Source organism: Pseudomonas sp. PA-6-3C, from assembly GCF_021605825.1.
GTDB lineage: Bacteria > Pseudomonadota > Gammaproteobacteria > Pseudomonadales > Pseudomonadaceae > Aquipseudomonas > Aquipseudomonas edaphica.
Genome location: NZ_WKDV01000007.1, coordinates 111,513 through 168,671 on the forward strand (window position 1 = coordinate 111,513; position 57,159 = coordinate 168,671).

A 57,159-nucleotide genomic window follows, 5' to 3' on the forward strand; every position below is an offset into this window, starting at 1 on the left:
GCCCCACTTGATGATCAGCGTGCCCTGATCCTGCTCCACCAGCGCCAGCGCATTCCCGTTCGGATCTGCAATCGCCAGTTGCTTACCTGCCGAGTCTTCCAGCGAAGCCCCGAACGACAATGGCTTGTGCTGCGCATCAAACAGCTCGAACAACACCCGTCGCCCGGTGGTGCCGCTGTAACGCGCAACTACAATAGCGCCACGGCGCGGCACCAGTTGCTGGGTGGCGTTGGTGATTTCCACATCGCCGCCCAGGTCGCGGGTGTCCAGGCTGATCCAGTTCACCCGGTAAGGTTGCGCCGTGGGGATCACCGCATAGCCGTTGTAGCCGGTCTCGACGCCGCTGTAGCTGCCGATTTTAGCCCCCGAGATACCCGGCACTTCAGCCAGGGCGAAGGTTTCGCTGACGGTCTGCCCCAGGTTGACGCCACCTGCGTGCGCCACCACGGAGCCGGCGAGGTTGAGGTTCTGCGAGTTGTAGCCCTGACCCTGGCTGTAACCCAGGCTCACATCCGCCATAGAGGTGCGGCTGTTGATATTCACCGAGCCGGAGTCGCCGCTGGTATCGCTATGGCCCGCCTGCACCGAATAGAAGGTGTCACTGGTATCGGCGACGTAACCGTTGATACCCGCTTGCGTGGTGGTGTCGCCGCGCTGATGGCTGGTAGTGACAAAGGCTCGCGGCGCACGGGCCTGGCTGCCCAGTGGGAATGAGACGGACAGGTTCACTTGGGTGTCGCTGCTGGGCTCGCCATAGGTGACGATTTGCTGGGTGCGCGTCACGCCAAGGTTGTAGCTCAGGTCGCCCCAATTGCCGGTGTAGCCGGCGGACAAACTGCGCGAGCCGCCACGGTTCCAATAGCGCTGGTCACTGGCGTTGACGTACAGGCTGCCAAACTCGCTGTTACGTCCCAGGCTCTGGTTGATGGTCAGGTCGGTACGGGTTTTTGAATGGCCGGTGCGCACGCGCACGTCTTCGCTGTTGTCTTCCACGTGGTCGGTGAGGGTGCGGTAGCCCTCGGTGGAGTAACGGTAGGCGGCCAGGGTGAAGTTGGTGTCGGTGCCGGCAAAGGTCTTCGCGTACAACGCCCGCACGCTGCTGCCCTGGTGGGTTTGCCCGCGCGCTTTGCTGGACGAGTGCGTGGTATCCAGGGAGAAGGCGCCGAACGCAGTGTTCCTGCCAGCGCCGATCGACAGCGCGCTGTAGTCCTCGCTGGCTTGCAGGCCGACGATGCCGCTGAGGTTGCTGGTCAAGCCATATGCCAGCGTGCCGCTGAGAAAGCGTGGGCTCCCCAGGCCGTCGGCATTGCTCTTGAACGTGCCCGCCGAGAGGCTGTACTTGACCTGACCTTCACGCACCATGATCGGCAAACTGGAAAACGCCTGCATCGTCACCCGCCGGCTGCCGTCGGCTTCGATCACGGTGATTTGCAAGTCGCCGTTGGAGCCGCTGGGGTAGATGTCGTTGATCTCGAACGGGCCGGGCGCAACGTTGGCGGTGTAGAGGATGTAGTCGTTCTGGCGGATCTCTACGGTCGCGTTGGTCTGCGCCACGCCACGAATCACCGGCGCGTAGCCGCGCTCGCTGTCGGCACGCATGCCGTCGTCGGAGGCCAGTTTGAGGCCGCGATAGCGCACACTGTCGAACAGGTCGGTGTCGGAGAAAATCTCACCGGCGCTGAACTGGCCCTTGATCGCGGTCACGTCGTGCTGCACGTAGGTGCGGTTGCTGGTGAAGGTGTTCGAGCGGTCGGTGCCGCTGCTCATGTTCGATTCGTTGCGCAGGCGCCAGGCGCCCAGGTTGATGCCGTTGCGCAGCCCGAGGTTATTGGCGATGCGGGTTTTATAGTCGCCGGCGGTGCGGCTGCTGTTGAGCTGGTAGTTGATGAACGCGGCCGGCACGCCGTCGTCCCACAACTCTGGGTCGACATACCCGCGCAAGCCGCGCTGCATGGCCACTTGCGGAATACTTGCCAACAGGCGCAGGCGGCTGCTGTCGTAACGCACGCTGGCGTCTTCGATCATGTCCGCGAGGGCATAACACTCTTGCGGTTGTTGCGGGTCGAGTTTGCCTTCGGCCTGCAATCGGCCCATGTCGACGCCCAATTGCTTGAGCAGGTCGAGGGTCAGGCAGGCTTCGACCCGGCCGTTTTTCGGGTTGCGCTTGAAGTCGATATCACGCCGGCCCACCAGCACTTCGTTGCTGTACAGGTCGACCCGGTAATTGCCCGGCAGCACGCTGTTGGCTGAGAGTAGTTGCTGCAAATCGACTGGCGACTGCGAGCCCTGCAGGAACGTGGTGTTGAAGCTTTGCGCTGCGTCATCGGCCACCGCCCAGGTCGGCAGGCTGGCAGCCATCGCGAGCGACAGCGTCTTCAACTTCAGTACGCCACGTGCGGGCCTGTTGCTGGAAAGAAAAGACATGCGAAGACCTATGACATCCCTGATTGACGGACAGCCGGGCACGCAAACACGCACGCGAAGTGAGCCTGTGGGTTAGAGAAGCTACTTAGGGTTTGAGGCGCGATTCAGTCGCGTGCGCAGGTAGCGCAGCGCCGCTCGACAGGGGCGCGCTGTAGTGGTTCTGCGCGCCATAGTCATTGATGCTGGAAAACGACAGTTGCACCGGGCCGTTGGCGATGGCTGCTGCGATCGGGAACTGTTTTTGCTCGCCAGGCGCAATCATGGTGGAGTCGCTGGCCAGCACCGACTGTACTTTGATGTCGGCCATGGACACGTGATACAGCGTCGGGTTTTTCACCTGCAGCAGGGTCTGGCCGGCGTGTTTGGCCAGTGTCCATTCAAGTTGCGCAGGCGCTTGCAGCGCGCTGCCGGTAAGGCCGGCAGGGCGGTAGAAAATCTTGATGCGCTGGCGGATGGCCAACTGCAAGGTGTTCTCGGCGGCGCTGGCCTTGGGGATTTCCTGCACGTTGAGCCACACCACCGACTCGCGGTCCGTGGGCATGCCTTTGCCTTCGTACAGAATGCGCAGCAATTGTTGTTCCTTGGCGAACACCCGCGCCAATGGCGGGGTGACGGCAAACGGCGCGCGGCTGGCGCTGGCGTCGTTCATGTCGACCCAGGATTGAATCAACACATCCTGGTTGCCGTTGCGCACGGTGATATTGGCTTCCTTGTGGTCGCCATCAAACACGATGCGGGTGGCATTCAACGAAATGCTGGCGGCGGCCTGGGCAGCCATAAGCAAGCCCAGTAGCCCCAAGCATGCGGCGATAGAACGAGGCGGCATGAGGGTTATCCGGTGTAATCAAAAGACAATGGCGAGGCCGCAGGGCCTCGCGCGTTCGGTGCCTGGGGCGCCGAGTTATTCGTATTGCAGGATGAACGGCAGGGTGGCATCACCGCGACCGGCGGTGGACGAACCGGCGGCTGCGGTGGTGACGTAGGCGGCCGCGAAGCTCAGGGTGGCGTCGCCGCCAGTAGTGCCGGCGCCGTGCATGGTGCTTTCGATGCGCGCGGTGCTGGAAGAGCTGAGGTCGATCAGGCTGCCTTTGCTGTCGAGCAGGGCGATACCGACGTTTTGTGCAGTGGCCGAACCCGGGTTCAGGGCCAGGACTTTTTTGCCGGTGACCAGGCCCGAACCGCCGTTGTTGGCGTCAAAGATCATCGCGACTTTGGTGCCCTGGTTGCAGTTGACGTTCAGGTTGAAGTCTTTGGCGGTGACACGGCCTGCGGTTGGGTTTTCGGCGGTGCCCATGTCCTTGATCGACACGTTGCCCATGTCCACCGAAATGGTGCGGTCGGAGTTGGCGCCGTCGACCGAGCAGGCATCGTTGTTGATCACGCCGGTGAAGGTGATTTTACCGCTGCCGCCCAGGGTCGGCGTCGGTGCCGGGTCGACGGCAAATGCGCTGCCGGAAGCGGCGATAATGGCCGAGGCGATAACAGCCAGGGAAAACTTCTTCATGATGATGTCCGTTAGTGTTAGTTGGAAAATGCTGTTGTTGAACTGCGAGAGGAGAATAAGCGGCGAGGGCAAGCGAGCGAATAAGACGATTCTTATAAGTCAGGGAACGGACGGTTTAGAGCGGTGCAAGGGCGTGTGAATACTCAGTAAATAAAGGGCGAAGCCATTGTTTTAAATGGCTTGCTAGTTGTCGGTTAGTTGAAAATGTTACGTGCCAGGCAATAAGCGAGCAGGTCCTGGTCACTGCTCACTTCAAGTTTGCGCATGGCCGAGATCTTTTGCGCGCTGATGGTCTTTGAACTGCGATTCTGGCTGCGCGCAATATCACTGACGCTCATGCCGGAAATAAATAAGCGCAAGATCTCGAACTCTTTGGGCGACAAACTGGTAAAGCGCTCGTCAATAGCCGTAAGGGTCTCGATCACCGAGGTTTTTGGCGGTTCCAGGCTGCGATAGGCGCTCTGCTGGGCGATCGCCTTGAGCGCCAATTGAATCTCGGTGTGCAACTGGCTTTTCTGGATGATGCCGACCACACCCAGCTCTTGCAGGCGGGTGAGGATCAAGTGATTGGAAATCATCGTCAGGATCAGGATCTGCACCTGCGGAAAATGCCGCTTGAGGTACTCCACCAATTTGAGGCCGTCGCCGTAGGGCGAGTCGCCCGGCATGTTGTAGTCGGTGATCACAATGTCGGCGCCCTGGTGCTGCAACAGCGCGATCAGGCCGGCCGAGCACACGGCCTCGCCGACCACCTGGAAGCGTGTGTCGCGCTCTACCAACTCGCGAACACCCAGCAATACGATCGGGTGATCGTCCGCGATTACCACGTTGAATTTTTTCATAAAGGGCCGTCCGTAGTGCCAGTTCAAGTGAGTGAAGAGTGCCCGGGCTGGAGAGTTTCCAGAACGGCCGACAGACGCTGCATCACCGCCTTCACCTTGAGTTCAAGTGCCGTGTCGAGGCTGCCGCGGTTAAGTGCGCTTTCCAGTTCGATGCACGCTTGGGCCAGGTTCAGCGCCTGGACTGCGCCCAGGGCGCCGGCGACCGAATGCAGCAATTGGCCCAGGCCGTGGGCATCACGTTGCGTCAGGGCGGTATCGATACGCTGCAAGTCCTGCTGCACGCTGCTGATGAACAGCGGGCGCATCTTGTCCGACAGCTGCACGCTGTCGTCGCAGGACGCAGTGGCAGGCTCCGGCGCCGGCTTGACCTTGCACAGCTTGATCAACTGCCCGCGCAGGGTTTGCAGGCTTAACGGCTTGACGATCCAGGCGTTCATGCCCACCGCCAGGCAGCGCACGCCTTCCTCGCGCATGGCGTTGGCGGTCACGCCGATAATCGGCAGGTGCGGGTCATGCTCACGCAAGGTCCTGGCCAGTTCATAGCCATTCATCAACGGCATATTCACGTCGGTCAGCACCAGGTCAAATGCCTGGGGTTGCCACTGTTGCAGCGCCTGCTCGCCATTGGCGGCCAGGCTCACCGAACAGCCGAGCGCTTCGAGCTGTTCCTTGATGATCGCCTGGTTGACCGGGTTGTCCTCGGCCACCAGGATGCGCAAGCCCAACTGCCCGATGCTTTGTGGCCGGGCCGCTGCGGGTTGCTCATGCTTGCCGTGCTGCGCCAGGGACACGGTGCTGGCGATGCTGCGCACATCGTGCAGGTCGACCACCCAACCTTGCGCCGTGTGCAGCGGCGGGCTGTGTGCGCCCGGCAGGCACAGCACGCGTTGGCCGCCCCATGGCTTGGCGGGCTCGCTGGGCAGCAGGTCCACCAGCACCGCGTGGCGGCTGTCTTTTTCCTGGGTGGTCGCCGCCAAGGCCGCTGCGATGCCTAGCCGATTGAGCCAGTCACTCATCGACTGCGCCAGTTCGCGCACCGGCGCCTGCACGTACACCGGCGTCGGGCTGGGTTCGATCGGCGGCAGGTTGGTCAGCGTGCCGCAGCACAGCGGCAGGCGCATTTTCAGGGTAAAGCTGCTGCCCAGCCCCGGCTCGCTGACCACCCGTATCTCACCGTCCATCATCTGCGCCAGCCAGCGGCAAATGGGCAGTCCCAGCCCGGCGCCGCCTTCGCTGGCGGTGTCCGGCGCCTGGTAAAACAGGTCGAACAGCTTGGCCTGCTGCGCTTCGGGAATGCCGACGCCGGAGTCGGTGACTTGCCATTCCAGGTCGACATGCTCGGCGTCCAGCGCCATCACCCGGGCACGAATCACCACGCGCCCGATGTCGGTGAACTTGATCGCGTTGCTCACCAGGTTATTGAGGATCTGGCGAATGCGCATCGGGTCGCCCATCAGGCAGTCCGGTAACTGCGGGTCGATGCAACTGTAAAGTTGCAGACCCTTGCGCTGGGCGAAAGCGGCGTAGGTATGCAAGGTGTCTTCGAGCATGTCCAGCGGGCAGAAGTCCACGGCTTCTATTGCCATTTGCCCGGACTCGATCTTCGACACATCCAGCACATCGCTGATCAGCTGGAACAGCGTGGCGGACGAACGTTGAATGGTGTGCAGGTAAGTCTTCTGATGCGGATCCAGATCGGTCAGGCCGAGCAATTCCAGGGTGCCGAGCACGCCATACAACGGGGTGCGGATCTCATGGCTCATGGTCGCCAGGAACAACGTCTTGGCCTCGTTGGCGGTATCGGCGGCGTGACGTGCCTCTTCCAGCGCCTGGGCGTCTTCGATGTGCCGGGTGATGTCGTTGAAGGCATACAGGCGCACGTCCTCGGCCTGATAACGGGTCGACACGAAGCCGATTTGCAGGTGCCGGCCTTCGATCTCCAAGTGGCTTTCGCCGTTCTCGACGCCGTCGTGTTGACCGGCCATGGCCGCCACCAGACGTGCGGTGCCCGGCCACTGCTGGGCGCGCTGGTTTTCGATCAGCACCTTGCCGTCGCTGCGCCGCACCACGCACAAGCCGGTGGGCGCGGTGTCGATGATCACGCGGCTGAACGCCACGCTTTCGGCGATGCGTTCGTGGGCCAGGCGCGCCGGACTGATCACCTGGCGCCGGTACCAGCGGCTGCCGGCCCAGCCCAGGGTTATCAGGCTGACCAGCAGCAGCGCCAGGGTGCTCAATGGCCATAAGGCCGAGTGGAAGAAGTGCGAGTAGTTCAGGCCATAGACTGCGCTCCAGGGCCGGTCGCCAGCCTGGGTAATCTTGAATTCAAAGCCATGGACCGTGAAGTGCACGCCATTGCTGAGCGACGGCTCGGTGGCTGGCCCTACCAAACGGGTGCCGTCGGGCGCAAACAAGGTGAAGCGATCAAACGCGGAGTGATCCAGCGCGCGCTGCACATCGTCGACCTGCGACAGGTCGAGCAGGGTGCCGATCACCGTCTGGCCCTGGCCGTCGAGTGACAGGCCAATGTAGGCCAGCAAGTGCTCGGGCTCCGGCCCTGCTTTCCAGTACACCCAATCCTGCTCCAGTACCTGTGGCGTCTGCGCAAGGCTTTGCTGCACAGCATTGACCAGCGCCACCTGGTTGCCGGTCTCTTCAGTGCTTTCGCGACGCTGATAGCCCACGGAGGGAATGGTGATGGTGTAGTGGGTCTGGCGATTGAACAGAAAAGTTTGCGGTGCCTCGTACGGTGACGAAGACCAGAAGGCGCTGTAGTAGCTGGTCAGGTGCGCGCCCAGGGCAAAAATCGGTGGCCGGGCAGCTACGCCGACCTGCTGCTCATCGAACTTGACGTCGAACGGTACCGAAAACGAGTACTTCTGGCCTTCATATAACGTGCGGCGGTTCTCGACCATTCGGCTCTTGAGGCTGACCTGCACGCTGGTCGCCCGCAGCAATTCGGCCTGGATGCCTGGGTGCGTCAAGCTCTTGAGATAGGTTTGCTGCTCGCTGAGGTTTTCCATTAGCCGCGCAAAATGAAAGCGTGTTGCGCCATAACGGGTTTCGATCCCGCGTTGCAATGACCAGTAGTTGGTGAGGAGCAGCAGCAACGCGATTCCAATCAGCACCATCAGGCCTTTGTTCAAGCGTACGGAGCTGCGGGTAAAGGCTTCGAGTATCGCGTTGTTGTGCTTCATCAGGGGTTTCCGCAGGCGCAGGACAAATCGGCACTGGATGGAGCTTGCGCTTTATAAAGGGCAAATAATCCGGGGCCTCCAGCTAGTGAGATGTCGCGGGGCCATCATTGTTCAGTAGTTGCTGAAATTGGTCCGAAGACACCGCGTGGGAGATCAGGAAACCCTGCACCTGATTGCAGTCGATTTTGCGCAGCAGCGCCAATTGCGCTGGCGTTTCCACACCTTCGGCGACCACTGTCAGGCCGAGCTTGCGGCCCAGCGCGATGATGCTCGCCAGCGCCTGGGCGATGCCTTCGTTGTCATGGCTGCCCTGCACCAATGCCTGGTCGATCTTCAGTTCGGTAAACGGTGTTGAGACGAGGTTGAGGTATGAGCTGTAGCCCTTGCCAAAATCATCCTGGGACAAGCCGAAGCCTTTGATGCGCAAGCGGCAGGCTCCGGCGTAGAAGTTGCTGATGTCCTGTGGCACCGAGCATTCCATCAACTCGAAGCAGATCATTCCGGGAATGCCGTCGTGGTGCAGCACAAACTCCAGCAGGCGGTCCGCCAGGTCATGGCTATTGAGCAGGTGGGTGGGCAGGTTGATCGCCACCGGGATTTCATAGCCGCGTTGGCGCCACTGCTCCTGGGCGTGAATCGCCTGTTTGAGTACCAGCCACAACAGCCGTTCTTCCAGCTCGAAGGCCTTGATCGCCGGCAGGAACGCGGCCGGCAGCATCACGCCTTGCTCGGGGTGCATCCAGCGCACCAGGGCTTCGGCGGCGACGATACGCCCGTTGGCGAGGGACTTTTTCGGTTGGAACCAGGCCTGCAACTGGCCGCTGCTCATGGCCTGCACCAGCGTATGGCGGTCGATGTCCATGTGCTCGGGCAGTTCGGGGGAGGGCTTGCGCACCGTGTTCCTGAGCTGATCGACCAGATTGCGTAAGGCCTCGGCGTTAACGGGCTTGGAGATCAGCCCGATCACTTCCACATCGAGGTTTTTCGCCACCAGGCTGGCTGCCATCAGCATGCGCCGCGAGGCGGCGCTCATGATCGCCAGGGCCGGCTTGCTGCGCAAGTTGGCCAGGCACTGGATAAATTGCACGCCGTCCATGCCGGGCATCAGCAGGTCGGTCAGTACCAGGTCGAAATCGCGCTGGCGTAAACGCTCCAGCGCTTCTTTGCCGTCCTCGGCGGTTTCCAGCCTGAAATCCCCCAACTCACTGAGCAAGTGCTGCAGGTAGATGTGCTGCAGGGGATGGTCCTCAACAATCAAAATACTAAGGGGCTTCATGGGTGATCCGTGCATAAGGCGCCAGGGAGTTGAATAGAGCCCGCAACGCAAAGGGTTTGACCAGGCAATGGTTCATGCCGGCGGCCAGGCACAGGTCGGCCTCGCCGCGCATGGCGTTGGCGGTGGCCCCGATAATCGGCAACGGGCAGCCTTGGCGGCGCAGTTCGCGTGCCAGTTCATAGCCGTTGATGTGGGGCATGTTCACGTCCGTCAACACCACGTCGAAGCTACCGGCGGTGTACAGCTGCAACGCTTCCTGACCATCGGCCGCGAGCTCCACGGTGCAGCCGAGTTCTTCGAGTTGGTCACGCAAAATCAGCTGGTTGATGATGTTGTCCTCGGCTACCAGCAAGTGCAGGTTGAGTTTGTTCAGGTCGCGCTGGCGTGTTTGCTCATCGGCACGGGCCACCCACAGCCCTTGCGCCTGGCTCACGGCCTGATGAATCGCACCCAGGTGGTTGAGGTTGACGTGCCAGGCGCCGGCCTCGGCTTCCACGGCGGTGCAGGCATTACTGCTCACGTGAATCACCGGCCCCGGCCATTCGGGCGCCAGCAATGGGTCGACGCTGCCGGGGTGCACTTGCAGCAGCAGATGCGTGTCCGGCAACGTCGGCAGGCCGGCCTGGGCCCTGGCACCCCAGCGGCGCAGCCAGCCGCTGACGGAGTTGGCCAGTTCCGGGATCGGCGACGCTACATAGATGGTCTCGGCCAACAGCGCGGTCATCGGCGTGGTCGGCGCTTCTTCCAGCGGCAGGATCAGGCTGAAACTGCTGCCCAGGCCCAACTCGCTGACCATGCGGATGTTGCCGTTCATCAATTCGGTCAGGCGCTGACAGATCGGCAGGCCCAGGCCGGTGCCGGCGACCACATTGGTGTTGCCTTCACTCTGGTAAAACGGTTCGAAAATCATCGCCTGGTCTTCCTGGGCGATGCCTTTGCCGGTGTCCGAGACCTGCCACAACAGGCTGGAGCGTTCACCGTCACGGCCCAGTACCTTTACCCGCAATACCACGCGGCCGTAGTCGGTGAACTTCACCGCATTATTGAGCAGGTTATTCAGAATCTGGCGAATGCGCGTCACGTCGCCGATCAACCTTTCGGGCAGCTTCGGGTCGAAGCAGGCATACAACTGCAAGCCCTTACCTTGGGCGGCTGCGGCATAGCCCTGAATGATTTCGTGGACCAGATCCAGCGGTGAAAACTCGCTCATTTCCAGCGCCAGCTGCCCGGCTTCGATCTTCGACACATCGAGCACATCGCAGATCAACTGCAACAAGGTCGACGACGAGCCTTCGATGGCGTGCAGGTAGTCCCTTTGCTGGGCATCCAGTTGCGTGCGCGCCAGCAATTCGAGGGTGCCGAGCACGCCATACAGCGGCGTGCGGATTTCATGGCTCATGGTTGCCAGGAACAGGGTCTTGGCGGCGTTGGCAGCGTCCGCCGAGTGGCGTGCTTCTTCCAGCGCTGCTTCGACTTGCTTGCGCGCACTGATATCGCTGAACGCGCAAAACAGCACGTCCTCGCCTTTATAGCGGGTGGGGGCACTGCTCAGGTACAGGTGGCGGCCGTCGATGGTTTCAAAGTAATCACTGCGTTCGCATGGGCCTTGGGCGAAGGCTTGCTCGATCCAGCCGGCCCGCAGTGCCTCGCGCTCCGGGCCGTTGCCCAACCATTGCTGGGCCAGGGTGTTTTCCAGCACCACCTGGCCGTCGGTGCGGCGCAGCACGCAAAGGGCCACGGGCGCGATCTGAATCACATCGCGGCCAAAGGCTTCGCTTTCGATCAACGCCTGGATGCGATGGATCGACGGAATAATGAAACGCTGGTCGACGCGGCGCATCACCAGCCAGATCAGCGTGAGGCTCATCAGGCAGAACAGCAGCGAGCCGAGCAGCTGTTTCCACAGGCCGGTGACCACCGCGCGCAGGTCGATGGAATACATCAGTTGCCATTCCGAAGACTTCAAGTGCTTGCGAATCACCAGGTGGTCGGGCAGCAAACCGTTGCCGACAAAGCCGAAAAAGCTTTCTTCGCCGGGCCGCAAATGTTGTTGCTTGAGCTGGGTGTCGGTGCTGTTGGTAAACACCAACATGCCCTGGGAGTTGAGCATCATGAACTCACCGGCACTTTGGTCGCTGAGGGTTGAAGACACTTCACGACTTTCCATCTCAAGGCCCAGCCAGCCGGACTCAGGGTCGCGCTCGTCGAGGCGGATGAAAATGTAGAGGTGCGAATGGCCTTCGGTGTTGTCGCTCAGCCACAACTCGTTAAGTGTGGCCGGGTCGCTGTGCTGCAGGGCCTTGAGGCGGTTGAGCATGCACTTGGAAATCGGCAGTACCTGCGCGGTGGCGTCGTACAGCCGCGTCACCTGTGGGCTGGGGCCGGCGTTCACATACAGCAGGTTGAGCTGCTTGGCCTTGAGGTAGTCGCGCATGCGTGCGGTCAGCCAGATGCTCCACTGGTTGCCGGGTGTGTTGCCCAGTTCCAGGTGTTGTTCTTCCTCGGAGGAGGGGTAGAGCCTGGACTGTTTGCGCACCGCCGACAGGCTCAGGCTTTGCAGCAGCGCCTCGCGGTTGGTGAAAAAAGTATGGGCTTCGGCGATGGCGCTGCTCATGTAGCCGCGGCGCTGGGAGATGTCGTTGTTGAAGGTCGACAGCAGAAAGGTATAGACCCCGCTCAGGATGCCCACGAGCAGCACGCTCGCAAAAATACGAAGCAGCCTTCTGGCTGCTTCGGGTCGGGAGAGGACGGGGTTGATCTGGAGCAGGTAACTTTTCAATCGCATCGGCAGACTTTAAGCGTGCGCCTTCGTGCCTGGCATAAGACGATCCTTAAAAATGGCCTGCTTGATCAAGTGCTTACTTGTAATACATATCCACCACCACGGCGGCGTCGAACGCGCCAGGGATCGGCAAGGTGCGCCACTTGAGGTCGGCGCGAAACTCATCGTGGCTCTGGCCCATCCCCATCAGCTCTTGCAGGGTGAACCAGTTGTTGAAGGGCAACTGCTGCTGGCTTTCGGCGCGTGACAAAGCGATGCCCACCGAGCTGTTGTTGTCCGGCACCAGCAAGCCATTGATCACGCTGCCACCACCCGGCGTGGTGGCGAAACTGGCGCTGACGGTATACGGCGTATCGCAGCCCTTGCGCAGGTTCAAGCTGAAATTCGCGCTGCTGGCGACTTCACCGATTGACGCCTTGCGCGACGGCGTGGGGAAGTTGATCACGCTGGGGCTGATGGTCAGTTCGGGGCTGCAGGGCACGAAACGGATGTTGTTCATGCCCGTGACCACATAGTTGAAGTTACTGTTGGGCCGCGAGTTGAGCCCGCGCACGCCGTCCAGCTGGAACACGCGGTAGGAGGTCAGGGTGCTGGCCTGGCCGCTGGGAGGTGTGGGGTCGAACTTCTCGATGAACACGCTGAAGTTGAGGGTAAAGCGTGCCTTGTCCCAGCCGATGCAGTTGGAGGTGCAGCCTCGGTCGGAGAAAAATCCGGTGCCGACCTTGCCGGTGCTTTGCGTAATCGGCTGGTTGTTATAACGAATGCCCACGCGGATCCCGGTGCCGATACTCACGCTGGCCGGGTTGACGTAGAAGTACACTTCCTCGCGGCCAACTTTGTAGTCGTCCGCGCAGATCACATTGGTAGAGCGCGGCCCGGACTCCCAGATAATCGTGCCGTTGGGCGCATCGGCGGCAACCGCCAGCGCGGTGCCCAGCGCCTCCTGGGTGATAATCGAGCCGGTGCCGTCTTCACGGCAGGCCAGCGCATAGCTGGTGGCGGGCAGCACCGCGCAGGCCCATACCAGCATCGGCAATAAACGTTTGATCAGTGACATTGGTGCAAGTACCCCGCGATCTATCAGTTGAGCGCCGTGCTATGACGGGCTTGCAAACCGATATCGGTGATTTCGGTGAAATGGAGGGTGGTGCCTTTGGGCACAGGGCTGGACGCACTGAGGGTTTTGCGCGCGTGGGGCTTGAGCAACAGATAATCACTGAGTGCCAGGCTGTCGGTTTGCAGGTTCACCAGTGACAGGTGAAACGCACTGGGGTTGTAAACGCTGACACTGTGCCCATCGCTGCTCCACACCAGCTGCTGCAGCGCCTCGGCCGAGCCACCCTTGAGCGCCGGTGGCCGATAGAACAGCTTGAGCCGTTGGCGTATCGCAAACTGCACGCTGTTGGGGTCGGCGGATTTGAGCGGAATCTCCATGATATTGAGCCAGAACAGCGATTCGCGATCGGCGGGCAGGCCTTCACCGGCATACAAGATGCGCAGCATGTGATGCTCGCCGGCGCCCAACTGCACCAACGGCTCGGTGGCAGCAAACGGCACGGGGCTGTCGGCTGATTCGTCCTCGCTGGTGATCCAGGTTTGCACCACCACTTGCTGTGAGGCCGGGTTGACCACGCTGATGCCGGCGGCCTTGTCCTGGCCGTAATAAATCAGGCGTGTGCCTTCGATCTTCAGCGCCGCGCTGGCTGGCGGTGGCGCGAGCACCAGCAGCCCGCCGGCCAGCAGCATCATTCTGAGTAAAAACATGAACACAAAAATTCCATGGCAACGTGTGGGAACGCAGCCATGGTAGGGGCGGGTGAGTGCGAGGGCTTTGAGGCGATTCTTAAAAGCGTGCAGTGCCCGTTTCAGAATCGCCTTAAAGGCATGTTCGAGCCCCGACAGTTACCGTGTTCGACGTTGAATGATCGACGCTGATGCCCAACTGTCAGGTTTACCCTATGTCCAATAAAGCCTTACGCCTTCTGATTGCCGATGCAGACCTGCTGCAGCGGATCAAGCTGGAGAAAATGCTCAACCAGCTGGGCTACCACCGCATCGCCCCCTTGAGTTCGTTCGACGAATTGCAGGCGTTGACGCGCTCCGGTTGCGTGGCATTCGACCTGTTGATCATCAATACGGCGCTGGTGCGTTCGCGGCAGGTCAACCTGTTGAAGTACTGCCATGACAACCCATTGATTCGCCATACGCTGATCTACGACGGGCAATGCGCACAGAGCTCGGTGGTGTCGGTGTCGGTGAGCCAGACCTTGCACCTGTCGCTGTCGCAGTCGCCGGATTTCAACTCCCTGCGCCGCTGCATGGAGATTGTCGACCCCCTGCATAGTCTGCCGACGGTTGAGCGACCGATGTTGCGCGCTGTCGACAGCCGGGTCGCTGCACCCTCGACGGCTGCGCGTAGCGTTTACCTGGGCGACCCGGCAGTGATGGCGTGCGCCGTCGGTTTATCGCCCAAGCGCTGAGCCGGCCTCAGGTGCGCCACACCGGCAGGCTGTCGTGGGCCAGTGCCCAATGCGGTTGGCCAGGCTTGAGGCACACGCCGCCGACCCAGCGCTCATGCCCGGCGTGGTCCAACCAATAAGCCTCGCCGCCCAGCACTTGGTGCGCCAGTGGCGTCAATGCCAGTTCGCGGCGCGGCCAGTCGCGCTCGGTTGCGGTTTCTATCAGCAAGGGGGTCGGGCCGTCGATCAATGGCCGCAACAGCGCGTGGAACATCATGTCGCCCAGGAACGGCAGCGGCTCACGCTTGGCCATCAGTTCGGCGAACACCCGGCCGAACGGCACCGGCCCGGCCTCGGCGATGTAGCGCAGCGACAAGCGTTCAGTCAGTGACAGGCCATCCTCAATGCCCGGCAATTCCTGTAGCTGACGCAGTAACGCCGGGGCGAGAAAGGGCAGGGCCGGGTGGTTGCCGTGAGCCAGTTGCGCAAGCTTGACCGGCGAGCTGTCGCAGTAAGCCGCCCAGGCCTGTCGGGCCAGTTGCACCGCTGCGTCATCGATCAAGCGTCGTTGGGGCCACAACCACGCCAATACATCGGGCGCCAGCTGGCCGATGCCGATAAAGCGTTCGACACCCGGAATACGGTCAACCTCGATCAGCTCGAGCTTTTTCGGCGCACGCTCAAGACCGGCCAGCGCGCGGACCAGAAACAGCTGATCATAGGCGTCCGCTTCGCACCACAGCACGCTGTGAGCGGCGCTGGCCAGGGCTTGCAGGTGGTCGTATTCATCATTGACGCGGTGGGTTACTTCAGCAGCGTCCAGGGCAAAGGCCTGGCTGATAAAGGCACTGCGCATCGCGCGGAAATCTTCACTGGGCAGGTCGCGCACCGGCCCCATGCATAACGGATCGGTGAGCATGCGGAACTGCCCCTTGAACCCGGCCAGTTGCAGGCTGTGGGCAATGTCACTGCCACAGCGCCAGTGGGTGGTGCGGGCTTCATCACTGGCAGCAAAGTCCGGGTGGCGGGCGGCGAAGTCGATGGCGTCGACATGCGCCTTGAGCTTGGGCCAACTGCTGAAACCCAGCTGCCTGGCGACCTGCCATTGGGCCTGGGACAAGGTGGCGTGCGGGTCGAGGGTTTTCAGACGTGGCAACAGTTCCTTGGCGCGCTTGCGCTGCTGCTCAAGGTTGAGGCGGCCGTCGGTAGTCGAGGATAAGAGGCGTTGCGACATACGATCTCCTTGCACAAACCTTTTCCGCTTTCAGGTTGGGAGTCGTAGAAATGTGATATTCAGTCAGGATCCTGGGCGCAGCCCTTTCCGCGGAAGGTGGCGTGGAGTGCGCCAGGCACGAAATATAGGCAGTGGAGTAGTCGATTGCAAGCCGTTAAGCCGAGTACGAGTTGATGACCGACACCGTATTGATCGAAACCCGCGCCCTCACGCGCAGGGACGAGCGGCGCCAAGTGGCGTTGCTGCAACCCACGGATTTCAGCCTGAAACGCGCCGACCGTGTGTCCATCACCGGCTCCTCCGGCTCCGGTAAAAGCGTGTTCCTGCGCGCGCTGGCGTTGCTGGATGCGCCCACGTCGGGGCAGATCCTGTGGAACAACCAGCCGATCGCAAATGCGCAGATTCCCCACTGTCGCAGCCACATCAGCTACCTGTCGCAACGCCCGGCGCTGCTGGAGGGCACGGTGGAGGACAACCTGCGTTTCCCGTTCAGCCTCAAGACACTGCGCACGCGCAGCTTCGACCTGCAAGCGGTGACCAAACTGCTGGAACATGCCGGTAAAAGCCCGGACTTCCTGGGCAAAAACGCCGGCGACCTGTCCGGTGGTGAATCCCAGGTGGTGTCACTGATCCGCACCTTGCAACTGAACCCCGAAGTGCTGTTGCTGGATGAACCGACGGCCGCCCTCGACCCCACGTCCTCGCGCGATGTCGAGGCACTGATCAGCGCCTGGTATGCCGCCGACAATGCCCGCGCCTATATCTGGGTATCCCACGACCTCGACCAGGCCCGGCGCATGAGCGCCATTCACCTGCACATGAGTGCCGGTGTCCTGAGCGGAGCCGCCCAGCCATGAACTATCAAAACCTCACGGCATTGGACATGGGCATCGCCGCCTCGCTGATCCTCATTAACGGCGCGCTGTCGCTGTTGCTGCGTCTGGGCCTGGGCCGCCAATTGCTGTGGGCGGCCGTGCGTACCGTGGTGCAATTGCTGGCCATCGGTTACCTGCTGGGTTGGGTGTTCGAGTTTGCCTACTGGTATGTGGTGCTGCCGCTGATGTGTGCGATGACTTTGATCGCCGGGTTATCCGCAGCGGGGCGTGGGCGCCGCACTTACCGTGGGCAACGGGTCGACAGCATTCTGTCGGTGTGGGGCAGTTCGTGGCTGGTCACGGCGGTGGGGTTGTTTGCGGTGATCCGTATCCATCCGTGGTACGAGCCGCAGTATGCGATTCCGATCCTCGGCATGATCCTCGGTAATACCCTCACCGGCGTGTCCTTGGGCATTGAGCGTATGACCCAGGAACTGACCTCGGGGCGCAACACCATCGAGATGATCCTGGCACTGGGCGGTTCACGCTGGGAAGCCGCCCAGGAGGCGATCCGCCAGGCCGTGCGCGCCGGGATGATCCCGACGCTGAACCAGATGACCGTGGTCGGCATCGTCAGCCTGCCCGGCATGATGACCGGCCAGGTACTGGCCGGCGAAAGCCCGGTGGACGCGGTGCGTTACCAGATCGTGATCATGTTTCTGATCGCCGCGTCCTCGGCCTTGGGCACGGTAGGTGCGGTGCTGCTCACCTACCGTCGGTTGTTTTCCAACAGCCATCGGTTTTTGCGCGATCGGCTTGAAGAGCGCGCTTGAACCTCAGGTGCTGGTCTGGCCGTTCCGTCACCTGATGCCCGCTGCTCAACCCACATGGCGCTTTTCTGTGGGAGCTGGCTTGCCTGCGATACGGGCACCTCGGTACATCAGGTACACGGAGGTGATGCAATCGCTGCCCAGCCAGCTCCCACATTTGACCGGGCCCCGCCCTGCCAGAAGGCCGTCACAACGGTGAATCAAGCTCAGTCAGTCACACCAAAATCCAGCACCACTTTCATCGACTGGGTCTTGTCCGCCGCCAACTCAAACGCCTGCACCGCCTGTTCAAACGGCGCCGTGTGGGAGATCACCGGCTTCACATCGATGATCCCGCGATTGAGCAAATCCACCGCCTGGGCAAACTCGCTGTGAAAACGGAAGGTACCGCGTAAATCAATCTCGCGACTGACCAGCAGGTTCAACGGCAGCGACACGTCGCCACCCAGCCCGACGGTGACCAGCACACCCCGTGGCGCGATGCATTCCAGGCCGTTGCGTAAAGCCTGGGCGCTTCCGGAGACTTCGAACATTACCTCGAAATAGCCCTTTTCGGCGGTGTAGCGCTTGAGTGCCTCCGCGCCGTCGGCAATGTTGTGGGTGCGCGTGGCGCCCATTTTTTCGGCGCAGGCGAGGGCGCTGGCAGACAGGTCCACGGCGACGATTTCACCCGCCCCGGCAGCCCGCAAACTGCCAATCAGCAGGTTGCCGATGGGGCCGCAACCGGTCACCAACACGCGTTTGCCGAACACCGCGCCGGCGCGTTGAATCGCGTGCAGGCCCACCGACAGCGGCTCGGCCAGCGCACCTTCGGCCAGGCTCACGTGGTCGGCCAGCCGATGTGCCTGATGCGTCTCGATCACCAGGCTCTGGCGAAACGCGCCCTGAATATGCGGAAACGGCATCGCACTGCCGTAGAAACGCATATTCAGGCAATGATTCGGCAGCCCTTGATGGCAGTAGCGGCAACCGCCGCACGGGCGCGACGGCGATACGCTGATGCGCTGGCCGACCTTGAACAACCCGGCATCCGCACCCACGGCGTCGATCACCGCCGACACTTCATGGCCCAGCACCATCGGCTCGCGCAGGCGCACGGTGCCGAAGCCGCCGTGCTGGTAGTAATGCAGGTCCGAACCGCAGATGCCGCCACGGGCGATGCGCACGCGCAGTTGATCGGGGGCGAGGGATTGCGGTTCGTCCTGGGGGTCGACCCGCAGGTCTTTGGAGGCGTGACAGACGATAGCGTGCATACAATTCTCCGGATTACAGCGAAGCGGTGATACCACCGTCGACGTACAGAATATGGCCGTTGACGAAGCTGGCAGCATCGCTGGCAAGGAACACGGCGGCACCGGCCAGTTCGGCCACGTCGCCCCAGCGGCGACTCGGTGTGCGTTGCACCAGCCAGTCGCTGAACTCGGGGTTGGCCACCAGGTTGGCGTTCAACTCCGTCTTGAAATAACCGGGGCCGATGCCATTGACCGTCAACCCATGCGGGCCCCAATCGATGGCCATGCCCTTGGTGAGCATTTTCAGCGCGCCTTTGCTGGCCGCATACGGCGCGATGCCGGGGCGGCCCAGCTCACTTTGCACCGAGCAGATATTGATGATGCGCCCACGCTTGCGCGGGATCATCGCCCGCGCCACGGCCTGCCCAACCAGAAAGGCACTGTCCAGGTTCGTGCTGATCAACTCGCGCCAGTGTTGTTCGCTGTAGTCCTCCAGCGGCCCACGCCGTTGCATGCCGGCGTTGTTCACCAGGATCTCCAGCGGGCCGAGGCGCGCTTCGATATCCGCCACGGCGGCCTGGATCGCCGTGCTGTCGGTCACGTCAAACGCCTGGGTGTGCACCGTCAACCCTTCGGCCGCCAGCAGCGCCGCCGCATCGCGCAAGGTGCTGCGGTTGCGCCCGTTGAGCACCACCTGCGCCCCGGCCTGGGCCAGGCCGCGGGCAATCGCCAGGCCGATACCGGCACTGGAGCCGGTGACCAGCGCCAGCCGGCCATCAAGGCGGAAGTTGTCTAGAACGCTTTGCATGGCTACCTCTCCTAACGCTTCACACTACCAACGACAGCAGCATGATGAACTCCAGGGCGACAAAGGGATGGACCTTGAGGTGGGTGATCAACAATATCTATCCGATAATCGTGATCAGCGCGACCCGCAGCAGATACGTGGGGTCCGTGTTCGGATTGTTATAGGCCACGCCCCGTCATATCGTGTATGAATTGGGCTTACTTCACCCCAGGCGCTGGGCAGCGTCCAATTTTCATTTGTGATCGGGTGATCACCGTTTGTGATAACCGTTTCTAATGGCTGAGAGAATTTAATGGAGTTGAAGCACTTGCGCGCCTTCGTGGTGCTCGCCCAGGAGCTGCATTTCGGTCGGGCAGCGGCGCAGCTGTCGATCGTGCAACCGGCGCTGAGCATGCAGATCAAGCTGCTGGAAAGCGGCTTGGGCGTGCGCCTGCTGGATCGTAACCGCCACTCGGTCACACTCACCGAAGCGGGGCGGGCGTTCTTGCCTGAGGCCCAGGCCACCTTGCACCAGGCCGCTCGGGCGGCAGAGGCGGCGCGGGCATCCCACCGCGGTGAAATCGGCCGGGTGCGCCTGGGGTTTGTGTCCTCGGTATTGCCGCAATTGCTGCCGCAACTGATACGCGCGGTGCATCAGCGTTACCCGCGTATCGAACTGGAACTCAAGGACATGCCCGGCCCCGACCAAGCCGCCGCGTTAAAGAATGGCCAGCTGGATTTCGGCCTGATGCGCCTGCCGGCCGCCCACCCCGGCGTGCAGACCCGTGCGGTCTTGCGTGAGAGTTTCTGCGTGGCGCTGCCGATGGACCACCCTTTGGCCGCCCTGGAGTCCATCCAGCCTGCCGACCTGCTCACGTGGCCGGTGTATATCCTCGCCAGGCGTTACGCGCCGGGGTTCTACGATGAGTTTATCCAGGCCGTCGGCATGCCCTTGGACATCGCCAGCGAACTGGGTGAGTTCACCACCATGCTCGCGCTGGTCTCCGCCGGGTTGGGCATCGGCGTGTTGCCGCAGCAGGCGGCGCGGGCGTTGCCAGTCAATTGCGTGTCGCGGCCTTTGCAACTGGGTGGGTTTCAGGCCACCACGGGGTTGGCCTGGACCGAGTTGGACAATGCGGTGAAGACCACCTTGTTCAACCTGATCGTGGAATTGTTTGGCGAGTGATTGTTTCATCGAGTGAAATGCTCGATTGTAAAGTCTGGTGATTCCATCGATCAGGGCAGCGGTGGAGTATGTGTGGCGTCAACACCCCCACTTTTGGAGCCTCTCATGTCCCAGCCTGCGATCAAGCTTTATGGTTTCCCCTTGTCCGGCCACTCACACCGGGTCGAGCTGATGTTGTCGTTGCTGGGCTTGCCCAGTGAATTTATCCTGGTCGACCTCAAGCAAGGCGCGCAAAAAGCGCCGGACTTTATCGCCCACCTCAACCGCTTTGGCCAGGTGCCGGTGATTGACGATAACGGCACGGTGTTGGCCGACTCCAACGCGATTCTGGTGTACCTCGCCAACCAATATGGCAACGGCCAGTGGCTGCCGAGCGACCCTGTCGGCCAGGCTCGCGTGCAGCGCTGGTTGTCGGCGGCTGCCGGCCAACTGCACGCCGGGCCCGCTGCTGCGCGGTTGGCGGTGGTGTTTGGTGCCGAAGTCGATACAGTCGCGGCCATCAGCCGTTCCCATGCGCTGCTCAAGCTGGTGGACGAACAACTGAGCCAAAGCCGCTTTTTGGTTGGTGAGCAGCCGAGCATCGCCGATGTGGCGTTCTACACCTACGTGGCCCACGCGCCGGAAGGCAATGTGTCGTTGGCCGACTACCCTCAAGTGCGTGCCTGGCTTGCTCGCATCGAGGCGTTGCCGGGGTTTGTCGGCATGCCGCGTAGCGCCGTGGGTCTGCAAGCAAAGTAACGTAAACCCCCTGTGGCGAGGGAGCTTGCTCCCGCTGGGCTGCGCAGCAGCCCCAATAAGGGCAGCGCATTGATTCAGGCAATACGCGGTCATTTTTTTGGGGGCCGCTGCGCGCCCCAGCGGGAGCAAGCTCCCTCGCCACGGGTGAGTAGTTTTCAGCTAATGAGAAGGCGTGCCGATGGATCGATTTCATGAGATGCAGGTATTCCTGGCGGTGGCCGAGGAGGAGGGCTTCGCTGCCGCTGCGCGGCGCCTGAAAACCTCGCCGCCCAGCGTGACCCGAGCGATTGCCGCCATGGAACAGCGTATCGGCACGCAGTTGCTGGCACGCACCACCCGCAGCCTGCACCTGACCGAAGCCGGCCAACGTTACCTGGAAGATTGCCGACGCATCCTGGCCGAGCTCGATGAAGCCGAGGAAGCGGCGGCGGGCAGCTACTCCATCCCCGGCGGCCACCTGACGGTGACCGCGCCGGTGCTGTTCGGCGAGCTGTATGTGGCGCCGGTGCTGGGGGATTACCTGGACCGCTTTCCCTTGGTAAATATCACCGCCTTACTGGTCGACCGTGTGGTTAACATGACCGACGAAGGCGTCGATGTGGCCGTGCGTATCGGTCATCTGCAAGAACTTGGACAGCAGGCCATAAAGGTCGGGGAAGTGCGCCGGGTGGTGTGTGCATCGCCCGGTTACCTCGACCAGCACGGTCGGCCGCAACGGCCTGAGCAGTTGCGTGAAGCCAAGATCGTCACGTCATCCTCCAGCCAGCTGGTAAGTGAATGGGCGTTCGTCGACGCCGGGCAGCCGTTGACGGTACCCATCGAGCCGCGTCTGGTGGTCACGGCAAATAATGCGGCGATCAACCTGGCGCGCCTGGGTTGGGGCATGACGCGGGTGCTGTCTTATCAGGTCGCGGCAGCGGTGGCGGCGGGGGAGTTGGAGGTTGTGCTGGAGGCTTTTGAACCGCCACCGCTGCCGATCCAGGTGGTGTTCCAGAAAAGCGGCCGCGTACCGGCCAAGGTCCACACCTTTGTGGACTTCCTCACCCATCGCCTCGGGCAGGACGCTGCCCTGAACCCGGCGATGAAGCGCCGCGGCTGATGGAACGCTATCGCGACATGCAGCTGTTTGCAGCGCTGGCTGATCAGCCCAGCCTGGCTTCGGCGGCGCGCCAGGCCCAGGTTTCCGGCCCGACCCTGATCCGTGCGGTTGCTCGCCTGGAAGCCCGCCTGCGGGTGCCGTTGTTGCAACGCAGCACACGCGGCGTGAGCCTGACCGAAGCGGGCAGCGCCTATCTGGCCGATTGCGTGCGGTTGCTGGCAGCCGTCGATACCGCCGAGGCTTCGGCCAAGGGGCTGCACGTGCAGGCCCAGGGCAATTTGCAGGTGTTCTTGCCGTTTCTGTTCAGCCGTTATGTGATGGCGCCGGTATTGGCCAGCTATATGGACAACTACCCCGACGTCCGCCTGGTGGCGCGCTACCACGACTACTACCCGAACCTGCACGAAGAGGGGCTGGATGTGGCGATCCTGGTCGGCGAATTGCCCAATTCATCGCTCATCGCTCGGTCGGTGGGGCAGGTGCGGCATATCCTCTGCGCCAGCCCCGATTACCTCGCCGCCCATGGCGAACCCCGACATCCGAGCGAGCTTAAAAAGCATCGGCTGATTGCCAGTGCCGACCCGGTGGCCTGGGATTTCCAAGGCTTGCAGCTCAAGGCCCGCGCGCGCTTGAGCTGTGCCAGCGTGCAAGGTGCAATCAATGCGGCGGTGCAGGGTGCGGGGGTGATTCGTTGCGTGAGTTACCCGCTGCACCAGCACCTGCAGAGCGGCCAGTTGCGCCGTGTGTTGCCTGACTTTGAACAGCCGCCGTTGCCGGTGCATGTGGTGTACCGCGAGGGCCGCAACGCACCGATGCGCGTACGCAGTTTTGTCGACCACTGTGTGGCGGCGCTGCGTGAGCATCCGGCATTTCAGTCGGTGAAATAGTGGATTGCCAAGTGTGGGCATTCTCACGTTGGCAGGTGGGGCGCAGCATGGGCGCATCCAACCTGAGGTGCTCAACATGAACCCAGTCGAACAATCTCCCTGGCATGCCGGCGAACGGCACCTGCAAGCAAGCGCTGGCGCGGCTGAGCGCATGGCCGTGGTCGGGCTCAAGGTGATTCGCGATCACTTGCCGGAGCAGCATCGCGACTTCTACCCGCTGTTGCCCTACCTGATGCTCGGCGTAGTGGATCCCCAGGGCATTCCCTGGGCGACCATGCTTGAAGGCGCGCCGGGCTTTGCGCATTCACCCGACCCACACACCTTGCAGATCGACAGTTTGCCGTCCAAAAGCGACCCGGCGCTTGGCGCCTTGCACTTAGGTGCCAGCGTGGGTTTGCTCGGCATTGACCTAAACACCCGGCGCCGCAACCGCATGAACGGCCGCATCGGTGGTTTGGACCACGAAGGTTTTTCGGTCGATGTGGTGCACACCTATGGCAACTGCCCCAAATACATCCAGTTGCGGCCCGTCGACGGCATCGCCCGCAAGCCCGGCACCACGGTCGAGCGCCTCAACGGCCTGGACGCTGCGGCACAAATGTTGATCCGCAGCGCCGACACTTTCTTCGTCGCCAGCTACGCCGACGTGGATGGCGCACGCTCGGTGGACGTTTCACACAGAGGCGGTAATACGGGGTTTGTGCGGGTTGAGGGTGACGTGCTGACCATCCCGGATTTTGCCGGCAACCTGTTCTTCAATACCCTGGGCAATTTGCAGCTCAACCCGGTGGCGGGGTTGCTGTTTATTGATTTTGAGTCGGGCGATATGTTGCAGGTTGCCGGGCGCACTTCGCTGATCCTCGACGGGCCTGAGGTGGCCAGGTTCGAGGGCGCCCAACGGCTGTGGACAGTGACCGTGGAGCAGGTAGTACGCCGCCCGGCGGCATTGGCGCTGCGCTGGCATTTTGCGGAGTTTTCGCCGCATAGCCTGGCGATGGGCGGTTGGTAACTTCTGTGGGAGGTAGTGTTTACAGCATGTGTAATCAGTACCGAATCATCACCGACTTAAGCTCGGTGTAATCCTCGATAAACGCACTGCCAAACTCGCGCCCAACCCCCGAAGACCGATTGCCTCCAAACGGCACCGCCGGGTCGAGCAGGGTGTGCATGTTCACCCACACAGTGCCGGCATTGACGGCCGGGATCATGCGCAGCGCCTTGCCGAGGTCGTTGGTCCACAGGCTGGCGCTCAACCCATAAGGGCCGTTGTTCATCAGTGCCAGCAGTTCGTCTTCGCTGTCGTAGGGCAGGAAGGTGGCGATGGGGCCGAAGGTTTCTTCGTTGAGCAGAGTGTCGTTGATGCTATTGGCCAGGATCACGGTGGGTTCGAAGTAGGAGCCGGGGCGCTCGATCAGGTTGCCACCGTGAATGATTGTGTTTTTTTCGGCGCGGGCCTGATTGATGTAGCCGAGCAGTTTTTGCTGGTGCTGCCGGTGAGTCACCGGGCCGAATTCGGTGCGTTCGTCCAGGGGCGAGCCGATGTTAAGGGCGCTGAGGCGCTGGCTGAGCGTGTCGAGCACGGCGTCGATCTGCGAGCGATGCACGAAAAAGCGTTCGGCCGCCGCGCAGATTTGCCCGGAGTGTAAAAAACCGGCTTCGATGATGCCGCCCACGGCTTTGTCCACGTCCATATCGCGCAGGAATCCGGCGGCATTTTTGCCGCCCAGCTCCAGGGTTGCGCGGGTCAGGCCTGCGCCCATGGCGCTGCGGCCGACGGCGATGCCAGTGGGCACGGAGCCGGTGAACGATACCTTGTGGGTGCCCGGATGCTCCACCAGGCCTTTGCCGACATGGCCGCCGCCCGTCAGCACGTTGAGCACACCGGCAGGCAACCCGGCGTCGATCGCCAGTTCAGCGATGCGCAGGATCGTCAGCGGCGTGAATTCGCTGGGCTTGATGATGATGCTGCAACCGGTGACCAGCGCCGAGGCGAGTTTCCAGATGGCGATCATGGTCGAGAAATTCCACGGCACGATGCCCACCACCACGCCCACCGGTTCACGCAGGGTAAAGGCGGTGTAGCGCTCGCCATTGAAGGAGGGCAGCGATGGCGTGAGCGTCTGGCCGCTGATCTTGGTGGCCCAACCGGCGTAGTAGCGCAAAAAGTGCGTCGCCTGGTCGACCTCGAATGCTCGGGAAATCTGGATGATCTTGCCCGACTGGCAGGTTTCGATCTGCGCCAGTTCTTCGCGGTTTTGCTCCAACAGATCGGCCAGTTTGAGCAGCACATTCCCGCGAGTGGCGGGTGCGGCCTGGGACCACTGCTTAAAACCCCGATTGGCAGAAGCCACCGCCGCGTCGATATCCGCCACGTCCGCATCGGCAACCTCTGCGATCACCTGGCCGGTTGCCGGGTTGGTCACTGTCAGCGTCTGGCTGGCGTGGCTGCGCACGCTGACGCCGTCGATAAACAGCCCATGTTGGCGACGTAAAAAAGTTTCGACGTGGGGCAGCAGCGCAATATCACTCATGGCAGGTTCCTGGCAGTTCACAAAGGAAAACTCGAGGGTAACCAACCCTCCTGGAGGCGGCTTGACTGTGCCTGCCAGGTTTTATGCCTGTGCCTGCCGTGCTTGTGAAAAGTACAACCTTGCCTGCCGAATGTGCATGTTGCGCCGCTGCCCCGCGGCCGATACTGGGCCTGCATCCAGCGCCGCTCTTGACCTCGGAGCGCCTGCCGGACTTCCAATAATAAGCAGGGCTATCCATGAAAAAGCCAAACCCGCTGCTCGAAGACCTCAAACCTCTCTTGCCTGCCATTGCCGCGAATACCGCACGTGCCGAACAACTGCGCCAAGTGCCGGATGAAAATATCGCCTGGCTCAAAAGTATCGGCCTGCACCGTGCCTTTCAGCCCAAAGCCTTTGGCGGCCTGGAACTCTCGCTGCCCGAGTTCGCCGACTGCATCGCCTTGCTCGCCGGCAGCTGCGCCAGCACTGCCTGGGCCATGAGTTTGCTGTGTACTCACAGCCATCAGTTAGCGTTGTTCAGCGTACAGTTGCAGCAAGAAATCTGGGGTGCGAACCCCGACGCCACCGCCAGCAGCAGTATTGCGCCCTTCGGGCGTGTCACCGAGGGCGAGGGCGGCGTGTATTTCAGCGGTGAGATGGGTTGGAGCAGTGGTTGCGACCATGGCGAGTGGGCGATTGTCGGCTGCCGTCGCCAGAACGCCGAAGGCAACCAGGATTACTGCTTCGCCGTGCTGCCGCGCAGCGACTACCAGATCCGTGACGACTGGTACGCCGCCGGCATGAAAGGCAGCGGCACCAAGACCTTGATCATCGACCGTGCCTGGGTGCCCGAGCATCGTATCCAGAAAGCCAAGGACATGATGGAAGGCAAATCCGCAGGCTTTGGCCTCTACCCCGACAGCAAGATTTTCTACGCGCCGTACCGGCCGTATTTCGCCAGCGGGTTCTCCACCGTGAGCCTGGGCGTGGCCGAGCGCATGTTGGAGGTGTTCCGCGAAAAAACCAAAACCCGCGTGCGCGCCTACACCGGCGCTGCCGTGGGCGCGGCGACCCCGGCCTTGATGCGCCTGGCCGAGTCCACCCATCAGGTCGCCGCCGCTCGCGCCTTCCTGGAGAAGACCTGGCAGGAACATGCCGAGCACAGCGCCGCGCACCAATATCCCAGCCGCGAAACCCTGGCGTTCTGGCGCACCAATCAGGCCTACGCGACCAAAATGTGCATCGAGGCGGTGGACCGTCTGTTTGCGGCAGCAGGCGGCAATGCCTGGTTCGAGCATAACGAGATGCAGCGCCTATTCCGCGATTCCCATATGACCGGCGCACATGCCTACACCGACTACGACGTTTGTGCGCAGATCCTCGGCCGCGAGCTGATGGGCCTGGAACCTGACCCGAGCATGGTCTGACGGGTTTGCCACCACACTAATCAGGGCGGCCGTTTAGCCGCCGTCCGGGAGTCTTGCATGTCTGACAGCAGCCTTTTCGACCCACGCGCCTTTCGTCGCGCCCTGGGCAATTTTGCCACCGGTGTGACCGTGGTCACCGCCGCCACCGCCTCCGGGCGTAAGGTCGGTGTGACTGCCAACAGTTTCAACTCGGTGTCTCTCGACCCGCCGCTGGTGCTGTGGAGCATCGACAAACGCTCCAGCAGTCACGAGGTGTTCGAGGAGGCCAGCCACTTTGCCGTGAATGTACTGGCTGCCGACCAAGTGCACCTGTCGAATAACTTTGCGCGCCCGCGTGAAGACCGTTTCGCCTTGATCGAATACGAACCGGGCGAGGGTGGCTCGCCCGTGTTCGCCGACTGCTCGGCGCGCTTTCATTGCGAGAAATACCAGCAGATCGACGGTGGCGATCACTGGATCATGATCGGCAAGGTAGTGGCCTTTGATGACTTCGGGCGTGCGCCGTTGCTTTATCACCAAGGCGCTTACGCAGAGGTTCAGGCGCTGCGTCCGTGCGCGCCCGAAGGGCTTCAAAACGGTACGGCAACCACCAACTGACTGTAGACATTGGTGCCGTTACCGACGACCTGGTTGCCGCCGGTTTCGGCATCCTTGTTGGGCTTGTACAGGCCCATCAGCGGCGTAATGATCAGGTGCTCGTTGACCGCCCACTCGGCGTACAGGTCCAGCTCACGGCCATCCAGGTTGAGCTGGCCACGGGTGCTGACGGTGCTGTAGTCAAAAAACAACGCGCCGAGGGTCAGGTTGTCCAGTGGCTTGAGCTTGAACGCCACGTGCTGCACCCCCGTGTTGCTGTTGTAGGGGCCGGAATAGTTGCCCGCCACTTCGCCCTGAACCCAGGTACCGTAGCCGCGATTGAAGCCTGAGAACATGCCGTCCCAGTTTCTTGAGTAGCGCGCATAGCGATAGGTCAGGTCGGGTGACCACGGCAAGCCAGCGAAGGTGTAGCCGGCCTCGGCGTAACCGGCGTTTTGCTGGCTGTCGCGGCGGTCCTGACGCGCCAGTTCAAAGGCAAAGTGCGCGTTATCGATACCGGCATTGCCGCTGCCGCGCAGGCTATAGAGGTTCATGCCCTTGCGCTGGCGTTGCAGGTCAGTGGCGTAGCGCTCATCCACGTCAATGCCGTGAATATAAGTCAGGCCCAAGGTGCCCGGCGCGGCGCTGTAATCGAGGGTGCTGATGGCCATTTCGGTCATGGCTTGCGCCGGGTTGTCGGACTTGAGCCACATCAGGCTGCCGTGCACGCCGTCCTTGCCGCCCAGGCGGATCACCGCCGCCTTGTCGAACGCGTGGCGCGCAGCAATGTAGTAGGCACCGCCGCGATTGAACTCGCCATCGCCCACGCCCTTGCCCAGGTTGGGGCCGTCGTCGTTGATGATAAAACCGTCCCCCAGCGTGATGATTTGCCGCCCGAAGGACAGGTCGACGCCATCCTTGCCCAGCGCCGGAAACAGGTCACCGGAGCGCCAGCCGGCGAAGGCTTCGTCGAATTTGGTGGTGCGCTCGGTGCCGTTGGTGACCCCGGACGCATCGCCATCGCCCCAGGTGCCGGAACTCACCAGGTTGGCGGTGCCGTACACGCCGCCAAAGTTGCCCAGGTTTTGCTCGACGCTCAGGCCGTACTTAATGAACGCCTCACGCCAGGTCGAGCCGCCGCTGCGCCCGTCGTAGTTTTTCGGGCTATTGAACATGCCGTACACGGCGAGGAAGTTACCGGTGACCCTGGTGTCGGCATCGCTGTACAGCTCGATGGCTTGAACCTTGCCGACCAGCAACGCGATGCCCAGCCCTACCGCCTGGCGCAAGCGACGGTTTTTCAGTGTGTGCTCCATTGTTATTGTCCCCAGCTTGGTTAAGAGTGAGGGCGCATTAGGGCGAGCGCTGCAGGCGCAAGTCTTTCATTTGCGTGCCAGGGAATTGACCCTGGCCGCCAGGCAATACGCCGTGGCAGGCAGCAACAAAACCGGCGGCAGACAGGGGCAAGACGACCAACTTGGGTGGGGTGCACAGTGCTGGCACATTAAAAAAACGCTTTCGAGGACCCCATTATGTCGATCAATGACCGACTCACCGCGCACCTCAACCGGGGCACGGTAGGTTTTCCCACCGCCTTGGCCAGTACCATTGGCCTGATCATGGCCAGCCCGGTGATCCTCACCGCCACCATGGGCTTCGGCATCGGCGGCAGCGCGTTTGCCCTGGCGATGCTGATCGCCGTGGTGATGATGCTGGCCCAGGCCACCACTTTCGCCGAAGCCGCCTCGATCCTGCCCACCACCGGCTCGGTGTACGACTACATCAACTGCGGCATGGGGCGGTTTTTTGCGATCACCGGCACCTTGTCGGCCTACCTGATCGTGCACGTGTTTGCCGGCACCGCCGAAACCATTCTAGCCGGCGTCATGGCCTTGGTGAACTTCGAGCACCTCAATACCTTGGCCGAGTCCGCTGGCGGTTCCTGGCTGCTGGGCGTGGGCTTCGTGGTTGTTTTCGGGGTGCTGAATGCCTTTGGTGTCAGCGCTTTCGGCCGGGCAGAAATCATCCTCACCTTTGGCATGTGGACCACCTTGATGGTGTTCGGCGTGCTTGGCCTGATCGCCGCGCCAGCGGTGCAGTTGGACGGCTGGTTCGGCGTGTCATTGGTCGGCACCGACATGATCACCGTGCTGTCCCTGGTGGGTATGGCGATGTTCATGTTCGTCGGCTGCGAGTTCGTCACGCCGCTGGCGCCAGACCTGCGCCAATCGGCCAAGGTCATGCCCCGGGCGATGATGCTCGGGCTGGTGGGCGTGGCCACGTGCATGTTCATCTACGGCGCTGCAATGAAGCGCCAAGTGGAAAACGTGGTGCTGGACGCTGCGTCGGGCGTGCACCTGCTGGACACACCCATGGCCATCCCCAAGTTCGCCGAGCAGGTGATGGGGCAGGTCGGCCCGCTGTGGCTGGGCATCGGCTTCCTGTTTGCCGGCGCGGCGACCATCAATACCCTGATGGCCGGTGTGCCGCGGATTCTCTACGGCATGGCGGTGGATGGTGCATTGCCCAAGGTCTTTACCTACCTGCACCCGCGCTTTAAAACACCGCTGCTGTGCATCCTGGTGGCGATGCTGATTCCGTGTCTGCACGCGCTGTACCTGGGCGGCAACACCGACAACATCATGCACCTGGTGCTGGCGGCGGTGTGTGCCTGGAGTTTCGCTTATCTGCTGGTAACGGTGTCGGTGGTGAGCCTGCGCATTCGTCGCCCGGATTTGCCACGGGCCTACCGTTCGCCGTGGTTCCCGCTGCCGCAGATCGTCTCGAGCATCGGCATCTTGCTGGGCATGTGGTTTATCACACCGCCGGGCATGAACCCGGCGGATATCTACGTGCCGTTCGGCGTGATGCTGGCGATCACCGCCGCCTATGCGTTGTTCTGGACCCTCGTGGTGCAGAAGGTCAACCCCTTCAAGCCGGCCTCCGTGGAGGAGGTGCTGGCCAAGGAATTCGGCAATGAACCGGGGCATTCCCATGAAGGTTATAGCGACTTTGCGGCAAAAGCTGTTTGAGCTGTTTCGCGCGGATCGTGCGCCTTCCGGCTATCGGCCTGGGGTAACGCTGGAGCGTCTGCGGCGCAATTTGGGGCTGGCGACACTGGAAGTGGAGGGTGTGGCGTTCGAGATTGTCGAACGCGCCGAATCGCAGTTGCTGATGCACCTGGTCATGACCGAGTTCGTGCTGCATGTGCCTGCGACGACAGGAGGCACGGGCAGTTTTGCGGTGCACCATGGCGGCGCGATTCGGCGCACTGGCGTGCGTGTACGCCGGCGTGCAGGCAACCAGGCGCTGGGCCGTGAATTGCAGGCGCGTTTGCTGGCGGATGAGGCGTTGTTTCGGGCTTTGATGCCGCTGGATTTCAAGCGCCTGCGTATCGAGTTGCAGGACCAGCAATGGTGTGTGCGCCTGGAACATATGGGCGGCAGCGAGGTGGTCAATCGCCTGCCGGCGTTTCGGCGTTACATTGCCCTGAGCCCTGTGCAGAGCGAGCATTTGCTGGTGACACTGGTGGGGCTGCAACGGGTGTTGTCGAACCTCTGATTGGCATCAATAGTGCTTCTGCAAGGGTAAACCGGTAGTTGTTGCGCGCATATAGATAACATGTTAACTATTGCAGCAGAACAACAAGAACAAGCCATTGCGGAGGCACCCCATGAGCATCCAACAGCAGGCACACGACGGGCTGGACAGCTGGAACCACGAACTGCGCGCTGCGTGTGGGCACTTCGACACGGAACTGGCCTTCAACCGCTCGCTGTTTATCGGCGAGATCAACAACTTGCCCCGTGGCCTGGCGATCCTGCGCACCAATGCCGGGCTGATCAAGCGCCCCACGCACCATGCCGACCACGACAACGACCAGGAGTGTTTCCTGGTCAGCCAGCGCAGCGGTTATTCGCAAATTGTGCAGAACGGCCAGATCCTGCAACTGGCGCCTGGCGAGATGCTGTTGATGGACTCGGTGGGCTCCATCGAGATTACCCCTTTTGGCTTGATCGAACACGCGTCGCTGTCGCTGTCGCGGCCTGAGGTGTGCAAGCACTTGGGCGGGGAGTCGCGCGCGTTTGGCAAAATTTCTTCGACCAAGGCCTGTGGGCGCATGTTGCATGTGTTGATGGACCAGCTGTGCAAGGACGATACGGCCGATGGGGCGGGCGAAGTGGCGGCGCTGCAGACGGCGTTTGTGTCGCTGTTGGGTTCGGCGCTGGAGCAGGGTGACGAGTGCCGCGAAGGGCTGGCGGCGTTGCAGGGCAATAACCTGCGCAGCTATGTGCAGAAGGTGATTGACGAGTCGCTCAGCCAACCCGGCCTGAGCCCGGTGGGTTTGGCCAACCGGCTGAATATTTCGGTGCGGCATTTGTATCGGTTGTTTGAGGAACAGGATGACAGTGTGTGCCGCTATATCCAGCGGGCGCGGCTCAAGCGCAGTGCGGATGACCTGACTAACCCGTTTTTGCGCAGTGAGTCGATTACGTCGATTGCGTATAAGTGGGGGTTTACGGATTCGGCGCATTTCAGCCGATCGTTCAAGAAGCAGTTTGAGCTGTCGCCCAAGGATTTCCGGTCCAGCCGGTTGCAGGCGGTGGGGGCGTAAGAAAATGCGTTGTGGGCTGGTGTGGGAGCTGGTTTGCCTGCGATGGCATCACCGCAGTGTGACTGACACGCCGAGGTGGCTGTATCGCAGGCAAGCCAGCTCCCACATTGGAATTGGGTTTTAGACTTCTGGCAGGGTTGAACCGCCATCCACCACTAAGGTCTGGCCAGTGATGTAGCCCGCCAGATCCGAAGCCAGAAACACCATCGCCCCAGCAATATCCTGCGCCGAACCCAGGCGCCCCAACGGCACGCGCCCGGCAATGCTGTCATTCAACGCAGCATCACCCAGGTTCCCCATCGCTGGCGTAGCGATCATCCCCGGCTCCACACCATTGACCCGCACATTCAACGACGCCAATTCCAACGCCGCATTGCGGATAAAACCATTGACCCCGGCTTTCGACGCCGCATAGTGAGTGAGCCCCGGATAACCCACCCGATTGCCAGTGACTGAAGACGTCACCAGTACGCAACCACGGCCTTGCTCACGAAACATCGGCAACGCCGCCTGAGTCAGCCAGAACAACGCCGACAGGTTCACCGCCAAGGTGCGCTGCAGAATCTCTGGGGTAATGTCGTCAAACGCCGTCAACGGAAAATACCCGGCGTTGTGCACCAGCACATCCACCCGTGCCAGCCCCTGAACGCAAGCAAACACCGCGTCCGACTCCGCCAGGTCAACTCCGACGGCCTCCACGCGATAACCCTGTGCACACAGCTCAGCGGCCACAGCCTGGGCCTGTGCCAACATCCGATCGGCAATCACCACCTGCGCGCCACGTTGGGCAAACGCGTCGACAATGCCCAATCCAATGCCCTGGGCGCCGCCAGTTACCAGCACCACTTGCCCGCGGAAATCCAGGTCACGGCGCATGGCTGGCCTCCAGGCGCGTGAACGCCAAGGTCGGCACATCAACAATGCTTGAACCGCCGTCGGCCACTATCGTCGCCCCGGTGATGATCGATGCATCGCTGGACGCCAGGAAGCGGCAGACCTTGGCAATTTCCTCGGGCTGGGCGGCCCGACGCAGTGGCACGTCGGCGCAAACTCGTGCATAGGCCTGCTGCAAGGTATCGCCATAGGCGTCCATCAAGGGCTGCATTTCCGCATCGGCCATGGGCGTTTTTACCCAGCCGGGGCACACGGCATTCACCCGCACACCGTGAGGCCCGTAATCGCGCGCGAGCGAGCGGTTTAGCCCCAGTAGCGCATGCTTGGCGGTGGTGTAGCCGCAGACTTCCGGCCCCGCCGCCAAGGAGGCGATGGAGCCGATCAGTACGATGTTGCCCGCACTTGCCTGCAACAACGGCAAGCAGGCACGGGCGCTGTAGAACGCGCTGTCGAGGTTGCTGCGCAGGGCGCCTTCCCAGGTGGCGGAGCTGGTCTGGGTGGCGCTGCCCAAGCCATGGCCACCGGCGCAGGCCAGCAGCACATCGAGGCGCCCGTAGTGCTCATGGATCAGCCGGATAAACCCGTCCCAGGTGCCAGGACAGGCGGCATCGCCCACCAGGATCAAGCCGCCGGTGTCGCGCGCCACCTGTTCCAAGGGTTCACGGCGCCGCCCGATCAACACCAGCTGCGCACCTTGCTCGGCATACAGGCGCGCGCAGGCGGCGCCGATGCCGGTGCCGGCCCCGGTGATCACCACCGTGCGCGGCTCAGTCACGGGGGTACTCCGTGCGGTTAAGCACCTGGCAATACGAGCTGATCGGGAAGTTCGACAGCGCATCGAACGACGCCCCGGCATAGCCGAAGATCTTGCCGTCGCTGCGGTGCTGTTGCAGGTCGATCAACACCAGTCCGAGGGTGGGCACAATCTTCTCCTGCCACACAAACAGGTACAACTGCTCGGCGATCTTGTAGTAATGGCAGCGGTCGATGTCGCACAGGCCTTGCTCCACGCCCTTCAAGCATTGCCAGGCGTAGAAGCGCTCATTGAGGTAGATGTGCTCGTAGACCTCACTGGGGCTGTAGCGATATTGGTTACGCAGGCCCACCAGCTCATCGGTTGGCGCGTGCTTGCAGTGGCCGTCCTGCCACGGGCGGTCGAGGCTGCCGTGCAGGAAGTCGACCTGCACCGAGGTCAGCGGTTTGCCGGCCAGGGCTCGGTGGTAGAGACCTTCGTGGGTCTCTGCCGGGTCCGGCATACGCCCGATCACGGCAGTAAAGGACGCATTCGGCGTATCCAGCACCAGGCTGATCGACCAGCTTTGGCCAGCCTCATGCTTGATGAAGTCGACCAGGTACAGGCCCGCTCGAATCGAGGTGGCGCGGTAGGCTGCGCTGCCGCTGGAATGACCGTCGGCGGCGTGCCAATCAAGGCGCTCCGGCGCGAAACGGTGCTCGATCTGCCAGCCATTTTCAAAGTGCAGGGTGAAGGTCTTGCCGGCCAGCTCGGCCAGGTTCGGCAGTATAAAGGCTTGGGGAGCGAAACCGTCGGCCAGGGCGCCCACGGTGATCCAGTCTGGGGAACTCGTCATGGGAGGCCTCCTCAGGCAACGGCGAAGTAGTGTTTGACGAAATGCTCGCTGACCACTTCCCACAGCACGGGCGTGCCCTTGGTCACGAACCAGCTGTCGCCGGCCTTGAAACGCGTCGATTGACCGGTGGATTCGTCGGTCAGCACTACTTCGCCGCTGACCACCGTGGCCTGCTCGGCAAACGGGTAGACCATGCGGAACTTGCCCTGGGTCGTGCCAAAATATGCGCTGCTGACCGGGTCGGTGGGCGCGCCGAAGGTCATCTTGCCGAAGGCTCGCACTTCGCCTGCAAGGATCTCGGAGCCGAGGTCGGCCACGGTGCCCCAGGCATCGAGTTCAGACAGCTGGACGTTGTGCTTGATGGTGGTAAGGGTCATGGCAGTTGCTCCTGATGAGTAAAAAGGGGGTTAGCGGCGCCCGTTCCAGTAGCCGGAAAGTTGGTGCCAGGATTTGCCCGCCGTTAGCAACAGAGGGCGGATCGCGTCCTTGCCGATGATGGTCGGGCGGTGAATCGAACTGACCAGGTCATAGCGTGCCGAGCCTTCGCTCATACCTTCGGCCAGGACCTTGCAGATGATGTGGCTGGGGGTGACGCCAAAGCCCGAATAGCCCTGTACGAAAAACGCATTGCTGCGTCCCGGCAAGGTGCCTATCTGTGGGAACAGATTGGGGCTGCACGCCATCGGGCCGCCCCAGGCCAGATCAATTTTCACGTCCTTGAGGTAAGGGAAAATCTTCAGCATCAGGTTGCGGTTCCAGGCCTTGAGGTCACCGGGGATATGCTCGACCAAGGGTGTCGCGGCGCCGAACAGCAGGCGGTTTTCATTGGTCACGCGGTAGTAGTCGATCACTGGGCGAATATCGCTGTAGGCCCCGCGGATCGGGCTGATGCGCTGGATCAGCTCTTCTGACAACGGCTCGGTCATCATCTGGAACGCGTAAGTGTTGATGGTCGAGCGGTGCAGCTCGGGTTCGAGCTTGTTGAGGAAGCTGTCGCAGGCCCACAGCAACTTGCTCGCGCGCACCGAACCACGCCCGGTGCGCACGGTGATGCGCTCGCCATAGCTGACGTCCAGGGCCGGGCTGTTCTCGAAAATCCGCACACCGTGGCCCGCCAGCGCCGTGGCCTCGCCCAGCAGCAGGTTGAGCGAATGCACATGCCCGCCGCCCATGTGCAATAGGGCGCTGGTGTAGGCGTTGGAACCGATGATCTGCTGCACGTCGGAGCCACCCAGGAAGCGAATCTCGTGCTGGCTGTTGATTGACTTGAAGTCTTTCTCCCAGGCGCGCAGGGTTTTTTCCTGGCGGGCGTTGAAGCCCATGTAGCCGTAGCCGTGGCAGAAGTCCGCGTCGATGTTGTACTTGGCAATGCGGTTCTTGATGATGTCGGCGCCCAGGTCGCTGATCTCGAAGACCTGTCGCAGGCCGTCTTCGCCCACATCCTTCTTGATCTTCTCCAGGTCATGGCCGATGCCCGCCATGATCTGCCCGCCATTGCGGCCGGTGCCGCCAAAGCCCAGGTAGCGCGCCTCCAGCACAACAATGTTGGTGATACCTTTTTCCGCCAGTTCAAGGGCGGTATTGATGCCGGAGAAACCGCCGCCGATCACCACGACGTCGGCGTCGATATCCTGTTCCAGCGTGGGAAAGCCGAGGTTGTACTTCTTGGTTGCGGTGTAATACGTGGGGGTTTCAATGTTGATCATGGCGCAGCCTGAAAAGGTGAAGGAAGGCTCTAAAGCGGATGCCTCCATTAGGTACCCTGGCGGGATGGAAGTCTTGACCCTGCGTGCCCAGGCTTTTGATTCAGCGCGCCACGGGCAGCTGTTGCCAACAAGTTATAGCGCGCTGGGCGACCGGGAATGCTAGAGTTTCGTTAAATTATTAACTAAATAACCCGTGACCCTGATCCCTATGTCCAAACCTCGACAATCCTTGACGCTGGCGCTGCTGCAAGCCCGCGAAGCCGCCATGAGTTTTTTCCGCCCATCCCTGAATGAACACGGGCTGACCGAACAGCAATGGCGGATCATCCGCATCCTCGAACAGTACGGTGAGCTGGAGATTTACCAGCTGGCGGAACTGGCCTGCATCCTTAAACCCAGCATGACCGGCGTGCTGGTGCGCATGGAAAACGCCGGCATGGTGCACCGCCGCAAGGCCGAGCAAGACCAGCGCCGTGTACTGGTGACCCTGGCCGACAAGGGCAAGGCGAGCTTTGAGTCGATGAGCCAGTGCATGGAGGCCAACTACCAGCGTTTGCAGGATCAGTTTGGTGCAGACAAGTTTGAGGCGCTGCTGGGGCTGCTGGATGAGCTGAAGAACATCAAGCGCTGAATCACCACACATCCAAATGTGGGAGCTGGCTTGCCTGCGATGCGGACACCTCGGTATGCCTGGTAAACCGAGTTGATGCTATCGCGGGCAAGCCAGCTCCCACAGGTGTCTCAGTACACACTGCCTGTGTGGTTGGCAGTGGGAGCGCCGTTGAATTTCCCCGCCAACGCCTGCAACCCACGCATCAACACGGTGGTATCCACGCCCACCGCTACAAACGTCGCTCCCAGCTCGATATAACGCCGCGCCAAACCCTCATCGGCACTGAGAATCCCCGCCGCCTTGCCCGCCTGCACAATGCGCTTGATCGCATCTTCTATTGCTGCCTGCACGTCAACGTGCCCCGGATTACCGCGATGCCCCATCGACGCACTCAAATCCGCCGGGCCGATAAACACACCGTCCACGCCGTCGACCGCCGCAATCGCATCCAGATTGGCCAGGCCTTCAAGGCTCTCAATTTGTACCAACAGGCACATCTGCTCATCGGCCTGGTCGAGGTAACAGGCAATGCTGTTCCAGCGCGACGCCCGCGCCAACGCACTGCCAACCCCGCGAATGCCCTGTGGCGGGTAGCGCATGGCGCGCACCAGTTCGCGGGCCTGGGCGGCACTTTCTACCATCGGCACCAGCAAGGTCTGGGCGCCGATATCCAGCAGTTGCTTGATCAGCGCGCTGTCGCCGATGACCGGGCGAATCAGCGCCTGGCTGGGGTAGGGTGCGATGGCCTGCAATTGGCCGAGCATGCTGTGCAGCTGATTGGGCGCGTGTTCGCCGTCGATCAGCAGCCAGTCGAAACCGGCGTTGGCAGCCAGTTCGGCGCAGTAGGCATCGGCGAGGCCGAGCCACAGGCCGATCTGCACCTCGCCGTTGCGCAAGCGTTGTTTGAAGCGGTTGATGGGCATGTTCATGGCTAACCTCCAGGGCTCAAACGAAACGGCAGGCAATTGACCCGAGCATGTCGTAGTCGACATGGAAGGTATCGCCAGGGCGGGCCGCCACCGGGCGGGTGAATGAGCCACCGAGGATCACTTGCCCGGGCAGTAGCGTGACGTCGTACGCGGCCAGCTTGTTGGCCAGCCAGGCCACGCCCTTGGCCGGGTGGTTGAGCACCGCCGCTGACACGCCGGACTCTTCGATCACGCCATTGCGGTACAGCACCGCCGGCACCTTGCGCAGGTCGATCTCGGTGGGCCGCACGGCGCGGCCGCCCAGCACCACACCGGCATTCGCGGCATTGTCGGAGATAGTGTCGAAGACCTTGCGGGTAGCGTTGGTCTGCGGGTCGACCTGTTGGATGCGCGCGTCGATGATCTCCAGCGCCGGGATCACCCACTCGGTGGCGTCGAGCACATCGAACACCGTGCAGTTCGGGCCTTTGAGCGGTTTACCGAGAATGAAGGCCAGTTCCACTTCCACCCGTGGCACGATGAAACGCTCGAACGGAATGTCGCTGCCTTCGTCGAAAAACATGTCATCGAGCAGCGCGCCAAAATCGGGCTCGGTGATGTTCGACGAGACCTGCATGGCCCGCGAAGTCAGGCCGATCTTGTGGCCTTTCAAGCGGCGCCCGTCCTGGATCTTTTGCGCCACCCAGGCGCGCTGGATGGCGTAGGCGTCTTCAATGGTGATGCCGGGGTAGTCGAGGGAAAACTGGCGCACCTGTTCGCGGCTGCGTTCGGCGCGGTCCAGGTGGGCGGCGGCGGCGAGGATTTGCTGGGAGTCGAGCATGGCAACGGTCTCTAGTGTGGGTTGACGATGGCGGCGTGGGTGCGCAGCACCAGCAGGCCGCCGAGGGCGATAAACAGGGCGAGTACGTAAAGCGCCAGGCTGGCGCTCTGGGTCGCGTCGCGCATCCAGCCGATCAGGTACGGCGCGAGGAACGCGGCGATGCTGCCGAACGAACTGATCATGGCGATGCCGGCAGCTTGGGTGGTGGTCGAGAGGAACGCCGGCGGCAGCTGCCAGAACATCGGCAAGGCGGCACTGGCGCCCATGCCGGCGACCACCAGCCCGCCCATCACCAGCAGCGGGTTGCCCGGCGCCAGGCCCGCCACGGCGATGCCGACGGCGGCCATCTGCAGTGGCACACACAGGTGCCACCGGCGTTCGCGATGGCGGTCGGATGAGCGCCCGCAACCGATCATGAAGAAGCAGCCGGCCAGGTAGGGTACGGCGCTGAGCAGACCGACCTGGCTGTCGCGGCCGATGCCGGCGCCGTGGATCAGCGTGGGCATCCAGAAGGCGAGGGTGTTGACCGCCAACATCACCGCAAAGTACACCGCCACCAGCAGCCACACTTGCGGGTCACGCAGGATGCCGCCGAATGAAGTGATGGTCTTGCGCTGTTCCTCGCTGCTGAGTTGGGTGCGCAGTTGCTGCTTTTGCGCGTCCGTCAGCCAGCTCACTGAATCAAAACCATCCGGCAACCACTTGAGCACCACCAGACCGAGCAGCACCACCGGCGCGCCTTCGATCAGGAACATCCACTGCCAGCCGCGCAGGCTGCCGACATCATGGAAGTTTTCCAGGATCGCGCCGGAAATCGGCCCGCCCAGCACGCCGGCCATCGGCACCGCAATCGCGAACAGTGCGGTGACCTGGGCGCGGCGGCGTGCCGGGTACCAACGGTTGAGAAACACCAGAATGCCGGGGAAAAAACCGGCCTCGGCCACCCCCAGCAGAAAGCGCAACACGTAGAAACCACGCGCACTTTCGACCCACAACATGCCGGTGGACAACAGGCCCCACACCACCATCAGGCTGGCTATCCAACGCCTCGGCCCGACCCGGTCCAGGGCCATATTGCTTGGCACGCCAAACAGCGCGTAGGCGATAAAAAACAGCCCGGCGCCGAAGCCGTAGACCGTGTCGCTGAAGTGCAGGTCGCTGCTCATCTGCATTTTGGCAAAACCGATGTTGATGCGGTCCAGATGGGCGAACAGGTAACACACCAGCAACAGTGGCATTAGCCGCCAGGTGACTAAACGATGGGTGCGGTCGTGCTCAGCCAGCACGTGGCTGGCAGTGGAATTGGCTGTGCTCATGGTGTTGTACTTTTTGTTTGAGTGGCCGTGAGAGGGGCGGCGGGGCTTAGCCCGTCGGGTTGTTCAGGAACGCATGCACATTGTTCTGCTTGAAATTGAGCTGCGGGTGCAGCTCGACCATCTCGAATGACAGCGCCAGCAAGCGTTGCGCTTGCAACGGGGCAAAGTGTGCGGTGATCACCGCGAACAGCGCTTCGGCCACCGCCTGGCGGGTGGCAAGGTCGCGGCCATGGCCGACTTTTAGGGTCATGTGTACAAAGGCGTAGTCGTGCTTGCCGTCAGCCATGCGCCAGCTGTCCAGGCGCACGCCACGGCTGCGAATGCCGCCGAGTGGGAACACGCCAGTGTCGCCCAGCACGTGATGGACTTTTTCAAACAGGCTGGGCAGATCGGCCTGTTGCTCAATGTTGTCGGTGTACTCGGCGATAAAATGCGGCATGGTTTTTCTCCCAGGTTTACAGCGGGAAAATCGCGTTGATCTGGCCGGTGCCCGAACTGCCGAACGGCGGCGTGATGATCTCGGCAGGCTTGGCATAGTCCGGCCCCCCGAGCAGGCCCAGGAGCATGGCGGTGTCGTGCATCTTGCCTTCGCCAAAGCAGTGTTCGGCGTAGTCGGGCAGCATCGCGCAGAACTCCTCGAAGCGGCCTTGCTTCCACATCTCCACTACGTGCAGGTCCACTTGCTTGTCGAACTCACGGGTCCAGTTATGGATATTCGCCTCGGCCTGGCGGTCATCCGAAAAGCGGTGGGACAGTGAACCGGAAGCCAGCACCAGTACCTTGCGATCACTCTTTTCGATAGCCCGGCGCACAGCGGCGCCAAACGCGAAACTGTCCTCCAGGCGATGCCAGGCGCACCAGGCCGCGATGGAGATGACCTTGAATTTCTCATCCTCCGGCACGCCCATGTGCATGTAGCGCATGGGCACCAGGGTGCCGTATTCCAGCTCCAGGCTCGGGATGTTATGGGCCATGCTGCGCACGCCGGCGAGGTTGGCTTCAGCGGCAATCAGCTCACCCAATTGCGGGTCGCCTGGGTAGGCGTACTCCATGTTCTTGATAAAGTGCGGCAGCTCGTTGCTGGTGTAGGTGCCCTGGAACTGCGCGCCACAGTTGACGTGATAGCCGCTGTTGACCAGCCAGTGCACGTCGAACACCACGGCGGTGTCGGCGCCCAGCTCGCGGGCGCGCCGACCGATTTCCTTGTGGCCGGCGATCGCCGCTTCGCGACAGCCGTGATGTTTGCCGGGCAACTCCGACAGGTACATCGACGGTACGTGGCAGATCTTCGCTGCCAGAACCACTTCGCCCATGATCATTCTCCTGAGTACTTATTCTTGTAATACCAGTGAGGCCCCTTTGGGAGCTGGCTTGCTCTGGTGCTACACACCCCAACGCGGGATGTGATGGCTGCCCATGGAAATGCACACGTTCTTGATCTCGGCAAACACTTCAAAGCTGTACTGGCCGCCTTCGCGCCCGGTACCGGAGCCTTTGACGCCGCCGAACGGCTGACGCAGGTCGCGCACGTTCTGGCTGTTGATAAATACCATGCCGGCTTCAATTCCGCGCGCCAGGCGATGGGCCTTGCCGATGTCCTGGGTCCAGATATACGAGGCCAGGCCGTACTCGGTGTCGTTGGCCAGTTGCAGCGCCTCGGCCTCGTCCTTGAATGGAATCAGGCACACCACCGGGCCGAAGATTTCTTCCTGGGCGATGCGCATCTTGTTGTTCACATCGGCAAATACGGTCGGCTGGATAAACTGGCCTTTGCTCAAATGCGCGGGCAGATTGGCCGGGCGTTCCAGGCCACCGGCGAGCAAGGTGGCGCCTTCTTCCAGGCCAATCTTGATGTAGCCGGTGACCTTGTCGTAGTGCGCCTGGGTGATCATCGAGCCGACCTGGGTTTTCGGGTCTTGCGGGTCGCCGACGATCAAGCGTTTTGCGCGTGCGGCAAACTCGGCGACAAACTGCGGGTAGACACTCTCCTGGATAAAGACCCGGCTGCCGGCGGTGCAGCGTTCGCCGTTCAGCGAAAAGATCGTGAACAGCGCGGCATCCAGGGCGCGTTCAAGGTCGGCGTCTTCAAAGATCAGCACCGGCGACTTGCCGCCCAGTTCCATCGAGTACTTTTTCAGCCCGGCGGTTTGCATGATCTTCTTGCCGGTGGCGGTGCCGCCCGTGAAGGAGATAGCGCGCACGTCCGGGTGGCGCACCAGTGCATCACCGGCGGTGGCGCCGTAGCCCTGGATTACGTTGAGCACGCCGTTGGGAATTCCGGCTTCCACCGCCAGGAGCCCGAGTTCATTGGCGGTCAGCGGCGACAGCTCGGACATCTTCAGCACTGCTGTGTTACCCAGCGCCAGGCACGGCGCGGTCTTCCAGGTGGCGGTCATGAACGGCACGTTCCAGGGCGACACCAACCCGCACACGCCCACCGGCTGGTAGAGGGTGTAGTTGAGCATCTGATCGTCCACCGGGTAGCTGTGGCCGTCCATGCGCGTGCAGACTTCGGCGAAGAAATCAAAGTTGTGCGATGCGCGGGGGATCAGCACGTTCTTGGTCTGGTGGATCGGCAAGCCGGTATCGAGGGTTTCCAGCTCGGCCAGGCGCGGCACGTTCTGCTCGATCAACTCACCCAGTTTGCGCATCAGCCGGGCGCGTTCTTTGGCCGGGGTGTTGGCCCATTTCGGGAAGGCTTCTTTGGCGGCTGCAACGGCCTGCGCAACTTCCTCGGCGCCGCCGCTGGCGACTTCGCCAATGGCTTCGCCGGTGGCCGGGTTGTAGTTGATGAAGGTGTCTTTGCTTTCGACCTCACGGCCGTTGATCCAGTGTTTGATCATGCTGCTCACGCCTCTTTACGGGCGGAGAAAAACTCCGCTTCGCTGACAATTCGGTTGACCAGGCGACCTACGCCTTCGACTTCCACCACCACTTCATCGCCTGGCACCACATCGGCCAGGCCTTCGGGCGTGCCGGTGGCGATCATGTCGCCGGGTTGCAGGGTCATGAAGCTGGAGAGGTACTCGATCAGGTAGGGGATATCGAAAATCATGTCGCGGGTGCTGCCTTCCTGACGCAGTTCACCGTTGATCCAGGTGCGCAGGGTCAGGTTGCTCGGGTCGGGCACGTCCGCGACATCGACGATCCACGGGCCGACCGGGGTGGTGGCGTCACGGTTTTTCACGCGCAGGTTGGGGCGGTAGTAGTTTTCCAGGTAGTCGCGGACCGCATAGTCGTTGCACACCGTGTAACCGGCCAGGTAGTCCAGGGCATCCGCGCGCTTGACGTTGCGCGCGGTCTTGCCGATGACCGCCACCAGCTCGCACTCGTAGTGCATGTAGGCAACGTTATCCGGGCGCCAAGTGACTTGGCGATGGCCGGTGTAGGTGCCCACCGACTTGATAAATGCCAGCGGTTCGGTGGGCGGTGTGAAGGCCAGCTCGGCAGCGTGGTCGGCATAGTTCAGGCCCAGGGCGAACATGCTGCCGGTGGCCGGTGGCAGCCATTGCACCTGTTGTTCGGCGAGCAGGCGGCCGTCGTTGAGGCGCACGCTGCAATCAGCCTCTACCTGTACGTGATGGGTTTCGCCTTCAAAACGGATACGAGCGTGTTTCATGCGTGTGCCTCCGCCTGCACGGTGTTGGCCAGGCGACCGATACCGTTGATTTCAACCTCAACCTGGTCCCCAGGCTGCACATCCACGCGGCCCTCCGGTGTGCCGGTGATCAGCACATCGCCGGGGTATAGGGTCATGAACTCGCTGATCTCGGCGATCAATTGCGGGATGTCGCGCACCCAATGGGTCGTCGAGTTTTCCTGGCGCAGTTCGCCGTTGACGAACAACTTGAGGCTCAGTTGGTTAGGGTTTGCAACTTGATCACGCGGGATCAGCTCGGCGCTTAACGCGCAAAACCCGTCACGGCATTTGGCTTTGACGGCGGGGCGGTAGTAGCTGTCTTCCGGCAGGCTGAATTCATTGACCACCACATAACCGGCCACATGCGCCATGGCGTTTTCCAGGCTGACGCGGCTGGTGCGCTGGCCGATCACCACGCCCAGCGCCGGCCCCGGTTGCAGGCGTTCGCCCGCGGGATGCAGCACTACACCGCCATGCTTGTTGCGTGTGTTGGGGGTCTTGATAAACAGCACCGGCTTGGCAGGCGGCTTCTGGTAGGGCGCCTGCTGGAAGGCGGCGAGATGCTGGTCCAGCAGACCCTGGTAGTTCAGCGCAACGCCGAACAAGGTGCCGCTGGCAACATCATGCAGGGTACGGCTCATGCGTTTCTCCTGGCGGTGGCGACTGCTGCATAAGCAGTTCGTTAATGTGTTAACGTTATAATTAATATGTTAACTACCGTCAAGCGTGGCAAAATCCGGCGGGATCAAAACAATAAGAAGAGTGTTCTGTGAAACCGATTCCGAACATCAACATCGGGCAGGTCTACGACCAGCGTTACAGCGATGCCGAGGTGCATTACGACAAGCTCGGCAACCTGGCGGGGTTTTTCGGGCGCAATATGCCCGTGCATCGGCATGACCGGTTTTTCCAGGTGCATTTCGTCAAGAGTGGCGCGGTGCGGGTGTACCTGGATGACCGCCAGTTCGTGGAGTCGGGGCCGATGTTTTTCCTCACTCCGCCCACAGTGCCCCATGCGTTTGTTACGGAGCCGGATGCCGACGGGCATGTGCTGACCGTGCGTCAGCAACTGGTGTGGGCGTTGATCGACGCCGACCCCAGCCTTGCATCGGGCGCCGCCTGCGTGGCGCTGACCGCCGATGCCGAAGGGCTGGATCAACTCTTCGGGGAACTCAGCAGCGAGATCAACGCGCAAAGGGCAGGGCGCGCCGCCGCATTGGAGAGCCTTACCCGCCTGATCATGATTCGCCTGCTGCGTCTGTGCGCCAACAGCCTGCCGGCCCGCCCGACACGGCATGAAGACCTGCGCATTTTCCATCGTTTCAACGAACTTATCGAAGCCCACTACCTGGAACACTGGCCGCTGGCGCGTTACGCCGAGGGGATTGGCGTGACCGAAGCGCGGCTCAATGAGGTGTGCCGACGCCTGGCCGACCTGCCGTCCAAGCGCCTGATCCTGGAGCGGCTGATGCAGGAAGCCAAGCGTCTGCTGCTGTTTACCGGCAGCTCCGCGAATGAAATCTGCTACCAGCTGGGGTTCAAGGACCCGGCGTATTTCAGCCGGTTTTTCCTTCGTTATGCGCAGGTGACACCGGGGGAATATCGGCTGCGGCAGTCGGGCTTGGGTTGACGCTCCAGGCGCCGCCCAGAGCCGTGTACAGGTTCACCTCCGCGACCAGTTGCGCCAGCCGATCGACGATCAGCGCCTGCTGCGAACTGAACAAGGAACGCTGCGCATCGAGGAACGTCAGGTTGCTGTCCACACCGCTGCGGTAGCGGTGCTGGGCCAGGTCGTAATAGGCCTGGTTGGCGGCGACGAAATCCCGTTGCGCGTCCAACTGGTCGTTAAAGGTTTGCCGGGCGGCGAGGCCGTCGGCGACTTCCTGAAACGCCGTTTGAATGGATTTTTCGTACTGCGCCACCGTAATGTCTTTCTGCAGTTTGGCGTAGTCGAGGCTGGCGCGCAGGCTGCCGGCGTTGAAGATCGGCAGGTTGATTTGCGGCTGGAAGGTCCAGGTGCCCGCGCCGCCCTTGAACAGCCCCGACAGCTCCTTGCTGGTGCTGCCGGCGTTGGCGGTGAGCGTCACCGACGGAAAAAATGCTGCCCGCGCCGCGCCGATATTGGCGTTGGCGGCTCGCAGTTGGTATTCGGCCTGGAGGATATCCGGGCGCCGTTGCAGCAAGTCGGAGGGCAAGCCTGCGGGCAGGCGCGCCACCAGGTCATCAGCGAGCGGGCGCGACGGCAGGTTTTCATCCACCGGGCCGCCCACCAGCAGGGCCAGGTTGTTGACATCCTGGGCGACCTGGCGCTCATAGCGGGCCACGCTGGCGCGGGTGCTTTCTACTGCCGTGCGGGCTTGCACCACATCCAGTGCCGAGGCCTTGCCCGCGGTTTTGCTGCGGCTGGTGAGCTGCCAGCTGTGGTCGTTGGCGGTCAGGGTTTGCTGCGCCAGGGTCAGCAGCTCCTGGTCGGCGCGCCAGGTCAGGTAGGCATTGGCGACGTTGGCCACCAGGCTCAGTTGCGCGCTGCGCCGCGCCTCTTCGGTGCCCAGATACGTGAGCATCGCCTGCTCGCTGAGGCTGCGCACCCGTCCGAACAGATCCAGCTCATAGGCACTCAGGCCCAGGGTGGCCGAATAGTTGGAAGTGATCGCCGACTTGCCGGTGCCGGTCAGATCGCCCGGTACTTTCTGGCGTTTGCCGGCGCCGCTGGCCGATATCGCCGGGAACAGGTCCGCTCGCTGGATGCGGTACTGCGCCTGAAACGCCTGCACATTCAGCGCCGCTACCCGCAGGTCGCGGTTATTGGCCAGTGCTGCGCCAATCAGCTGTTGCAGCGCCGGGTCGTGGAACAACTGCTGCCAGCCCGGCTCGACCGCCACAGTGCCGGCTTGCGCCAGGCTGTAGACCCCGCCTTGTGGGTACTGCGCCGGCACCGGCGCAGCGGGCCGCTGATACTCGGGGATCAGCGAGCAACCGCCGAGCACCCAGGCCATGCCAACGGTGGTGAGGGCGAATTTTTTCATCAGGCGCCAACCATCCATTTGGCCAGGCCATGGCGCCCGCTGACGCCCAGTTTGGCGGCGGCACGCTTGAGGTAGGTTTCGATCGAGCTGTTTTTCACGCTGAGTTTTTCCGCCATTTGCGGCACGGTGCCGCCGGTCAACAGGCCCAGGCACACCTCCTGCTCACGCGCCGACAGGGTGATATCGCTGAGGGACAGGCGCTTGTAGAACTCGCGCTGCAACTGTGACTGTTCCAGCTGGCTGTGGGCTGGTTCGGCCTGGCTGTGAGGGGCCTGGCGCAAAATCCGCGCATGCCGTTCCATCAACGGCAACAGGGTGTCCGACAAGCACTTGAGAAACGACAGTTCTGCCAGGGAAAAGCCTTGTTGGGTCGGCGGGCGGTAGAACGAAATCACGCAGCGTCGGTTGCCCTGGCGCGAGACCAGGTTGCACTGGTGCGAGGTGCCGCGTGGGTGTGCGCTGTTGGCCTTGGCCTTCATCTGGATCAGCAACGGGTCTTGCATGCGCAGCATTTCCCGTAGCAGCGGGTGGTCGTTCAACGCATGTACGGGCTGGGGCGCCAGCAGGTGTTTTTTCAACCCGGCGCTGCCCAGCAGCTGAATATCGATCGCGCTGTCACGCAGTTCGTCGAGTGTCCATTCACTCAGGTCGACCAAGTGAATCGGCACCCATTTATCCACCAGATGCAGCATGTTGGCGGCGAAATTTTCCTGGCCGCTGTTTGAAATCAATTCACCCATTTCGGCGTAGAACTGCGGGCTGTGGGCGCCGCCAATACTAGAAGTCAGACTCATAGCCATCTCATCCTTGATGTCGAAAACCGTCAACGGGTGCCCTGGGTCTGTGTGGGGCGGCCCGTACTCCTTGAACGTGACTCTTCTTCAGCGTCATTCGGCGTTCGAGATTTTATTTAGCCATAGCGATTTGTCCTACGTATGTAGCGGAAACGAGGGACACAAGCTGCCATAAAAACTACGTCATTAATTCGACGTTTCAGACGGAGAATTCCGCCAACGAAAAACCATGGCTAAAAATTAGAGCTGATTAACCAATTGATATTTATAGTAAAAATAAGTAATTGGGGCGTGTTGAGAAAAACTGACTGCGGCCATGTGTAGTCAATTTCCTACAGCGCTTTAATCGTTTCAGCAGTCAACCATCAGCCAAGCCCGTTTCCATCCATATGAATGTCCGGGTTTCGGGTGACAGACACCTTCGGATCGCCATGCTCAAATCCGGCAATTTTGGCGAAATGGGCCCGTGTGCGGCCGTGCCGGACTCCTATTGAGAAGGATCTTATGAAGCATTCCCCAAGCTTCCCCCTGACTGCCGCCCAGCAGGACATCTGGCTCGACCAACTGCGAGCAGGCGACTCGCCGCTGTACAACATTGGCGGCTATATGGATTTCGCCGGCCCCTTGGTGCCGGAACTGATCCAGCGCGCCGTCGAGTTGCTGGTGGCCAAGCACGATGCCTTGCGCACCCAGTTGCACACCGATACCGACGGCTTGCCTAGACAGACCTTCGACGCTGCGCTGACGGTGCAGGTACAACGGCACGACTTCTGCGCGCTGCAAGACCCGCAGGCCGCGAGCCAGGCGCTGATGCAAGCGCAAATGGCCCGGCCCTATGCGATGAGTGGTGAACCGTTATTGCGGTTTGTCCTGGTCAAGCTCGATGACGACCACTACCGCCTCGGCATCCAGGCCCATCACCTGATTCTCGATGGCTGGGGCTTTGGCCAGGTGCTGCAATCCCTGGCCCGGCTGTACACCGACCTTGAACAGGGGCGGCAACCGGAGCCGTACGCCCCGTCCTATATCGACTTTATCGACACGGACCTGCGTTACCAGGCATCGGCCCGTTACGCCCGTGACCGCGCGTACTGGCTGGACAAATACCAGGTGCTGCCCGAGCCGCTGCTGACGCCGCGCCACAATGCCCCGGCGTCGAGCAACACCTGGGTGGAGCCGTTCCCGGTGGCGCTGCTCAACCGCATGGAGCAAGTCGCCAACCGTTACCAGGCCTCGGCCTTCCATGTGTTGCTGGCGGCGCTGTACGTGTATTTCACCCGCACCAGCCAGCGTGAAGAGTGGGTGGTGGGGCTGCCAATTCTCAACCGTTCCAACGCGCGTTTTCGTTCCACCGTGGGCTTGTTCACCCAGGTCAGTGCAGTGCGTTTCCAGTTCGATGCGCAATTGCCGTTCAGCGCGGTAGTGCGCGGTGTGCGTGACCAGCTCAAGCAGGACTTTCGCCACCAGCGTTTTCCCCTGAGCGAGATGAACCGTGAACTGGGCCTGCGCCGTACCGATCGCGGCCAGTTGTTTGATTTGTCGGTGTCCTTTGAGCAGGACGATCACGACCTGCGCTTCGGCCAGGTCCAGGCCCGCGCGGTCAAGGTCTCCAACTACCACGAGCCGCTGCCGATTGCCTTCCACCTGCGCAGCAACCGTTACCAGGACACTGCTTGCCTGCACTGCGTGTACAACGAGGCGTGGTTTCGCGAGGACGAGGTGCAGGCGTTGGCGCAGCGCTTTACCTGGCTGCTGGAACAGGGGTTGGCGAATACCGCGTTGACGCTGGCTGAGTTTGCCTTGGTGACGCCGGCCGAACAGCTCCGGTTGCAGCAGTGGAATGCCACCGCACAAGCGCCTGCCAGCGCGCAAACCCTGCATCGGCGCATCGAGGCGCAAGCAGCGCGCACGCCTGACGCCATTGCGGCGGTGCATCAGGACCGGCAATTGACCTACGCCCAGCTCGATCAACAGGCCAATGCCCTGGCCCACCAATTGCTCGAACATGGCGTGCAGCCGGATGACCGTGTGGCGATTGTGGCGCGGCGCGGGTTGGACACCGTGGCCGGGTTGCTGGCGATCCTCAAGGCCGGCGCCTGCTACGTACCGGTGGACCCGGCTCACCCGGCCGAGCGCCTGAGCTACCTGCTGCACGACAGTTCCCCGGTGGCGGTGCTGGCCCAGCACAACGTGCTGGCGCGCCTGCCGATGCTCGACGTGCCGATAATCCGTTTGGACCTGCCGACGCATGGCCGCAGTGACAGCCCACCGGTGGCGGTCACGCCGTCGAACCTCGCGTATGTGATCTACACCTCAGGCTCCACCGGTTTGCCCAAAGGCGTGATGGTTGAGCACCACACCGTGTCGAACCTGGTGGACTGGCACTGCCGCGCCTTCAACCTGCACGCGGGCAGCCAGACGGCCAGCGTGGCCGGCTTCGGTTTTGACGCGATGGCCTGGGAAGTCTGGCCGGCGTTGTGCGTGGGCGCGACCTTGCACTTGCCGCCGGCACAGGACGACGCCCAGGACATTGATGCGCTGCTCAACTGGTGGCGTGCGCAGCCGTTGGACGTGTGCTTTTTGCCGACCCCGGTGGCCGAGTACGCCTTCAGCCAGCGCCTGCAACACCCGACCCTGCGCACCCTGCTGATCGGCGGCGACCGCCTGCGCAGTTTCAGCCGCGCACAAACCTATGACGTGATCAACAACTACGGCCCCACTGAAGCCACGGTGGTCGCCACCTCCGGGCGCGTCGAGGCGGGCCATGCGCTGCACATCGGCGCGCCGATCGACAATGCCACGGTGTACGTGCTGGATGAACAGCGGCGCCCGGTGCCGATTGGCGTGGCGGGGGAGCTGTATATCGGCGGCAAGGGTGTGGCGCGGGGTTACCTGAACCAGCCTGAACTGAGCGCCGAGCGCTTTGTGGATGACCCGTTCAGCGAGGGCCGGATGTACCGCACCGGCGATCTGGCGCGCTGGCTGCCCGACGGCAACCTTGAGTACCTGGGCCGCAATGACGACCAGGTGAAAATCCGTGGCGTGCGCATCGAACTGGGGGAAATCGAGTCCGCGCTGGCAAGCCATCCGGCGGTCCAGGAAGCCGTGGTGCAGTGTCGCGAAGGGCAACTGCTGGCTTGGTTTGTCGCCCGGCACAGCGTCGAAATCGAAGCGTTGCGTGCCCATCTGCAAGCCTCGCTGCCCGATTACATGCTGCCGGCGGCCTATGTGCAGTTGCACGCGATGCCACTGACTGCCAACGGCAAGCTTGACCGCAAGGCACTTCCCGCGCCCACGCAGCAAGCCTTTGTCACGCGCCAGTTCGAAGCACCGTACGAAGGCGCGGAAACCCTTCTGGCGCAGATCTGGGCTGAGCTATTGCAGGTGCAGCAAGTGGGGCGCCATGACCATTTCTTTGAACTGGGCGGCCATTCGCTGTTGGCGGTGCAGTTGGTGCAGCGCATGCGCCAGGCCGGCTTGCATGCCGATGTGCAGGTGTTGTTCGGCCAGCCGACGCTCGCCGCGCTGGCGGCGGTCAGTGGCGGCAGTGAGGTACAGGTGCCGGGCAATCGTATTGCGCCAGGTTGCAGCCACATCACGCCGGACATGCTCGCACTGGCCGAACTCGACCAGCCGAGCCTGGATCGTATCGTCGCCGGCATCCCCGGTGGGGCTGCCAATGTGCAGGAAATCTACCCGCTGGCGCCGTTGCAGGAGGGCTTGCTGTACCACCACCTCACGGACGCGCGCGACCCCTATCAGCAACATGCACTGTTCAGTTTTGCCCGTCGCGAGCAGTTGGAGGCGTTTGCCCAAGCGTTGCAGCAGGTGATCAACCGTCACGATATTCTGCGCACCAGCCTGGTGTGGGATGCGCTTGAACAACCGATGCAAGTGGTGTGGCGCCAGGCGCAGTTGCGCGTCGAGCCGCTGCAGGATCAGCACGCACCGCTGGATCTGCGCCAGGCGCCGCTGATGGCACTGGATTACGCCGAGGAGCCGCACAACCAGCGCTGGGTCGCCAAGTTGCGCTTTCATCACCTGGTCAACGACGCCACCTCGACCACTGTGCTGGTGGATGAAATTCGCGCCAACCTGCTGGGCCAGCAGGCGCAATTGCCGGAACCGGTGCCTTACCGCAACGTGGTCGCGCAGACCCGTTCGGCAGCGCGCCAGGCGGCCCATGAGGCGTTCTTTCGCGAGCGCCTGGCCGACGTTGACGAGCCGACCCTGGCGTTCGGCTTGCAGGAGCGCCAGGCCAATCGCGCCGACATCGAAGCGGCCGAACGGCCCCTGGCAGACGCCCTCAACCTGCGCCTGCGCGCTCTAGCGCGAGCGCTTGGGGTGAGTGCCGCGAGCCTGTTTCACCTGGCCTGGGCCCAGGTACTCAGCCGGGTCGCGGGCCGCGATGATGTGGTGTTCGGTACCGTGTTGCTCGGCCGTTTGCAAGCCGGCGAGGGCGCCGACCGTGCCTTGGGCATGTTTATCAACACCTTGCCGCTGCGCGTGCGCCTGGCCGGGCAAAGCGTGGTCGCTGCGCTGGCAGACACCCATGCGCAACTGAGCGCGCTGGTCGCCCATGAACAGGCATCGCTGGCTCTGGCCCAGCGTTGCAGCGGTGCATCGCCGCTGTTCAACAGCCTGCTCAACTACCGGCACACGGCGGCGGACAGGGACCTGAACCTGGTGCCGGGCATTGCGCTGCTCAGCAGCGAAGACATCCTCAGCTACCCGCTGATGCTGACGGTCGACGACGTCGCCAGCGGCTTTCGCCTCACGGCCAAGGCGCCGCGCAAGGTCGGTGCCGAGCGCTTGCTGGATTATATCGAGACGGTGTTGCGCGGCCTGGCGGAAGCCCTTGAACACGCGCCGACCACACCCCTGCGCGAGGTACAGGTGCTGCCGGCCAGCGAACTGAAAACGCAGTTGCTGGACTTTAATGCGACCCACACCGACTACCCCGAAACCCTCACCGTCCAAGCCCTGTTCGAAGCCCATGCGCGGCAGATTCCCAATGCCATTGCGGTGCAGGCCGGCGAACGGCAGTTGACCTACCGAGAGCTCAACGAGCGTGCCAACCAGCTTGCCTTTCACCTGCGCGAGCGCGGCGTCCAGCCGGATTCGCGTGTGGCCCTGTGCGTCGAGCGCGGGCTGGAGCTGGTGGTGGGGTTGTTGGCGATCCTCAAGGCGGGCGGCGCCTATGTGCCGCTGGACCCTGGCTACCCGCGCGAACGCCTGGCCTACATGCTCAGCGACAGTCAGCCCGTCGCGTTACTGGTACACGCGGCCACCCGTGACTTGCCCGGCGAGGTGTCGATGCCGGTAATCGACTTCGACCGCTGCGCCTGGAACCAGGCGCCTATCGGCAACCCGTTAGTGCCCGGTTTGAGCGTCGCCAACCTGGCCTACGTGATGTACACCTCCGGCTCCACCGGCACGCCCAAAGGCGTGATGATCGAGCATCGAGGCTTAAGCAACCTGATGCACTGGGGCTCCCGGTTGTGCCCGAATGCCCGGGGCGGCGCCTTGTTGCAACGTGCGCCGTTCAGCTTCGATGGCTCGGTGTGGGAGCTGTTCTGGCCGCTGACCAATGGCATGCGCCTGGTGCTCGCACGGCCCGATGGGCACCGTGAACCGGCGTACCTGGCCCAGGTGATCCGCGAGCAACAGATCAGCGTGATCAAGTTCGTGCCGGCGATGTTGCAGCAGTTTCTGGAACTGGAAGAGTCCGCGCTGTGCACCAGCCTCACCGACGTGCTCTGCGGTGGCGGTGAGCTCACTGAAGCCCTGGCCCGAGGCGTGCAGGCACGCTTGCCCAACGTGCGCTTGCATAACGTCTACGGCCCCACCGAAGCCACGGTGGACAGCAGCGCCTGGACCCTGGAACCCGGCGCCGCCGTGCCGGCCGTGCAACTGCCGATTGGTCGGGCGATCAACAACACCCGCCTGTATGTGCTGGATGAACATGACACGCCGGTGCCCATGGGCGTCAGCGGCCAACTGCATATCGGCGGCGTCGGCGTTGCGCGGGGCTATTTGGGCCTGGAACAGATGACCGCCGAGCGCTTTATCGACAGCCCGTTTGTGGCCGGTGATCGGCTGTATCGCACCGGCGATCTGGTGCGTTACTTGCCCGATGGTAACCTTGAGTTCCTGGGGCGCAATGACTTTCAGGTCAAGCTGCGGGGCGTGCGCCTGGAGCTGGGCGAAATCGAATCGCGCCTGGCCGCGCACCCGGCGCTGCGGGACGTGGCGGTGCTGATTCGTGATGAGCGTTTGGTGGCGTACTTTACCCTGCGCGGGCAAGCGCCAAGCCTGGAAGCCTTGCGTGCGTACGTGTTGGAACAGTTGCCTGAATACATGGTGCCGGCGGCCTTTGTGCAGCTTGATGAATGGCCGCTTAACCCGGCTGGCAAACTCGACCGCAAAGCCCTGCCGGAGCCTGGGTTGGAGGCGGTTGTGAGTCGCGCGTATGAGCCGCCGGTGGGTGAGGTGGAAACCCTGATGGCGGGCATCTGGGCCGACGTGTTAAAGCTTGCGCGGGTAGGGCGTCACGACCACTTCTTCGAGCTGGGTGGGCATTCGTTGTTGGCCGTGAACCTGGTGGCGCGGATGCGCCAGGCTGGGTTGGAAGTGGATGCGCGCACCCTGTTCAGCCAGCCGACGTTGGCGCAGTTGGCGGCCTGCACCACTGCCCAGGTACAGCGCGTAGAAGTGCCGCAAACCGCGATCCCCCAACTCAACCGCCGCCGCCGGATCTGAAGCCTGGAGGCGGGCAATGTGGGAGCCGGGCTTGTCGGGTCGCCGCATCGCCGCGATAGCGGTAGTTCAGGCAACGCCTCTGTTGCTGATACACCGCTATCGCAGCATGGGTATCTACACAACGTTTGAAGGCAGCCAATTTCTCCACAACAGCCCACCTGCCACAAAACCGGTTGTGTAGATACCTATGGCTATCGCAGGCAAGCCAGCTCCCACATTTTTAGACCACAGTCAGGCAGTTGGTTTTGGAGGGTTCAGGCACTCGATAGAGCGGTCCACCGTGGTCTTGGCCACCTCCAGCAAATGCCACACCGCCAGAATCTTCGCCCGCTGGGGGCTGGCCAGCAGATCGCCGCAATTGAGAGCGGTCGCTGAAGCGCTGTCGAGCAAGCTGGCGGTGTAGAGCAGGGCGTCTTCGAAGCTCAGGTCTTCGATTTGAACACCTTTGGAGGGCAGGTAATGGTCGATGGCGCGATTGAAGGCGGCGCGGTCTTTGGTGCAATTGCGGGGTGGGTCGGGGACGACTTTTTTCATGGTGTAACTCCGTGATGATTAGGAGTCGACACCCGTCGCGACTAAGCGAATGGGTGGCGGCTGTGCGCAGGTTAGTCGACCGGTCATCACGAAACCCGGCGCACCCGAAGGCGCCCTACGCACAGCCACCATAAAAATCGGTAGAAGACCGTGCGCGTGATGTTAGCGGGCGACTAAACCCGATCACTGATGAGCAGTGACGGATCGCAGACTAGCCATCGATTCCAACAGGCACAAGGCGGCAGGGATTGTCTAGGAAACGTCCTGCAATTAAAAGAGACACGCCTTGCTGGCCCTTTACAAACCATGACCAAACGCCATCAACCGCAGGTTCCGATTTGATCGTTCCCACGCTCCGCGTGGGAATGCAGCCCGCGACGCAAGTGCGCAATGGTGGAGAGACGCAGCGCGTCCCAAGAGGCGTTCCTTTGCTGCGCGTGGGAACGATCGCCATCAACCGCAGGTTCCGATGGAACCTTTTTTGCCGTCACCACCAACACACTGTGCAGTTTCGCCTGAAACGTCGGTGTCAGCGTTTCGACGCCGTTGGATTTTGATGGACAACGTGGCTCATGACCCCAACGCTTGGACACTTTCAGCCTTTCATACAGACGCGCGCGCCGACGTTGCCTGCCCCTCGCACTGAGGCCGACACCTGCAGCCTGCCGACGCGCGGGCAAACACGGCCGGCGGATGATCAACGCTCAGCGACGCAGATCTACAAGGACAACCCCATGCTGGGCACGGGCATCATGTCGCGAGCCTATGGCTGGAACCCACAAAGGCGTGAGCGCCAAACCAGACTGATCACCCACTTGAAGCGACAGGTGGGCGACTTTACCGCCGCCAACCCAGACCCCGTGTCGCGCGCCGACGCCATGTATCGCCTGGCGCGGGTGATCCACCACATCGACAACGACCCTTGTCTGCGCCGGGTCAAAGGCAGTTATCCAGGGGATGGGCGCCTGGACGTGCAGGGTATAAAGGGGGTTGCGTCCGAGGTGGACCGCCTGACTCAGTTCGCCGGGCAAGGCTACCGCGTACTGGGGGAGGGCGGTCGTGGGCTCGTCTGGCCAAAGCCTGCCCCCCACGCCCGCGCAGTAGGTGACCGACGCTCGGTGCAGGCAATCACTGTGAATCCCTTGTTCAAGGCACTTGATAACGTGCTCGACGCGAACGAACGGCTCGCCTTCAAAGTGCTCGTAGGCGGTGACTGGAACGACCCCCGGTTACCCGCCGATGTTCGCGCAGCCAGTGCCGCGAATGCTGAACACCTACTTGAATTCATTGATCAGCAAGGCGGCGCCCATTCCACGGCCAGTAACGGCGAAATAGACGGAAGGGTGGAGGACGTTCCTGACCTTCCTGCGTCTTACCTGACACGTGAGCATTTCACTTACCCCGGTTCTGAAGCGCGGCGGCTGTCGGATTTTGCTTATGTCGGTTATGCCGTGTTTGAGAAGCGCTAGCCGTGTTGCCGACGGGCACGTACTGCTGGCGTTCAATATCCTGTTGCATCACTGCGCAAATCAACACCAGCGAGCGTGCAGTGATTGTCGCGGACTCATTCGGTCATGTCCGATGTGTTGCGTTGCAATTGGCACAGCTCGAATGTTTGAAGTTAATCAGGTTGGAGCGAAAAGTAATACCGTTTATCGGATGGCTTGCCTGTTTTCTGAAAAAACATCTTCTGTTGTGCATGGGTTTTTTAATGTGGGGCGGAGGGTGTTTATAGAGTGGTGGTTTCTAAATTATTAATTCTACACGAATAAAAAGTAGTCATTGAAAGTTGGTTTCTTGTTGTCGGTTGTGCGCAATCGTTAGTCTTCTGATTTTGTTGAGGGATATTTCCTATTGCCTAGCGCGACTTTTCCTACGTCTGCGCCGCGAGAGATTTGCATTTTTTTTTAGTAGGGCTAAATTGGTTTTGTTGCTTTTAATAAGCAGCTTAAACACAGCTTATATATTAATGCTCTGGAGAAAGAAAATGAATATTGTTGAAGAATTTGGCGAGTTTGTTTTTGATTTTGATGACGAGTTTGGTTTTACATCACATAGCGGCAACGCTGGTGGATCAGGAAGCCAAGGGGGGTGCGGTGGTAGTGGTGGATGTGGG

46 protein-coding genes and 1 pseudogene (1 of these 47 cut by a window edge) are annotated in these 57,159 nt (G+C 61.9%); 17 read left to right on the forward strand and 30 right to left on the reverse strand.

Annotated elements, in window-relative coordinates:
- The 9 genes from GIW48_RS07330 to GIW48_RS07370 form a co-directional block, all read right to left on the reverse strand.
- Positions 1-2,424, reverse strand: the 5' portion of a protein-coding gene (locus tag GIW48_RS07330) for a fimbria/pilus outer membrane usher protein (RefSeq protein ID WP_236462010.1). Its footprint begins 87 nt before the window's first position; the window shows 2,424 of its 2,511 coding nt (coding positions 1-2,424); its start codon is at positions 2,422-2,424; its stop codon lies beyond the left edge, outside the window.
- A gap of 85 nt (positions 2,425-2,509) precedes the next feature.
- Positions 2,510-3,250: a fimbrial biogenesis chaperone gene (locus GIW48_RS07335; protein ID WP_236462012.1), complete on the reverse strand. Its 741-nt coding sequence runs from the start codon at positions 3,248-3,250 to the stop codon at positions 2,510-2,512.
- A gap of 75 nt (positions 3,251-3,325) precedes the next feature.
- Positions 3,326-3,928 (reverse strand): fimbrial protein, encoded by a 603-nt coding sequence (locus GIW48_RS07340; protein ID WP_017139590.1) that lies wholly within the window; start codon positions 3,926-3,928, stop codon positions 3,326-3,328.
- Positions 3,929-4,122: 194 nt separating this feature from the next.
- Positions 4,123-4,770, reverse strand: coding sequence for a response regulator (locus tag GIW48_RS07345; protein WP_099549954.1), 648 nt, complete (start codon positions 4,768-4,770; stop codon positions 4,123-4,125).
- Between the two features lie 23 nt (positions 4,771-4,793).
- Positions 4,794-7,967 carry a hybrid sensor histidine kinase/response regulator gene (locus tag GIW48_RS07350; RefSeq protein ID WP_236462015.1) on the reverse strand — a complete coding sequence of 1,058 codons (3,174 nt, stop codon included), beginning with the start codon at positions 7,965-7,967 and terminating at the stop codon, positions 4,794-4,796.
- Between the two features lie 82 nt (positions 7,968-8,049).
- Complete coding sequence (locus GIW48_RS07355) at positions 8,050-9,243, reverse strand: EAL domain-containing response regulator (protein ID WP_017139586.1); 1,194 nt, start codon at positions 9,241-9,243, stop codon at positions 8,050-8,052.
- The gene (locus GIW48_RS07360; protein ID WP_138450264.1) at positions 9,230-12,028 is read right to left on the reverse strand and encodes an ATP-binding protein; all 2,799 of its coding nucleotides are present in this window, start codon (positions 12,026-12,028) and stop codon (positions 9,230-9,232) included. Before GIW48_RS07360 ends, GIW48_RS07355 begins: the two co-directional genes overlap by 14 nt.
- A 73-nt stretch (positions 12,029-12,101) precedes the next feature.
- Positions 12,102-13,082: a fimbrial protein gene (locus GIW48_RS07365; RefSeq protein WP_138450265.1), complete on the reverse strand. Its 981-nt coding sequence runs from the start codon at positions 13,080-13,082 to the stop codon at positions 12,102-12,104.
- A gap of 23 nt (positions 13,083-13,105) precedes the next feature.
- Positions 13,106-13,795, reverse strand: a complete 690-nt coding sequence (locus GIW48_RS07370) for a fimbrial biogenesis chaperone (protein ID WP_138450266.1) — start codon at positions 13,793-13,795, stop codon at positions 13,106-13,108.
- A gap of 188 nt (positions 13,796-13,983) precedes the next feature.
- Here GIW48_RS07370 and GIW48_RS07375 point away from each other — a divergent pair, with 188 nt between their 5' ends.
- Entirely contained in the window at positions 13,984-14,505 is a 522-nt protein-coding gene (locus GIW48_RS07375) for a chemotaxis protein CheY (protein ID WP_099549957.1), read from the forward strand.
- A 7-nt stretch (positions 14,506-14,512) separates the two neighbouring features.
- On the opposite strand, the gene GIW48_RS07380 is transcribed toward GIW48_RS07375, so the two are convergent.
- Complete coding sequence (locus GIW48_RS07380; protein WP_236461133.1) at positions 14,513-15,718, reverse strand: DUF1835 domain-containing protein; 1,206 nt, start codon at positions 15,716-15,718, stop codon at positions 14,513-14,515.
- Between the two features lie 173 nt (positions 15,719-15,891).
- Between GIW48_RS07380 and GIW48_RS07385 the strand changes: the two genes are divergently transcribed.
- Both GIW48_RS07385 and GIW48_RS07390 read left to right on the forward strand, forming a co-directional pair.
- Positions 15,892-16,575 (forward strand): ABC transporter ATP-binding protein, encoded by a 684-nt coding sequence (locus tag GIW48_RS07385; RefSeq protein WP_236461131.1) that lies wholly within the window; start codon positions 15,892-15,894, stop codon positions 16,573-16,575.
- Positions 16,572-17,366: an ABC transporter permease gene (locus tag GIW48_RS07390; protein ID WP_017139579.1), complete on the forward strand. Its 795-nt coding sequence runs from the start codon at positions 16,572-16,574 to the stop codon at positions 17,364-17,366. The genes GIW48_RS07385 and GIW48_RS07390 overlap by 4 nt, the downstream gene beginning before the upstream one ends.
- 203 nt (positions 17,367-17,569) lie before the next feature.
- Here GIW48_RS07390 and GIW48_RS07395 read toward each other — a convergent pair whose 3' ends face one another.
- Both GIW48_RS07395 and GIW48_RS07400 read right to left on the reverse strand, forming a co-directional pair.
- A complete protein-coding gene (locus GIW48_RS07395; RefSeq protein WP_236461128.1) occupies positions 17,570-18,616 on the reverse strand; it encodes an L-idonate 5-dehydrogenase in 1,047 nt (348 codons plus the stop codon).
- Between the two features lie 13 nt (positions 18,617-18,629).
- Positions 18,630-19,403 (reverse strand): glucose 1-dehydrogenase, encoded by a 774-nt coding sequence (locus tag GIW48_RS07400; RefSeq protein WP_099549962.1) that lies wholly within the window; start codon positions 19,401-19,403, stop codon positions 18,630-18,632.
- Between the two features lie 292 nt (positions 19,404-19,695).
- Between GIW48_RS07400 and GIW48_RS07405 the strand changes: the two genes are divergently transcribed.
- The 5 genes from GIW48_RS07405 (at position 19,696) to GIW48_RS07425 (ending at position 24,301) form a co-directional block, all read left to right on the forward strand.
- Positions 19,696-20,568, forward strand: a complete 873-nt coding sequence (locus GIW48_RS07405) for a LysR family transcriptional regulator (protein WP_236461125.1) — start codon at positions 19,696-19,698, stop codon at positions 20,566-20,568.
- Positions 20,569-20,673: 105 nt separating this feature from the next.
- Positions 20,674-21,306 (forward strand): glutathione S-transferase family protein, encoded by a 633-nt coding sequence (locus GIW48_RS07410; RefSeq protein WP_017139576.1) that lies wholly within the window; start codon positions 20,674-20,676, stop codon positions 21,304-21,306.
- 178 nt (positions 21,307-21,484) lie between these two features.
- Positions 21,485-22,405: a LysR family transcriptional regulator gene (locus GIW48_RS07415; protein WP_017139575.1), complete on the forward strand. Its 921-nt coding sequence runs from the start codon at positions 21,485-21,487 to the stop codon at positions 22,403-22,405.
- On the forward strand, positions 22,405-23,292 hold the full coding sequence (locus tag GIW48_RS07420; RefSeq protein WP_236461123.1) for a LysR family transcriptional regulator: 888 nt from the start codon (positions 22,405-22,407) through the stop codon (positions 23,290-23,292). The genes GIW48_RS07415 and GIW48_RS07420 overlap by 1 nt, the downstream gene beginning before the upstream one ends.
- 76 nt (positions 23,293-23,368) lie before the next feature.
- Positions 23,369-24,301: a pyridoxamine 5'-phosphate oxidase family protein gene (locus GIW48_RS07425; RefSeq protein ID WP_236461121.1), complete on the forward strand. Its 933-nt coding sequence runs from the start codon at positions 23,369-23,371 to the stop codon at positions 24,299-24,301.
- Between the two features lie 34 nt (positions 24,302-24,335).
- Here GIW48_RS07425 and GIW48_RS07430 read toward each other — a convergent pair whose 3' ends face one another.
- Positions 24,336-25,823, reverse strand: coding sequence for an aldehyde dehydrogenase family protein (locus tag GIW48_RS07430; RefSeq protein ID WP_170040414.1), 1,488 nt, complete (start codon positions 25,821-25,823; stop codon positions 24,336-24,338).
- 236 nt (positions 25,824-26,059) lie between these two features.
- Here GIW48_RS07430 and GIW48_RS07435 point away from each other — a divergent pair, with 236 nt between their 5' ends.
- Both GIW48_RS07435 and GIW48_RS07440 read left to right on the forward strand, forming a co-directional pair.
- Positions 26,060-27,229, forward strand: a complete 1,170-nt coding sequence (locus tag GIW48_RS07435; protein WP_138452235.1) for a p-hydroxyphenylacetate 3-hydroxylase oxygenase component — start codon at positions 26,060-26,062, stop codon at positions 27,227-27,229.
- A 57-nt stretch (positions 27,230-27,286) separates the two neighbouring features.
- Positions 27,287-27,766 (forward strand): annotated as a pseudogene (locus GIW48_RS07440) (flavin reductase family protein); the annotation flags it as partial.
- A 32-nt stretch (positions 27,767-27,798) separates the two neighbouring features.
- On the opposite strand, the gene GIW48_RS07445 reads toward GIW48_RS07440, so the two are convergent.
- Entirely contained in the window at positions 27,799-29,121 is a 1,323-nt protein-coding gene (locus GIW48_RS07445; RefSeq protein ID WP_138452231.1) for a hypothetical protein, read from the reverse strand.
- 216 nt (positions 29,122-29,337) lie between these two features.
- On the opposite strand from GIW48_RS07445, the gene GIW48_RS07450 reads away from it, so the two are divergent.
- The 3 genes from GIW48_RS07450 to feaR all read left to right on the forward strand — a co-directional run bounded on the left by GIW48_RS07450 (position 29,338) and on the right by feaR (position 32,420).
- Entirely contained in the window at positions 29,338-30,837 is a 1,500-nt protein-coding gene (locus GIW48_RS07450; protein WP_236461119.1) for an APC family permease, read from the forward strand.
- Positions 30,800-31,366: a DUF3156 family protein gene (locus tag GIW48_RS07455; protein ID WP_170040418.1), complete on the forward strand. Its 567-nt coding sequence runs from the start codon at positions 30,800-30,802 to the stop codon at positions 31,364-31,366. The genes GIW48_RS07450 and GIW48_RS07455 overlap by 38 nt, the downstream gene beginning before the upstream one ends.
- Before the next feature lie 112 nt (positions 31,367-31,478).
- Positions 31,479-32,420, forward strand: a complete 942-nt coding sequence (gene feaR, locus GIW48_RS07460; protein ID WP_138452224.1) for a transcriptional regulator FeaR — start codon at positions 31,479-31,481, stop codon at positions 32,418-32,420.
- Positions 32,421-32,540: 120 nt separating this feature from the next.
- On the opposite strand, the gene GIW48_RS07465 is transcribed toward feaR, so the two are convergent.
- Genes GIW48_RS07465 through GIW48_RS07485 form a run of 5 tightly spaced genes read right to left on the reverse strand, consistent with a single transcriptional unit; the run spans position 32,541 to position 36,609 of the window.
- Entirely contained in the window at positions 32,541-33,296 is a 756-nt protein-coding gene (locus tag GIW48_RS07465; protein ID WP_186617575.1) for an SDR family oxidoreductase, read from the reverse strand.
- Positions 33,286-34,089 (reverse strand): SDR family NAD(P)-dependent oxidoreductase, encoded by an 804-nt coding sequence (locus GIW48_RS07470; protein WP_138453179.1) that lies wholly within the window; start codon positions 34,087-34,089, stop codon positions 33,286-33,288. Before GIW48_RS07470 ends, GIW48_RS07465 begins: the two co-directional genes overlap by 11 nt.
- Positions 34,082-34,903, reverse strand: coding sequence for a molybdenum cofactor biosynthesis F family protein (locus GIW48_RS07475; RefSeq protein WP_236461116.1), 822 nt, complete (start codon positions 34,901-34,903; stop codon positions 34,082-34,084). Before GIW48_RS07475 ends, GIW48_RS07470 begins: the two co-directional genes overlap by 8 nt.
- Positions 34,904-34,914: 11 nt before the next feature.
- Positions 34,915-35,280: a cupin domain-containing protein gene (locus GIW48_RS07480; RefSeq protein ID WP_138453175.1), complete on the reverse strand. Its 366-nt coding sequence runs from the start codon at positions 35,278-35,280 to the stop codon at positions 34,915-34,917.
- Between the two features lie 30 nt (positions 35,281-35,310).
- Positions 35,311-36,609 (reverse strand): NAD(P)/FAD-dependent oxidoreductase, encoded by a 1,299-nt coding sequence (locus GIW48_RS07485; protein WP_170040424.1) that lies wholly within the window; start codon positions 36,607-36,609, stop codon positions 35,311-35,313.
- Between the two features lie 208 nt (positions 36,610-36,817).
- Between GIW48_RS07485 and hpaR the strand changes: the two genes are divergently transcribed.
- A complete protein-coding gene (hpaR, locus tag GIW48_RS07490; protein ID WP_138453172.1) occupies positions 36,818-37,240 on the forward strand; it encodes a homoprotocatechuate degradation operon regulator HpaR in 423 nt (140 codons plus the stop codon).
- Between the two features lie 110 nt (positions 37,241-37,350).
- Here hpaR and hpaI read toward each other — a convergent pair whose 3' ends face one another.
- From hpaI to GIW48_RS07530, 8 genes are all read right to left on the reverse strand, one after another.
- On the reverse strand, positions 37,351-38,151 hold the full coding sequence (hpaI, locus tag GIW48_RS07495) for a 4-hydroxy-2-oxoheptanedioate aldolase (protein WP_170040426.1): 801 nt from the start codon (positions 38,149-38,151) through the stop codon (positions 37,351-37,353).
- A 16-nt stretch (positions 38,152-38,167) separates the two neighbouring features.
- Positions 38,168-38,971 (reverse strand): 2-oxo-hept-4-ene-1,7-dioate hydratase, encoded by an 804-nt coding sequence (gene hpaH, locus GIW48_RS07500; RefSeq protein ID WP_170040428.1) that lies wholly within the window; start codon positions 38,969-38,971, stop codon positions 38,168-38,170.
- 11 nt (positions 38,972-38,982) lie between these two features.
- Positions 38,983-40,287, reverse strand: coding sequence for an MFS transporter (locus tag GIW48_RS07505; RefSeq protein WP_138450187.1), 1,305 nt, complete (start codon positions 40,285-40,287; stop codon positions 38,983-38,985).
- Positions 40,288-40,333: 46 nt separating this feature from the next.
- The gene (locus GIW48_RS07510; protein WP_138450186.1) at positions 40,334-40,726 is read right to left on the reverse strand and encodes a 5-carboxymethyl-2-hydroxymuconate Delta-isomerase; all 393 of its coding nucleotides are present in this window, start codon (positions 40,724-40,726) and stop codon (positions 40,334-40,336) included.
- A 16-nt stretch (positions 40,727-40,742) separates the two neighbouring features.
- Positions 40,743-41,600: a 3,4-dihydroxyphenylacetate 2,3-dioxygenase gene (gene hpaD / locus GIW48_RS07515; RefSeq protein WP_138450184.1), complete on the reverse strand. Its 858-nt coding sequence runs from the start codon at positions 41,598-41,600 to the stop codon at positions 40,743-40,745.
- Positions 41,601-41,669: 69 nt separating this feature from the next.
- Entirely contained in the window at positions 41,670-43,130 is a 1,461-nt protein-coding gene (hpaE, locus tag GIW48_RS07520) for a 5-carboxymethyl-2-hydroxymuconate semialdehyde dehydrogenase (RefSeq protein ID WP_236461114.1), read from the reverse strand.
- Between the two features lie 5 nt (positions 43,131-43,135).
- On the reverse strand, positions 43,136-43,906 hold the full coding sequence (locus tag GIW48_RS07525) for a fumarylacetoacetate hydrolase family protein (protein ID WP_138450180.1): 771 nt from the start codon (positions 43,904-43,906) through the stop codon (positions 43,136-43,138).
- Entirely contained in the window at positions 43,903-44,568 is a 666-nt protein-coding gene (locus GIW48_RS07530) for a fumarylacetoacetate hydrolase family protein (RefSeq protein ID WP_138450178.1), read from the reverse strand. Before GIW48_RS07530 ends, GIW48_RS07525 begins: the two co-directional genes overlap by 4 nt.
- A gap of 128 nt (positions 44,569-44,696) precedes the next feature.
- Between GIW48_RS07530 and hpaA the strand changes: the two genes are divergently transcribed.
- A complete protein-coding gene (gene hpaA / locus GIW48_RS07535; protein ID WP_138450176.1) occupies positions 44,697-45,557 on the forward strand; it encodes a 4-hydroxyphenylacetate catabolism regulatory protein HpaA in 861 nt (286 codons plus the stop codon).
- On the opposite strand, the gene adeC is transcribed toward hpaA, so the two are convergent.
- Together adeC and GIW48_RS07545 are read right to left on the reverse strand one after the other, a co-directional pair.
- On the reverse strand, positions 45,484-46,953 hold the full coding sequence (gene adeC / locus GIW48_RS07540; protein ID WP_236461111.1) for an AdeC/AdeK/OprM family multidrug efflux complex outer membrane factor: 1,470 nt from the start codon (positions 46,951-46,953) through the stop codon (positions 45,484-45,486). The genes hpaA and adeC overlap by 74 nt on opposite strands.
- Positions 46,953-47,747: a helix-turn-helix transcriptional regulator gene (locus GIW48_RS07545; protein WP_026013880.1), complete on the reverse strand. Its 795-nt coding sequence runs from the start codon at positions 47,745-47,747 to the stop codon at positions 46,953-46,955. Before GIW48_RS07545 ends, adeC begins: the two co-directional genes overlap by 1 nt.
- A gap of 504 nt (positions 47,748-48,251) precedes the next feature.
- On the opposite strand from GIW48_RS07545, the gene GIW48_RS07550 reads away from it, so the two are divergent.
- A complete protein-coding gene (locus GIW48_RS07550; protein ID WP_236461109.1) occupies positions 48,252-54,509 on the forward strand; it encodes a non-ribosomal peptide synthetase in 6,258 nt (2,085 codons plus the stop codon).
- A gap of 231 nt (positions 54,510-54,740) precedes the next feature.
- Here the strand turns inward: GIW48_RS07550 and GIW48_RS07555 are convergent, their stop codons facing one another.
- Positions 54,741-55,043, reverse strand: a complete 303-nt coding sequence (locus GIW48_RS07555; RefSeq protein WP_236461107.1) for a DUF6124 family protein — start codon at positions 55,041-55,043, stop codon at positions 54,741-54,743.
- 626 nt (positions 55,044-55,669) lie between these two features.
- On the opposite strand from GIW48_RS07555, the gene GIW48_RS07560 reads away from it, so the two are divergent.
- Positions 55,670-56,512, forward strand: coding sequence for a hypothetical protein (locus tag GIW48_RS07560; protein WP_236472893.1), 843 nt, complete (start codon positions 55,670-55,672; stop codon positions 56,510-56,512).
- Positions 56,513-57,159: the final 647 nt, after the last annotated feature.

Coding starts and splice junctions, on each gene's coding strand:
- GIW48_RS07405 (WP_236461125.1), top strand. CDS start 19,696: ATGGAGTTGAAGCACTTGCGCGCCTTCGTGGTGCTCGCCCAGGAGCTG.
- GIW48_RS07380 (WP_236461133.1), bottom strand. CDS start 15,718: ATGTCGCAACGCCTCTTATCCTCGACTACCGACGGCCGCCTCAACCTT.
- GIW48_RS07385 (WP_236461131.1), top strand. CDS start 15,892: ATGACCGACACCGTATTGATCGAAACCCGCGCCCTCACGCGCAGGGAC.
- GIW48_RS07445 (WP_138452231.1), bottom strand. CDS start 29,121: ATGGAGCACACACTGAAAAACCGTCGCTTGCGCCAGGCGGTAGGGCTG.
- GIW48_RS07355 (WP_017139586.1), bottom strand. CDS start 9,243: ATGAAGCCCCTTAGTATTTTGATTGTTGAGGACCATCCCCTGCAGCAC.
- GIW48_RS07350 (WP_236462015.1), bottom strand. CDS start 7,967: ATGAAGCACAACAACGCGATACTCGAAGCCTTTACCCGCAGCTCCGTA.
- GIW48_RS07390 (WP_017139579.1), top strand. CDS start 16,572: ATGAACTATCAAAACCTCACGGCATTGGACATGGGCATCGCCGCCTCG.
- GIW48_RS07545 (WP_026013880.1), bottom strand. CDS start 47,747: ATGAGTCTGACTTCTAGTATTGGCGGCGCCCACAGCCCGCAGTTCTAC.
- hpaH (WP_170040428.1), bottom strand. CDS start 38,971: ATGCTCGACTCCCAGCAAATCCTCGCCGCCGCCGCCCACCTGGACCGC.
- hpaD (WP_138450184.1), bottom strand. CDS start 41,600: ATGGGCGAAGTGGTTCTGGCAGCGAAGATCTGCCACGTACCGTCGATG.
- GIW48_RS07375 (WP_099549957.1), top strand. CDS start 13,984: ATGTCCAATAAAGCCTTACGCCTTCTGATTGCCGATGCAGACCTGCTG.
- GIW48_RS07395 (WP_236461128.1), bottom strand. CDS start 18,616: ATGCACGCTATCGTCTGTCACGCCTCCAAAGACCTGCGGGTCGACCCC.
- GIW48_RS07480 (WP_138453175.1), bottom strand. CDS start 35,280: ATGACCCTTACCACCATCAAGCACAACGTCCAGCTGTCTGAACTCGAT.
- GIW48_RS07485 (WP_170040424.1), bottom strand. CDS start 36,609: ATGATCAACATTGAAACCCCCACGTATTACACCGCAACCAAGAAGTAC.
- GIW48_RS07435 (WP_138452235.1), top strand. CDS start 26,060: ATGAAAAAGCCAAACCCGCTGCTCGAAGACCTCAAACCTCTCTTGCCT.
- GIW48_RS07430 (WP_170040414.1), bottom strand. CDS start 25,823: ATGAGTGATATTGCGCTGCTGCCCCACGTCGAAACTTTTTTACGTCGC.
- GIW48_RS07455 (WP_170040418.1), top strand. CDS start 30,800: ATGAAGGTTATAGCGACTTTGCGGCAAAAGCTGTTTGAGCTGTTTCGC.
- hpaE (WP_236461114.1), bottom strand. CDS start 43,130: ATGATCAAACACTGGATCAACGGCCGTGAGGTCGAAAGCAAAGACACC.
- feaR (WP_138452224.1), top strand. CDS start 31,479: ATGAGCATCCAACAGCAGGCACACGACGGGCTGGACAGCTGGAACCAC.
- GIW48_RS07510 (WP_138450186.1), bottom strand. CDS start 40,726: ATGCCGCATTTTATCGCCGAGTACACCGACAACATTGAGCAACAGGCC.
- GIW48_RS07475 (WP_236461116.1), bottom strand. CDS start 34,903: ATGACGAGTTCCCCAGACTGGATCACCGTGGGCGCCCTGGCCGACGGT.
- GIW48_RS07340 (WP_017139590.1), bottom strand. CDS start 3,928: ATGAAGAAGTTTTCCCTGGCTGTTATCGCCTCGGCCATTATCGCCGCT.
- GIW48_RS07335 (WP_236462012.1), bottom strand. CDS start 3,250: ATGCCGCCTCGTTCTATCGCCGCATGCTTGGGGCTACTGGGCTTGCTT.
- GIW48_RS07465 (WP_186617575.1), bottom strand. CDS start 33,296: ATGCGCCGTGACCTGGATTTCCGCGGGCAAGTGGTGCTGGTAACTGGC.
- GIW48_RS07525 (WP_138450180.1), bottom strand. CDS start 43,906: ATGAAACACGCTCGTATCCGTTTTGAAGGCGAAACCCATCACGTACAG.
- adeC (WP_236461111.1), bottom strand. CDS start 46,953: ATGAAAAAATTCGCCCTCACCACCGTTGGCATGGCCTGGGTGCTCGGC.
- GIW48_RS07415 (WP_017139575.1), top strand. CDS start 21,485: ATGGATCGATTTCATGAGATGCAGGTATTCCTGGCGGTGGCCGAGGAG.
- GIW48_RS07555 (WP_236461107.1), bottom strand. CDS start 55,043: ATGAAAAAAGTCGTCCCCGACCCACCCCGCAATTGCACCAAAGACCGC.
- GIW48_RS07400 (WP_099549962.1), bottom strand. CDS start 19,403: ATGCAAAGCGTTCTAGACAACTTCCGCCTTGATGGCCGGCTGGCGCTG.
- GIW48_RS07450 (WP_236461119.1), top strand. CDS start 29,338: ATGTCGATCAATGACCGACTCACCGCGCACCTCAACCGGGGCACGGTA.
- GIW48_RS07345 (WP_099549954.1), bottom strand. CDS start 4,770: ATGAAAAAATTCAACGTGGTAATCGCGGACGATCACCCGATCGTATTG.
- GIW48_RS07505 (WP_138450187.1), bottom strand. CDS start 40,287: ATGAGCACAGCCAATTCCACTGCCAGCCACGTGCTGGCTGAGCACGAC.
- GIW48_RS07425 (WP_236461121.1), top strand. CDS start 23,369: ATGAACCCAGTCGAACAATCTCCCTGGCATGCCGGCGAACGGCACCTG.
- GIW48_RS07550 (WP_236461109.1), top strand. CDS start 48,252: ATGAAGCATTCCCCAAGCTTCCCCCTGACTGCCGCCCAGCAGGACATC.
- GIW48_RS07420 (WP_236461123.1), top strand. CDS start 22,405: ATGGAACGCTATCGCGACATGCAGCTGTTTGCAGCGCTGGCTGATCAG.
- hpaR (WP_138453172.1), top strand. CDS start 36,818: ATGTCCAAACCTCGACAATCCTTGACGCTGGCGCTGCTGCAAGCCCGC.
- GIW48_RS07360 (WP_138450264.1), bottom strand. CDS start 12,028: ATGCGATTGAAAAGTTACCTGCTCCAGATCAACCCCGTCCTCTCCCGA.
- hpaI (WP_170040426.1), bottom strand. CDS start 38,151: ATGAACATGCCCATCAACCGCTTCAAACAACGCTTGCGCAACGGCGAG.
- GIW48_RS07365 (WP_138450265.1), bottom strand. CDS start 13,082: ATGTCACTGATCAAACGTTTATTGCCGATGCTGGTATGGGCCTGCGCG.
- GIW48_RS07530 (WP_138450178.1), bottom strand. CDS start 44,568: ATGAGCCGTACCCTGCATGATGTTGCCAGCGGCACCTTGTTCGGCGTT.
- GIW48_RS07410 (WP_017139576.1), top strand. CDS start 20,674: ATGTCCCAGCCTGCGATCAAGCTTTATGGTTTCCCCTTGTCCGGCCAC.